Consider the following 56665-nt stretch of genomic DNA (forward strand, 5'->3'; position numbering starts at 1 on the left):
GAAAGATGGATGCTCGGCGCTGCGCAACCACTCAAACAGCACCATTTCAGTTGTCGTCAGCTCGCAGCCTGCGCCCGCGAGTCGGTCAAACGCAGCGTCCCGGTTGCGCTCGGTACGTGACCCGCAAGCATCGGTGACCACCCAGACGTCGATTTCCTGTTCCACCAATTCGAGCGCTGTCTGCAAGAGGCACACATGCGCCTCGCAACCGGCCAGCACCACGGTGTTGCGCTCGGCAACCGGTGCGGCAGGCTTTTGCAGATGGCGCGGCAAGCTTCGGGCATTGCCCCCGGCTTGTTGACGGGCTGGCGGCCTCAGCCACTCCACGAGGCCATCACTGGCCGCGCTGAAGCTCATCTTGGTCAGGGTGCGCTGGCACAACTCGCGCAAGGCCGGATCGTTGGCGCCCAGCTTCTCGGGGTTTTGCTCGGTGCCGAAGGCCGGCACGCCCAGCAGGCGGGCCGCGCGCGCCAAGCGCAGCGCGTTGGCCAGCACAAGTTCGCGCTCGGGCATGGCCGGCATCAGGCGCTCTTGGTAGTCCACAAGAACCAGTTGGGAATCGGTCAAGTCAAGCAGCATGGTCTGTGTCCTGTGGGGTGTCTTGCATCGCGCCAGTTGCGCGCGCTGCCGATTGTGACAAAACCAGATCGTCTGAAAGACACCGATGGCGAGTCAGGCGGTGAACAAGTCACCCTGCTCAGTGACTTCTGCACCCGACGCAATGCGCGCACCCGCGAGCGTCAAGTCCAACCAGCGTTGAATGCTCAGCATGAAACGCGCCTCCATCGCGGCCTGACTACCCGCTCTTTTCGGGCCCTGCAACACCAGCAACCCCAGGCCGTAGGCCAACACTTCGCCATGCAACTGCAGGGCAGTTTCGGGCGACAGGCCTGTGGCCTGCAAAGCTTCCAGGCACGGTTGCAATGCATCGGCCAGCTGCGCAAGCAGCACAGAAGCCGGGCGCTCATTTGGGGGCACTTCGGGCAGGTTGCCATGACCACCGTGTAGAACCAGTTGCAAACGCTGGGTGTCACCAGCAAGGCTGCCCCACCATGCCAGCGACCGGTCGATGAACAACTGGCGGGCAACCAGCTCATGGCCTGGAACAGGCGTCCCGTCCGCTCTGGCGCGCGCGCCCCGCTCGGCGCGGGGGGCCTTCTGCGCCTTGACCTGCTCCCCCAGTTCGTGGATCACGCGCAGCTGCAATGCGGACAGGATGGCATCTCGCCCCGGAAAGTACGCGTACAGCGCGCCTGCGGTGTAGCCCGCGCGCTGAGCCAGCTGGCGCATGTTGAACCCTTGAGAACCCGTCTCTCGCCAGAGATTCCACGCCACATCCAGCAGTTGAACCCGCCGTTCATCACCAAAACGCTGTTGCCGCAGTTGCCGATCCAGGACCCGCTGCTGCATGTGCTGCACCTGCTCAGGTGTCAGCACGGGGGTGATCACATCAAATTTAACGGTCATGGGCATCGGTGACATGCTGCAAATAACTTTAAATGTTCAATTATATGAACGTTGTTCAAAATAATAAACCCAAAACAAGCAATTCAAGAATGTTTGATAGCTTTGATCCCGATCAATGAAACCCACGCCACTGGTAGATGTTGACCCATGGACCACTTACCTCTTTTGTGTTCACAAGAGCTCCAAATCAGCGTTTGGGAGAAATTCTCAACAGAATCAATATGCTGCAGCTCATACCTCGCTTGACTTGCTACCTTTCAGGCGATAAGCTGCGTCGATGCGTCGTGTGATCCCTATGCTCCTGCTGATAACTTGTGCCTTGGCACAGGCCGCACCAACAGAAGGAGAAGGCAGCTTCGACGACATGAATCAGTTGCTTGAGGAACGGGGCGTGATCTCGCGCCTTGGATCGCAGCTGAAGCTGGCCCGGAACAATGTGGGTGAAAGGGCCTCGGACCTGGTCATGAGTGCCATGGGGTTCTTGGGTGTGCCTTACCGGTATGGTGGAAACAGCGCAGACACGGGCTTTGATTGCAGCGGCCTGGTGCGGGCCGTGTTCGAGCAATCCGTCGGCAAAATCCTCCCCCGGCGTGCCGACGAACAGGCCGCAGCCACTCAAACCATCGATAGAAGCGAGCTCAAACCGGGCGATCTCGTGTTTTTCAACACCATGCGGCGAGCATTCAGCCACGTGGGGATCTACGTTGGCGATGGCAAGTTCATCCATGCACCCCGGACGGGCGCATCAGTCCGGGTGGAAGACATGCGCATGTCTTATTGGCAAACGCGTTTCAACGGAGCGCGTCGTGTGACCTTGCAGGGCGGTGCTGACACCGCCTCTTCGCGTTGATCTGATCTGGAGGCTGGTGGGCGAGCGACCACAGCCGTGCAGCGCCCCCTATTACCCTATTAAGAACACGGCAGGACCTCAACGAGATGCCCTGTCGGCACCTCGTCAGCCATCAACCCCGCTTCTGGATGGACTTGCTGAAAAACCGTTCACGCACGCGGCGCACGGTGCGCCAGATCACTGGTGGGGCGAAGTCCTGACCCATGCGCCACATCACACCCTTGAAACTCTCGTCAGGCCGGGCCTTGAAGATGGTGGTGTGAATGCCATCGTCCTCGCCTTTCGGACGGCCGTTGGTGTAGTAATACAGCGCGAGCGACTTGCGGGTCATGTCTTCCGGACAATTGAGCGGGTCCGGATGACCATGGAAAGAGTCGCTGGTGGTCGTGAAAATGGCCAGCCGGTTGAACACAGGAAGAATCTTGTCGCCGCAGAACTTGGTGTCCTTGTCCCACAGCTCCAAGTAACCACCGTACTCTTCTTTCCAGTCTTTGTTGAGGTACAGCAGGATGTTGATCCGGCGGTCGAGAAACAGGCTGTCGTGCTTGTTGAAGTCGGCGTGCAGTTTCAACAGTCCGCCACGACGGATCTGGTGCAAACCACCACCGCGCAACAGTGGATCGGGGATCAGGTTGGGAATCCCTGTGACTTTTTCCAAGAACCGCAGGAAAGGGATCGAATGAAACTGGTAGAACAGGTTGCGCGTGACGGGGCCGAACTTCGTTTCATCCGCGCACACCAGCTTGATCTCGGTCTGGCGGTTGTAGTTGTGCCAATCAATGTCGGCCGGCTTCGGAAACTCGGCCAGCACCGCCTCGGCCACGTCCTGCGGCAGAAAGTTGTCGAAGTGGATGTGAGGAAATGGGGATCCCGCTGCGTACTTCTGCGCGCTCTGCTCGGCCAGCAGGTCGAACCTGGGGTCATCAAACACAAAACGCTCACTCAAATCCACTGTCGCCATGTCCATAGAGACCTCGGTAGTACGTCAGAAATTGCCTCGGGGCCGATGCATTGGTGTCGGCTGCTGCTGTGGCCAGGCTCAATGCTCAAAAAGGAGATGACCCGCACCAGTTGGTGCGATCACTCAAGGCATCACGCACAACTTTGGGATGCTAGTGCGCAAGACTTAAGGATTGTTTAAGCATCGAGCCGAACCGACCAACATGCCAAGGCGCAGAGGCATGTCGCATGGCCCCGAACACCAACGGGGGCGACGCAGTCGACACAGGCCAAGATGGTCATTGAGGCCATCTCGGTCGCTGGCGTTGCCACAAGACAAAAGGCCAGGAACCGTTACCCCGCCGCTGGTTCAGGCCCCCCTTTTCAGGAGCGCATGGTTGTGGATGTCAATATTTCAGATCTTTGGCGCTGACCTTCAGGCCCGCCAACTCACAGGTCAAAAATTCCAGCCCATTGACCCGCGTGAAATAGCCTCTGGACAACCCCCGGTAAGCGTTTAGTTTGTCTTGCGAAACCGAGGACAGCATCAGGGCGTTCTTCTCTTCTGGCGTGATTTTCTTGGCCAGCAACCGGGTCGCTCGGCTGTCGAAGCAGGCCTCTGCGCTCAGGTGTTTGTAGGCCATGTCTTCCTGGTAGCGTCGCTCCGACAGACTGCGTTCGATGGTCTGCCGGTACAAGGCCACGTAGGCGCTGGCGGCCTCGTTGATCTCTGAGTGGTCGTATTGGGTGACCGCCGCCACAAACTTTTCAGGCACCGGTGGTATCGACTGCGATGTGGAGCATCCCGCAAGCGCCACCACCACCCAGACAGACACGGGGAGTTGAACGTGTTTCATATTGTTGTTCCCTTTTAAGCATTGAAGATTCGAGACTCAAGCACCCGGCAGAAGCCACCGTTCCAGGAAACTCATCGGCAAAGGCCATGCGTCATTGAGCCGATATACATCTTTTTACAAACGCTCAGGGCTCGTGCAGCACTCGACCCTGCGGCCCGTGATGTCGCGCGCGATGCCGAAGGTGCAGAACGTCTTGCTTTGTGCGTCGCGCAGCGGACCCTTGGTGACGAGAATGGCCTCGCTGGCACTCTTGGCAATGGCGGCGAGGAGCTGCATGGCCCGCTGGCTGACCTCATCATTCCAAGCCACCCTGCGCCACAATCACCCATGACATCCCCTACCGCATCCTTCGAACCAGCACCCGCCGCCGCACTCCCCTGCGCCCAGTGCCACTTGCGGTCACTGCATCTGTTCCAGTCCCACGAACCTGCCGAACTTGAGCTCGTGCAGTCGCTCAAACGCCGTGACATGCGCCTGTTGGTGGGGCAAGCGCTGATCCACGAAGGTCAGGTCGACGCACCGCTCTACACACTGCAATCCGGCTGGGCGTTCCGCTTCAAGACGCTGAGCGACGGGCGCCGGCAGATTCTCAATTTCCTGCTCGCGGGCGACTTCATCGGCGTGCAGCAGAAGATGGGCGACGCCGCCGCCCACGGGGTCGAAACGCTGACCGATGCCGTGTTCTGCGTGTTCCAGCGCGACTCGCTGTGGGAGATTCACCGCCGCTCGCCCAGCATGGGCTTCAATGTGACCTGGCTCACTGCACACGAAGAGTCGCTGGTGGACGACACCTTGCTCTCGGTGGGCAGGCGCAACGCCGAAGAGCGCATCGCCACCTTGCTGATCCTGCTGTTCAAACGCGCCGCTGCGCTGCAGGTCGATGCCGGCGCGAACGGTGTACCGTTTCCCTTGACACAGCAACACGTGGCCGATGCGCTCGGGCTGTCGCTGGTGCACACCAACAAGACGCTGCGCAAGCTGGAGCGCCGTGGCCTGCACCACATCGGGGACGGTCGACTGTTCATGCGCGACGTGAAGGCGCTCGCTCGCCTGGCCGACCTCTACGGCGACGGGCGCCCACCCGTGCGCCCCCTGGTGTGACAACGGCCTACTGAGAACCGTCCACGCAAGCGGGGTCCGCTGACACCCCGTAACACCTTGCTCGGCACACATGTCTTTGTACACAGTGAAAAGCTGACCGGCCTCCTACATTGAGTTCAACCCTGCTTCCCGCCTTTCAGGCCCGCAGGGACATCGAAAGACCCCGTGGCTTTCAAAGCCTGGGTCGCCGATGGACGCAATGACCAAGGAGGCCGCATGACAGCCACCACTTCACGGTTCAACACGAACCAACTGCTCGCCACCCTCTCCAGCGCCGAGTGGCAGCACCTGGAGCCCGACCTGGAATGGGTCGACCTCTCGGCCGGAACCGAGCTGCATGCGAGCGGCAAGGCGCTGCGCCATGTGCACTTCCCGGTCACCGCGACGGTGTCGCTCGTGTCCTCGATGGCCGACGGCGCGTCAGCCGAGGTGGCCGTGGTGGGCAGCGAAGGCATGGTCGGCATCTGTGCCTTCATGGGCAGCGCCAACGCCTTGAGCGACGCGGTGGTGCAACGACCCGGCCACGCCTGGCGCATGAGCACAGCGGACGTGCTGCACCACACCCGCCGATCGCCCGACTTCATGCAAAAACTGCTCGGCTACACCCAGGCCTTGTTCACGCACATGGCGCAGTGCTCGGCCTGCAACCGCCACCACGCACTGGACCAGCAACTGTGCCGCTGGCTGCTGCAGCACCTGGACCGCCAGGAAGGATCCGACATGCAGATCACACAAGAGCGCATCGCCAGTCTGCTGGGTGTGCGGCGTGAGGGTGTCACTGGCGGTGCGCTCAAGCTGCAGAAGGCCGGACTGATCGAATACCACCGCGGCCACATCTCCATCATCGACCGCAGCGGACTGGAAACGCGCAGCTGCGAGTGCTACGGCGTGGTGCGGCAGGCCTATGACCGCCTGTCCTGTGCCCACGGCACAGCAACACCGCGCCGATCAGCCGGCATGGCTCACCTGGGTCTGGTCAGCGCGGTGGTGCGTCGCCAGTCCTTGCAAGCCGCCTGAGATTTGCGGGAACGCGCCCACGGTGCCGAAAGAGGCCCGAAGCGCGCATCCTGCATCCCACCTGCAGGCGGCGCACGTGCCCTCCAGCCACTGCCGCACGCAGACCCGCCATCCCTCCCCGACACCCCCTATTTCAGGAGCCCCCCATGAACTACGAAGAACGCGACAGCTTTGGCATCTACGCCGCCACCACCGTCCTGGACGACACCGTCCCCAACCGCAATCGCGGCCCGGGCCCCTACCTGATGGGTGCCGACACCTTGCTCGACAACGACGTGGTCAATACCAAGGACGAGGACCTGGGTGACATCAAGGAAATCATGCTCGACATGCGCACCGGCCAAGTGAGCTACGCGGTGCTGTCGTTCGGCGGCTTTCTGGGCCTGGGCGAGAAGCTGTTCGCCGTGCCATGGTCTGCGCTGAAGCTGGACACCGACAACAAACGCTTCGTGCTCGACGCGAGCAAGGACCGCCTGGAAAGCGCACCCGGCTTCGACAAGGACAACTGGCCCGACATGGCCGACGCGGCCTGGGAAAAGGGCGTGCACGACTTTTACGGCACCCAGCCATACGTCGACCCGCGCGGGACCTGAGCGCCGTCCGGCCGCTCCGAAGGCGCTCAGCCCCGCATTGCGCAGCACGGAGGGTAGTCCAGTGGGCACCGCCAATGCGCCGGCCGCGGGGCGGGCGCGTGTGAATCAACTTGAGGTCGCGCATCCTGTTGCGCGGTCTTTTTGCGGGCAGTCAGGGCACGCGGCCAAACACCTGTTCGAGGCTCAGGTGGTCCGGCAGCACATAGATGGCGGCGGCCTGGGCAGAGAAAACGGGCAGCAGGTGGGCGTCGAAGAAAGCGGCCGGCACGTTGATGCAGCCGTAGGAAATACGGTTGTCTTCAATGGTTTCAGAGGCCAGACGCTGTAAGCGCCTTTCAGCCGGTTGGTGCGCACGCACGCGGTGCATGGACACGGCCGCTTCGTAGTCGACCCACACCACGTCTTCGCCGGTGAGGTTGCTCCCCAGCTTGCCATTGAAGCGGCCTGCCGGCGTGGTGCGTTCTTCGGGCAGCACGTCGGCAATGGCCTTTTGGCCGATGCCGGGCACCGAGTGATCGCCCAAGGCCGAACCGATCAGCACGGCCGTGTGGGCCTGCAGGCGTGCCGCGCTGTCGAACACATAGAGGCGCGCCGCCTGCTTGTCGACCACGACAAACGGCATGGCAGCATGGTCTTGCGTGGTGGCGCTCCAGTCTGCGATCCGTTTCACCCGGTCTGAAACCGGTGTGCCACCCAGATCGGCAGGGCGTGATAAGGCGACCGTGAACAAGGATGCGCCGGTCGCGGACGGGATCGCGTTCGCCTGCGGCGGCGAGCCGCTCGGCACCATCAGCGCCAACAAACTCAGACCTGCGATGACGCCCATGCGCAATTCGCCGATCAGACGCGCAACACCCCATCCCGACACGGGAGGTGATGCAGCCATACCCACACAGCGAAGTGCTTTCGCGGGATAGGGGGCAAGTCGCATGTGAGTTCAGCGCAATCAAACGAGAAGGGAATCGGCCCAACGCCCTCCCTCACCGGTGCGAAGGGAGGATGTCAGGCCGTGTTCACGGGCGGATCAGTTGCGGTCAGCGCGCACCAGGGGTTGCTCCATGGTGGATGCATCCTGGTTCATGGCGGGTGTGTTCATGCTGCCGCTCACGGACGGTGTCACCGAAGGCTGTGCCTGAACCGTGGGTTCGGTTGATGGCGTGACCGTGCCTGAAGTGGATTGGGCATAGACGAAGCCGGCAGAGCCGACCACCGCGAGTGCCGTCAACGAAGCAGTGAGAAATTTGGACGTGAGCATGGAAGTTTCCTTTCGGCTGCAAGCAGCACAGTTCGAGTTCAGCCGGAGATTGCCGACCGACTTTCAGCATGGGCGGGAGCCGGTACAGGGTCTGTACGCCTGCGAACCAATGGCCTGCTTGCAGATGTAAGACTTTGAGTCGGGCGTGGCCGCTTGTGTGCGCTGCCGAACCGACGAACCAACGTGTCTGCGCCAAGCTACCTCGTCACAAAGAAGGAACAGTAATGGCTCAAATCGCGCACATTGTTGGCAAGGTCGAGTACCGCGGTGGCGATGGTCCAGCCGTGGAGATACGTGAAGGTCCGGTGGAGGTTTCGGTGTCCATCAACGATGCCACCTTGAGCTGGGTCGAAGAGGAAGTCCACGGCTCAGCTGCCATGCCCATCGCCGACTTCCGTCGCTATGTGAAGGAAGGGAAGATCAAGCTCGACGGACCGTTGCAGGTCGAGGCCTGAAGCTGAAGCGCCCGCCTCCCCACCATGCCACCGCCCCTGGGTGACGTGATCTGCATGGCGCCGGATTCAGCGGATGGGCTGCAGCAACAACAGCCAGTCGCTTTCACCGGCGGCGTTCGTGCGATCAGGTTGAACGTGCATCTGGCGACCGCGAACCTCGAACTGAACGGCGTGTTCATCGAAATTGGTGGGATCGATCCAGATCGCTTTCACCGGCTTTTTGAACGGGGCCAGATCGATGCTGAACGACTGGTCTGACACCGTGTAGGCGATGGCCATCGATTGTTCCCTGGCGATGCCCATGGCCACGGGGGCTTGACGCGACTGAAGCCACCCCAGTTTGTGCACGACGCGCCTCAGACGCGGTCGATGCTGCAACCAGCCTTCCAATCGGCCGATCTGAACCGGTTGCGGCTCGACCTCATGCCAAGGGAGCGCCTCCAGGAATTGTTTGGCCAGGCCCATTTGTCTGGCGCCGGGAAGGTGCATCGCCTGAACCCAGGGCATGTTGCCCCAGCAGGATCCTGACGGAGAAGGTCCGAACGGCTGCTCAACCGCATTGACCTGCCAGATGCCATTGGCGCCGTAGGTGTGCCCGGCCAGACCGCTGTTGAGCGCATGCGCCCAGAAGGCTTCGCGTGCGTTCCGCGCCGTCACGGTGGGGCCGATCTCCAGACCCTCGTAGCGGGCCTCCGCGCTGATCACCGGCATGGCCGGCTGCGCGCACCACCCTTGCCACGCGCGCAGGGCGTGGTGTGGCGTGGGCGACCCGTGACCTGTCTGCTGCATCTCAAAGTCGAGCAACGTGATGTCCGTGACCGAATCACGCGCGCTCGTGACGGGATGGGTGGTGATCAGGCGGCCAAAACCGTTGATGCTGCGCATGTGCGCCATCACCTGACTCCAGTCCGATGCCAGCTGGATCCGTGAAGCCGCCTTCTGGGCATGGTTCTCGAGGTACCACGGCATGGTCTGCTCACCGGCTGCGGCCCAGACCACGGGCAGCGCACCCCAGCGCGCGATCAGGTAGCGCCAGTGGCGTTGCATATTGTCCAGACCGATCATGGGCAGGTAATAACCCCATGCCCCCAGGATGCAAGGCACCAACCCTTGCTCGACCAGATGGAAGATCCGCTGATCGGCTTCATCAAAAAAGCGGGGATTGATCCGGCTCAGGTCCTCTTCCCAGCAGAAGCCACTGGAACTCAAGCCTCTTTCGTCAAACAGCGGCATGTCGGGATACAGACCCGCGACCAGCTGGATTACGTTGAAGCCGGTCTCCTTCCTGTTTCGCGCCAGCGCCTTGAAGTCCTCTGGCCAGGACAGGCGCCCGCACAGCCCCATCCACCAGGTGTCGCCCAGCCAGAAGAACGGCGTTCCGTCCGCGTGACAGAAATGGCGCCGATCCGCCGATACCTGTATGCCACCGTGTTTGTAGAGCGGGTTGTCGCCGCGATACGGTTCGATGTGCACTTCACCGACCTGACCATGCAAGGAGGGGTTGCCTTCGTCGCTGCACAAGGTTCGAAATGCATGAGCGCCTGTTTCAGACGAGGCATACCGGACACACCAGGTGGCTTCACCGGCCCAGAAGGCAGGAACCACCACGGTTGTCCCACCGGGTGCCGTGAAGGCCACGTCCAGCACGACGTCTTTGAAGGGCTCCGCATAGGCGGTCGTCGACTGCAAGCGGATCTCAGTCACCTGGTGCTGGTGTGCCTTGAAAGGGGTTGTTTTCAAATCAGGCGGCTCTCGGGTTGAAGGGTGAACAGTCACACGACTCTACCGGGGCGCCGAGGGGCAAGCTTGGGTTCAGGGGTTCGAGCCGGCGCCGGTGACGCGCCAGATCACGTCGCCCACGTCGTCGGCCACCAGCAATGAATGCGCATCCAGCCCGATCACCACACCCACCGGTCGACCGTACGACACCGATTCGTCGGGCGCCAGGAAGCCCCAGAGGATGTCGCGCACAGGGCCTGCGGGTCGGCCGTCGGCGAACGGGACGAACACCACCCGGTAGCCGCTGAGCGTGCTGCGGTTCCACGAGCCATGCTGCCCGATGACCATGCCGTCGACGTCGAAACCCGGCAGCGTGCCGGCCGGCATCCAGCACAGGCCCAGCGATGCGGTGTGCCCGCCCAGCGCGTAGTCGGGGGTCAGTGCGGTCGCCACTTTCGCCGCGTCCTGCGGCACACGGTCGTCGACCGTCTGGCCCCAGTAGCAGAAAGGCCAGCCATAGAAGCCGCCCTCGGTGACCGCCGTCAGGTAATCGGGTGGTGTCTCGTCTCCCAGGCCGTCGCGCTCATTGACCACCGTCCACAGGCGCCGGGTGACCGGCTCCCAGGCCATGCCCACGGGGTTGCGCAGGCCGCTGGCAAAGACGCGGCAATGGTTCGTCTCCAAGTCCAATTCATAGATGCAGGCCCTGCCCTCCTCGACCTCCAGACCGCCTTCGGCGATGTTGGTGAGCGAACCGACACCGACATAGAGCCGCCGGCCGTCCGGGCTGGGCAGCAGGCTGCGCGTCCAGTGGCCGTCAGGTTTGAAAGTGGTCAGGCGCCGCGCCGGCGCGCTGATCGAGGTGTCGCCCTCGGCATAGGCAAAGGCCATGACACCGTCGGTGTTGCCCACATAAAAGGTGTCGCCCAGCAGCGCCATGCCAAAGGGTTGACGCTGGTTCTCCAGCAAAACATGCCGCTCTTCGGCCACGCCGTCCCGGTCGGCGTCGCGCAGCAGCGTGATCCGGTTGGGGCTCTCGCCAAAGGCCGCCGCACGGCGCATGGTGGCGACCATCGCATGGTCGAACAAGGTCTGGGGTTTTCCGCCAGACTGCAACGCCTCGGCAACCGTGACGTCGCCGTTGGGCAGCACCAGCATCCAGCGCGGATGCTTCAACCCGGACGCAAAGGCGTTGACCTTCAGACCGGGGGCCGCCGTCGGCAACTGGCCTGGCGCCCAGCCGCGCGCGGTGGGCATCTTCAAGGTCGGAATGCGCCCCTGCGGGCGGCCCGCCGGGATCTGCGGAGCGTCCCCCACCGCCGGGCTTTGCGCACCGCCTTGAAGACTGCGCCACTTCACGGCACCGGCCCCCACCAGGGCCACCACACGCGCCAACACATCGTAGAAACCCATGGCATCGTTCCTCGTCTGGACTTGAAGGGCTGGGCAAAGGCGTCCACCCCGGTCGTTGCCATTGTCGGGCTCCAGACAGCCCAGCGGCGCCACCTCACCGATCATGTCTCCGGCATGTGGCCCACCATCGCGATCATTGAGTTCAGGATGACGGCAGATCGACACCCGTGTCGGCCAGGAAGTCCAGCGCGATCCTGCTGAAATCCGCCGGCCGCTCCACCATGGGCGCATGCCCGCAGGGCGCCAGCACCACCGGCTTAGCGTGAGGCACCAGCCGCATCACCGTGTCGAGGTGGCTCACGGGCAGAAACCGGTCCTGCCGGCCCCAGACCACGCAGGTGGGCGCCTGAATGCGCCGTGCCTTGGCGTGCGAGTCGTCGATGACCGATGGGCGAAAGCCGCCCAGGTGGATCAGGCCTCGCAGGGTTTTCAGGAACGCCGCCTGTGCGCCGGGTTGCCGGGCCAGCGCGACTTTCTCCCGCACCATCTCTGGCGTGATGCACGCCGGATCGGCCACCGCCGTTCGCCACAGCCGGGCGGTGCCAAACGCGGTGGGCCTGGTGAGCAGCTCGCCCAGCACCGGCAGCGAGGCCAGCCTGAAATCGAACAGGGTCGGGTTGGCCAAGGCCGCCGGTGCCGAGAGCACCAGCGAGCGCACCCGAGCGGGCGCGACCGCAGCGCACTCCATGGCCACCCGCGCGCCCAGCGAGTTGCCCACCAGCGACGCCCGATCCAGCCCCATGGCGTCCATGAACCCCAGCGTGAACAGGGCCAAAGCCGCCACGTCGTAGCTCGCATCGGCGGGCTTGGCCGTGAGCCCACACCCCAGCAGGTCCAGCGCATACACCCGGTGCCGGGTGGCCAGGGCGTGGATGCTGTGTTCCCACTCCAGCACCGAGCAGCCGATGCCGTGGATGCACAACAGCGCGGGCCCTTCCCGGCCCACCTGCCAGTACCGGACTGTGTGGCCCTCAACGGTGGTGAACTGGTCACCGGGTCGGTTCATGCCCTTGCCTTGATCATCTGCTCGCACACGTAGTGCGCCAACGCGTACACCGTCTCCGACGGGTTGTAGCCGATAGAGGTGGGCAGCAGGCTGGCGTCGACCACGTAGAGGTTTTTCACGTCGTGCGTCTCGCCGTGGGGGTTGACCACCGTCTTCTTCGGGTCGCGCCCCATGCGGCAGGTGCCCTGTGGGTGGAACGAGGTGTACTTGTAGCGGGCGGGTTCGTTCTTCAGCCCGCCAATCACCTTGTCCACGTCTTCCACGCGGTCGATGCTGGAGATGTGGGTGGTGGGCAGGAGCAGCCGCTGAGCGCCCGAGGCGAACAGGATCTTGGCCGTGGCGATCAGCCCCTTTTTCATGGATTCGAAGTCCTGGTCGTCCACGAAGTAGCTGATGTCTTTCTTGCCATCCTTCCAGCTCACCTGGCCCACGTTCTGGTCGTGAATGAGGCTGATCAACCGGATGGTGTTCTTGTAGCCCGACATGTAGGCCACATACGGCTTGCCCGTGCCTGGCTCGGCCTGGAAGCTGGCTTCCACCGGTTCCTGGATGGCGTTGAGCAGGATGTAGCCGCCTTTGTCGGGCAGGGTGTTCTGGTCCATGTACAGCGAGTGGGTGGCGCCGTGGAAGTCGCGCACCTCGTGCGGAAACTCGGCGGTGACCGACATGGACGGGTGGCAGGCGAAGTTCTTGCCCACCTGCCCGCTGCTGTTGGCCAGCCCGCTTTTGAGCAGCAGCAAGGGTGTCTGGATGGGGCCGGCAGCCATCACCACCAAGGGCGCATCCACCTGGATGTCTGCTTTCTTCAGGCCCGTGGCCGGGTCGATGATCTCGCCCTTGACACCCACCGCTTTGCCATCTTTCGACAGCACTTCGGTGACGCGGGTGTCCGAGTGGATGACGGCGCCGTGCGCCACCGCCCACGGCAGGTAGGTCACCAGCATGGACTGCTTGCGGTCGGTGGTGCAGCCGCTGAAGCAAAAGCCCGTCATGGCGCAGTCTTTGATGTTGCGCCGGGCCTTGCCCTGGGTGTAGCCCAGCTTGTCCATGCCCTGGCCGATCAGCAGCGCGCCTGGGCTGGTTTCCTGCGGCCCCACGGTCTTGATGTGCAGGTTGCGCTCCACCTTTTCAAAGATGGGCTTCATCACTGCCGGGGTGAGGTTGGTCAGGCCGAATTCCTTGGCCCACAACTTCAGGTAGTAGTCGGGCGTGCGAAAGCACAGCGCGGCGTTGACCACCGTGGAGCCGCCCACGCAGGCCCCCTGCAGCACCGAGATGTCGCCCGCCGAATTGGTCTGCCCGCCATGGTCCTGGTAGAGCGTGCCCATGGCCACGGCCAACATTTCGGGGAACTTGTCGGAGGTGATGTACGGGCCCGCCTCCAGCACCACCACCTTCTTGCCCGCCTTGGCCAGCTCGTAAGCGGCAATGGCGCCGCCCGCCCCCGAGCCCACCACCACGGCGTCGGCCTTCAGGTGGATCTGACTGTCTTTGATATCGGCGGCCTGGGTGACCTTGAGGCCTTGCTTTTCAACTTTGATCGCGTGATTTTTCATGTTGTCTCCGATGTGGGGGGCTCAGCGCGTGGGCAGCGGGGCGTTGCCGAGGGACTTCAGACCGTTGCGCTTCGATATCGGGCCGTCGTATTCCAGCGGCGCCCAGGACGCGGGGTTGGCCCAGTACGACAGCTGCACCAGCTTTTTCAGGCCCGAGGCCAGCGCGCGGTGCGGCACTTCTTTGGCGTTGCCCCAGGCGTCCAGAAAGGCGGTGGCCGTGGCGTCGTCCAGCGCCGTGAAGCGCTTGCCGTGCTGCGCCACCGGGCCTTCGTTGAAGTACTGCAGCCCGCCCTTGAGGCCCGCCAGCACATGGGGCGGCATGGTGCCCAGCAGGGCCGCCTCCAGCGTGCCCAGCAGCACCTCGGGTGTCCAGGGCGCGAGCGGGCTGCCGCCCACGGGCAGCACCACCTCGGCCACGCGGCGGAAGATGGCGGCCTCGGCGGCGTTGATGCTCTTGAGCGCCGGGGCCTGGGCCTGCGCCACCGACGCGGCGCCACCGGCGGCCACGCTCACGGCGGCGCCGGCAAAGGCCATGAAGTCGCGGCGCGACAGGCGCCCGACGATCTGCAGGGCCTGGTTCAAAGGGGATGGGGTGTCCAGATGCATGGTGTGTGTCCTCTTGGCGTGCGTGGGGTCAGAAGGGGTAGACGATGGGTTGCTCCATCACGCTGACCCACTGGGTCTGGGTGAACTCGTCCAGGTTGGCCGGGCCGCCAAAGCGCCCACCGTTGCCCGAGGCGCCCATGCCACCAAAGGGCACGTGGAACTCGTTGTTCACGGTCTGGTCGTTGACGTGGATCATTCCGGTGTGCAGCCGGTTGGCCACGGCCATGGCGCGCGACACGTTGGCGCTGTGCACGGCGGCCGCCAGCCCGTAGGGCGAGGCATTGACCAGTTCGACGGCCTCGTCTTCGGTGTCGAACACCGTGATGGGGGCCACGGGGCCAAAGATCTCGTCGGCGAACGCCGGCATGTCGGCGGTCACGCCCGACAGCACCGTGGGCTGGAAGAACAGGCCTTCGTGCGTGCCGCCGGTCAGCAGCCGGGCGCCCTGGGCCACGCTGCGGTCCACGATGTCCTGCACGCGGTTGCACTGTTTGGCGTTGATGATCGGGCCCAGGTGCGCGGGGCCGGCGTGCGGGTCGCCCACGTAGAGCGCCTTCGCCCGGTGGACCAACTTGTCTGCGTAGGCTTCGGCCACCTTGCGCTGCACCAGGTGCCGCCCGGCCTGCATGCAGATCTGCCCCTGGTGCAGAAAGGCACCCCAGGCGCCGTTGGAAGCGGCGGCGTCCAGGTTGGCGTCGTCCAGCACGATGAGGGCGTTGTTGCCGCCCAGCTCCAGCGCCACCTTTTTCAGCAGCCCGCCACAGGTGGCGCCGATGCTCTTGCCCACCGCCGTCGAGCCGGTGAAAGAAATCATGGTCACGTCCGGGTGGCGCACCACCGCGTCCCCCGTTTCGGGGCCGCCCGGCAACACGTGCAGCACGCCGTCGGGCAGGCCCGCGTCGGCAAACACCTGGGCAATCAGGTGGCCGCCGGTCACCGCCGTCTGGGCGTCGGGCTTGAGCAGCACGGCATTGCCCAGTGCCAGCGCCGGTGCCACCGAGCGCATGGCCAGCAGCAGCGGGAAATTCCACGGCGCGATCACCCCCACCGTGCCCATGGGCACACGGCGCCAGAGGTTGGTGCGCCCCGGCATGGACGATGGGAACAGCTGCCCGTTGGCCTGCATGGGCAGCGCGGCGGCCATCAGCATCTGCTCGTAGGTGGCGTGCAGTTCCCATTCGGCCTTGGGGCCGATGGAGCCGCATTCGCGGATGTTCCAGATGTTGATATCAGCGGCGCGCTCTTTCAGCAAACGCGCGGCCTCGCGCATCACCGCGGCGCGCTGGTCAAAGGGCGTGGCGGCCCAGGCGGCGCGGGCGGCCTTGGCACTGGCGGCGGCGCGGCTCACGTCGGCCGGATTGGCGATGCCGGTGCGTTCCAGGGACTGGCCGGTGGCGGGTTCCCGCACGTCCTGCACACCGCCAGCGGCGTCTGTCCATCCGTTGCTGAAAATCTTGCCTGACCAAACGGCAGGGCTGCTTGCACTCATGGGTTGTCTCCGTCTATGTGTTTGTGGTGGGGCACCAGCGCTGTTTCTGCAAGCGCTGTGCCAAAACGGCAATCCAGTGCATGCGCGCCCTCTTTCTGCGGGTTTGTCCGGGGTTTTGTGCCCCTCGGTAGCCGTCCACCGGGCCCATTCCCACGCAGCCCCGGCGGAGGCGTCTCACGGAGACGCCCATTTCGTCTCAACCCGGGACGATCCGTCTCAACGCCGGGAAAACCCGCATAAGTCGCCCCTCAACATGCACTAAAGTGCATCATCCCCCATCCGGTGCCGCCCATGAACCACCCAGCCCCCACACTGCCGAGTCCACGCATCGACTACCGGCCCGAGCGCATCTGGGAAGCCCGCCAGCACTATTTCAACGAGGGCATGCTGCCCGACGGGCTGCTGGAGCAACCCTTGCTGCGGTCGTGGGAGCGTTGCCGGCAGTCGGGCCGCGCGCCCCAGGAACATGTGGTGTTCGACCCGGTGGAGCGCAGCCACCTCAGCGCCCTGCTGGAGCGCGAACACCGCTTGCTGCAGGCCGCCCGCCCCGAACTCGATGTGCTGGCCGGGCGCGTGTCTGAGGTGGGTTACGCCGTGTTGCTGACTGACACCGTGGGCCAGGTGCTGGCGGTGGCCGGCGCGCTGGACCGCCACTGCCAGCCCATGCGCCAGGCCTTTCGCCCCGGAGTGGACGTGTCGGAAGCCGCCATCGGCACCAGCGCCATGGCCGTGGCGCTGGCCGAGCAGCGCACGGTGCGCGTGCTGGGCCCCGAGCACTACTTCGCCAACAACCAGATCTTTCATTGCTGCGCCGCGCCGGTGTTCGACCCGCGCGGGCGCCTGCTGGGCACGGTGGACGTGACCCGCGACGCGCCGCAGTTGGCAACCGGCGTGATGGGACTCACCCACCAGTGCGCCCAGCAGATCGAACACCGGCTGTTCGACGCCCTGCCCGTCTTTCTGAGGATCGAGCTGGCCGACACCCAGGGCGCCGCCCTCGCCTTCGACCGCGACGGCGTGCTGCTCGCCGCCAACGGCGCCGCCCGCCACCTGTTCGACATGCCGGTGGTCCGCGAGGGCCGCAGCTTTGAAGACCTGTTCGAAGGGCGCTTTGACACCTGGGCCTCCCGGGCCAGCCGCCAGCCCGCCGGCCGGCTCCCCCTGCAACTGCATGGCGGGGTGCGGCTGCAAGGCGTCGCCCTGCCCCTGGCCCAGCGCGCGATGGCCCGTGCAGTGGCCAGCCCGGTGGCCCCCGTCGTCAGCGCGCACCGCACCGCCAACCCCACCGAGGCCACCACCCCGCTGCCGCCCGAGCACCCCGTGGCGCTGCGCGCGCTCGAAGCGGGCCTGCCCGTGCTGGTGACCGGCGAAACCGGCGCCGGCAAAGAGGTGGCCGCGCGCGCCCTGCACCAGGCCAGCCAGCGCGCACAGGCGCCATTCCTGGCCATCAACTGCGGCGCGCTCACCCCCGAGCTGATCGCGTCGGAACTGTTCGGCCATGTGGAAGGCGCCTTCACCGGGGCCGTGCGCGGCGGCAGCATCGGCAAGTTCGAAGCGGCGCGGGGCGGCACGGTGTTCCTGGACGAAATCGGCGACATGCCCTTGCCACTGCAGGTGGCCCTGCTGCGCGTGCTGGACCGGGGCGAGGTGCTTCCCGTGGGCGCCACGCAACCCCGCGCGGTGGACGTGCGGGTGCTCTGCGCCACGCACCGCAACCTGCAGGCGCTGGTGGCCGAAGGGCGCTTTCGCGAAGACCTGTACTACCGCATCAGCGGCTTCGTGCTGGCGGTGCCCCCGCTGCGCGAACGCGACGATTTCGACGCCATCGTGGACAGCCTGTGCCACCGCATCGGCGCCGACGCGTCCCGCCTGGGCGGCCCATTGCGGGCCCAGCTGCGCCAGCGCCCCTGGCCCGGCAACGTGCGCCAGTTGCAGCACGCGCTGACGCTGGCTTTTGCGGTGGCCGAACCCCTGCGCCCCCTGGCGCTGGACGACTTTGCTCAGGCGCCGTCAGCGGCTGCAGCAACCCCGGTATCACCCTGGCCCTCGCAGCCAATCGACTCGAAGGCCGGCCTGTCGTTCCACGACGCCCAACGCAAGGCCATAGCGACCGCCTTGCAACAGACGCGGGGCAACGTCACCGCGGCGGCGGCCTTGCTGGGCATGGGGCGCGCCACGCTGTACCGCCGGCTCAAGTCGGACCCGGAGCTGGCCGCCAGCGGCGATCCGCGCGGGTAGTGCAGCTGCGGGGGTGGTTGCTGAGTGGAGGGTCGTGCCGACGTCTACCGCGCCGACGCCACCTCGTCAGCAAAAAAACTTACCCCACCCCACTGTGGGCTTCTGTGTGGATAAGTCTGTTCACAAGCCTCAAGCCCGGCGCCGGGCTTGGGTTTGCCTGGAGCGCCCGTTTTTTAAGCAGTGCTCAACTTCTCGCCGAAAGCCAGCGCCGGCTGTGTTAAGGGCTGAGGTAGCCCACCCGCCTTGTCACACAGGGCCATGCCCACATCCCGTCGCGGTTCGCCACCGCGCCTGGAAATCCTTGGAAACCCCGGCATGCGCACTCACCGGTACAGGGCCATATGAGCCAGCTCGTTCAAGGCATGGCATTCAGCACGCTTCCTGGCGTGCGCCACTCGGGCGTGTGCGCAGACTTTGGCCCGCGGGACCGCGGGTCAAAGCACGGCGCCACTCAGCAGGCCGCGCTGGGTCAGGTTGCTGATGAAGGCGCGCAAACCAAAGCGCCAAGGCGCGGCGGTTTCGCTGTGTGTCACGCGGTTGTGCAGGCCGCCCAGCCAGGCGCTCTGGATGGTGACGATGTCACCCAGCTTGTGGGTGAAGCCACTGCCAGGCTGATCACGGTCTTCGATGGGCGCGAACAAGGTGCCCAGAAACAGCATGAACCCATCGGGGTACTGGTGCGCCGCCAGCGTCTGCGCCACCAGGTCGGTCGGGTCGCGGCTGATGCTGGCCATGGTGTTGATGCCGCGCAGCTCATAGCCGTCCACCCCCGCCACCCGCAGGTGCACGGTTTCGCTGCGCACCTGGTCCATGCCAAAACCCGCATCGAACAGGCGGATGAAGGGGCCCAGGGCGCACGATGCGTTGTTGTCTTTGGCCTTGCCCAACAGCAACGCGCTGCGGCCTTCGATGTCGCGCAGGTTCACGTCGTTGCCCAGCGTGGCGCCCACGATGTCGCCCCGGCTGTTCACCGCCAGCACCACCTCGGGCTCAGGGTTGTTCCAGGCCGAATCGGCGCGGATGCCGATGTCCTCACCGCAGCCGACCGAAGCGAGCACGGGCGCCTTGGTGAACACCTCGGCGTCGGGGCCAATGCCCACCTCCAGGTACTGGGACCACAGGCCTTTCTCTTGCAGCAGCGCCTTCAGGGCCATGGCTTCTGGCGACCCGGGCCGGATGTCTGCCAGGTTCTTGCCGATCAGCCCGATCACCTGGCTGCGCAGCGCCTGCGCTCGGCTGGCATCGCCCCGTGCCTGCTCTTCGATCACGCGCTCGATCAGGCTGGCCGCAAAGGTGACGCCTGCGGCCTTCACCACCTGCAGGTCGCACGGGGCCAGCAGCCAAGGGGCTTCGGCTTTTCGCTGGCCTGGCAAGCTGTTCTGGACCAGCTCATCCACACTGCACAGGCGCTGCCCAGGGGTGCGATGCACAGCATGGGCGGGCTGGGCCGTGTCGAGCAGCGTGCTCATGGTCGGGTAGCTGGCGCTCAGATCGAACACCCCCTCGGGCCGCAGCGCCACCACGGCCGGGCCGGGAATGGCGCCGTGCGCCCACACACGGCCCACCAGAGTGCCCTGCAATCCGTCGGCAGGCAAGACCCGGGCAAGCGCTTGGGCGTGGTCGTCCGCACCGGTCACCGAGGCCGCTGTCATGTTGTTCATACGAGTCCTTCAAAGGTTCAAGTCGCCACCCCCGCGCAACGGTGTGCGGTGGGGTTCAGTGGTTGTGGCGTGGGGTTTTTTCAGAGATGCGCCGGTACGCCAGGGCAAAGTCCAGCGTCGCGCCGTCGGCCAATTGCCCCGTCTTTTCCCGGTACAGGGCTTCCCAGGGGGAGTGGCTTGGGGGAATGGGCGGCGCTGGCAGCTCGCGTCGGCGTCGCTCGATGTCTTCGGGCGCCACCAGCGCATCGCAGCGGCCGGTGTTCAGGTCGATGCGGATCGTGTCGCCGTTCATCAGCCAGCTCAGTCCCCCGCCCACCGCACTCTCCGGCGACGCGTTGAGGATGGAGGGGCTGTCTGCCGTGCCCGACTGGCGCCCGTCGCCCAAGGTGGGCAGGGTGTTGATGCCGCGGCGGATCAGCGCGTCGGGCGGTTGCATGTTGACCACTTCGGCAGAGCCGGGCCAGCCAATGGGTCCGGCGCCGCGCATCACCAGAAGACAGCCTTCGTCGATGTTCAGCGCCGGGTCGTTGATGCGCGCGTGGTAGTCGTCGGCCCCTTCAAACACCACGGCGCGGGCTTCGAAAACGCCCTCTTGCCCTGGGTGGCTCAGGTAGCGTGCGCGAAACGCTTCGGAGATCACCGAGGTCTTCATGATGCCGAAGTCGAACAGGTTGCCGCTGAGCACCAGAAAACCTGCCTTCTCCATCAGCGGATGGCTGAACGGGCGGATCACTTCGCGGTCGCGTGTTTCGCGGCCTTGCAAGTTGTCGCCGATGGTCTTTCCGGTCACGCTGGCACAGTCGTTGTGCAAGCGGCCCGCCTGCTGCAGCTCCCACATCAGCGCGGGCACGCCACCGGCGCGAAAGAACCGCTCTCCGAGGAATTTGCCCGCGGGCTGCATGTTCAGCAGCAACGGCAGGTCGTAGGCATGTTCGGTCCAGTCTTTGGCCTCCAGCACCACATCCGCATGGCGTGCCATGGCCATGATGTGCACCTGCGCGTTGCTGGATCCGCCGGCCACGCTGACCACCGACAGCGCGTTCAGAAAGCTCTCGCGCGTGAGGATACGTGAGGGGCGCAGGTCTTCGTAGGCCATCTCGACGATGCGGCGCCCGGTCTCGTAGGCCATCTGGCCGCGCTCGCGGTAGGGCGCGGGAATGGCGGCGCAGCCCGGCAGCGACAGGCCCAGCGCCTCGGCCACGGCGTTCATGGTGGAGGCCGTGCCCATGGTGTTGCAGTGGCCCGCCGATGGGGCGCTGCTGCAGGCGCGCTGCAAGAATTCTTCTTCGTCGATCTCGCCCGCGGCGAGCTGGCGGCGGCTGCGCCAGATCACCGTGCCGGAACCCACCAGTTCGCCGTCGTGCCAGCCGTCGAGCATGGGCCCGCCCGACAGCACGATGGCCGGTATGTCCACCGTGGATGCGGCCATGATGCCGGCGGGCGTGGTCTTGTCGCAGCCCGTGGTCAGCACCACGGCATCGATGGGGTAGCCGTACAGGATCTCGACCAGGCCCAGGTAGGCCAGGTTGCGGTCCAGCGCCGCCGTGGGGCGGCGGCAGTTTTCAAAAATGGGATGGACCGGGAATTCCATCGGGATGCCCCCCGCGTCGCGGATGCCATCGCGCACACGGCGCGCCAGGTCCAGGTGGATGCGGTTGCAGGGCGACAGGTCGCTGCCCGTTTGCGCAATGCCGATGATGGGCCGGCCCGAGCGCAGTTCTTCGGGCGTGAGCCCGTAGTTCATGAAGCGCTCCAGGTACAGCGCGGTCATGTCCGAGCGCGCGGGGTCGGCAAACCAGTCGCGTGAACGAAAAGGGCGACGGGGTGTCTTTTGCATGGGGCTATCAGCAGCGCAAAAAGGGACGACGGGAGCTGCCTGCGCGCGGCATCGGGCCGCCGCGCGTGGCAGGGAGCGAAGGCAGTCTACTTGGCGGGGGTGCCGCGCGCCTTGGCCAGTTCGCCCATCAGCTCGCTGGTGGTGTCTTCGCCAAACTCGCGTCCGTACTTGGCCAACACCGGTTGCAGCTTGGCGCGCAGCTTGACCTGCTCGGCAGCCGGCAACTCGGTGATCTGCATGCCAGCCTTCTTCAACTCGCCCAGGGCGGTTTCGCTGAAGGCGCGGATGGTCTTGCGCTCAAACAGCGTGGCTTCCCGCGCCGCTTCCTGCACGATCTTCTGCTCCTGGGGCGACATGCCGTCCCAGGCCTTCTTGGACATCAGCAACACCCAGGCGCTGTACATGTGGCGTGACAGCACCAGGTGCTTCTGCACCTCAAAGAACTTGCTGGCCAAGATGGTCGCCGGGGGGTTCTCCTGCCCGTCCACGGCGCCCTGCTCCATGGCCGTGTACAGCTCGGTGAAGGGCATGGGCGTGGCGTTGGCGCCCAGGGCGCTGAAGGTGTCCAGGAACAAAGGGCTCTGGATCACGCGCAGCTTGAGCCCCGCCAGGTCGTCGGCCTTGTTGATGGGACGGCGCGAATTGGTCACATGGCGAAAGCCGTTTTCCCAGAAGCCCAGCCCGACGAGGCCCTTGTCCGGCAGCATGGCCAGCAGCTTCTGGCCAAAAGGGCCGTCCAGCACGGCGTCGGCTTCCGGCTCGTTGTTGAAGGTGAGCGGCAGGTTGATCGCACCAAACGGTTTGATCAGCGACATCAGCGTGGAAGAGTCTGGAACGGTCATCTCCAGCGTCCCGCCGCGCAGGGCCGAGGTCATGCTCACGTCGTTGCCCAGCGTGCCGTTGGCAAACAGCTTGGCGGTCATCTTGCCGCCGCTCTTGGCGGCCAGCTTTTCGGCAAAGTGCCGCACGGCCTGCGCTTGCGGGTGGTCGTCACTCAGGCCGATGCCGACCTTGAACGTGTGTTCCTTGATTTGTGCAGACACCGGCGCGGCCAGGGCGGCCAGCACGGTGGCGACCACGGCGAGGGTTTTGAATTTCATGATCTTTGTCTCCGTTGGAATGGCTGTTTCGCGACGGGCGTACCCCGCCGTCGGCGCCCTTGCGATCCCTTGGGTGGAAGCGTCTTGACGCAGGGCGAAGATTAGGGACGGCACCGGTGCGGGTCCACTGAATCTTTTGCTACGATCCATTCCAAACGCTTATGAGTCCAGACGAATTTCCGGGTAAACCCTTGTCACTGGCACAAGCCTGTGCCCGGCTGCGGTTCCGGCATCTGCAGTTTCTGGACATCCTGGGGCGCACCCGCAACCTGCGGCTGACGGCCGAGCAGATGCACGTGACGCAGCCAGCGGCCACCAAGATCCTGATGGACATCGAAGCGATCCTGGAGGCGCGCCTGTTCGACCGCCTGCCGCGCGGCATGCGGCCCAACGAACTGGGGCTGTTCAGTTTGCGTTACGCCAGCGCCGCGCTCGACGGTCAGCGCAGGTTTGTTGATGAATTCAACGCCCTCAAGCAAGGCGGCCACGGCCACCTGACCATTGGCGCCATCACCGGCTCGGCAGCGCATCTGCTGCTGGCCTCCGTGGTGGAGATCCAGCGCCTGCGACCGCTGCTGGTGCTCAAAATACTGGAGCAGAGCAGCGACCAGCTCATCTTGTGGCTGGCCGAGCGCAAGATCGACCTGATGATCGGGCGCTTCACCGACGAGGAGCAGCGCAGCCAGTTTCACTACGAGCGCCTGTCTGCCGAGCCCATGTGTGTGGTGGGCGGCCTGCGCCACCCTCTGCGCGGCGCAACGGACCTGGCGCTCACCGAACTGGCCCACTGGCCCTGGATTCTGTACCCGCCCTCCACCGCCGTGCGCAAAGTGTCGGACGACCTGTTTGGCGGTGCGGGACTGGCGCTCACCGCAGGGGTGGTGGAAACGCCCTCCTTCCTGTTTGCGCTGGAGCTCATGAACGCCACCCACATGATGTCGCTGCAGCCCGCCGCCCTGGTCGAAAAGTACGTGAACAGGGGCCTGCTGGCACGCATCCCGGTGAACTGGCCCAACCGCATGCCCGACTACGGCCTGATCTCGCGGCTGGGAGAACCGCTCACGCCATCCGCACAGGCGTTCATTTCAGTGCTGCGCGAGACGGCAAGCCTTGCACCTGACGTGGTGTGACGAGAACTCCAACCGACTGACTGGTGCCTCAGGGGCTGTTGGCGTGGCCCACCCGCACCAGCCGGTCCATGCCACCCCATTGCAGAAACTGGTAAGGCCAGTACAGTAGAGCAGAAATTGGCCTGACCATATTGACCACCAATCCCGGGTTTGGCCTTGGCGTCACATAAACTGCAGCCCACGCGGAGAACCCATGCTGGACCAACTCAAACAAGTGGACAACCGTCGGCTGTATCAACAAATTGCCGACCAGATACGCGCCTACATTGACAAGGGCAACTACACCGCCGGCATGCGCCTGCCGCCCGAGCGGGATTTGGCCCAGCAACTGGGTGTGTCGCGCCCCTCGGTGCGCGAAGCGCTGATTGCGCTGGAGATCGAAGGCAGCGTGGAAGTGCGCATGGGCGCTGGCGTGTATGCGTGCAACCTGGCCCAGCGCAAACCCCAGGCTCTGGCCACCATGGGCGAAAGCCCCATCGAACTGATGCAAGCCCGCGCCGCCATCGAAGGCACGGTGGTGATGATGGCCTGCGGCAAGACCACGCCGGAAGCCCTGCAGGCGCTGCGCCAGATTCTGGACAACATGCTGGCCGCCATCGCGCAAAACCGGTCACCACTGCCGTTTGACCGCCAGTTCCACCAGACCCTGGCCGCGATGACCGGCAACGCCGTGCTGGAGCGGCTGGTGGGCGAGTTGTTTGACGAGCGCCACAGCCCGATTGCCGAACGCCTCAGCGCCCATTCCGAATCGGGTCAGACCTGGGCAGCGGCGCTGCACGAGCACGAAGCCATTCTGCGTGCCCTGGAAAACCGCGACGTGCTGGCCGCGCAAACCGCGCTGCGCATGCACCTGCAGGCATCGGAACAGCGCTGGGTCGAAAACAACCGCCGCGAATGGTCTTGACCCCATAAACGCCAACCAGCTCACCACGGATCGCGTGGTCAGGCCTGTGCATCTGCACGGGCCTTTTTTGCGTCACTTCTACCTGCATCCCACCAAGATGCCGGGTAAATACCGATACATCCGACTGTATTGGTAAGGCCAAATTAACCCAGTTGCGTCAGGTAGCCTTACCAATTGGCCATGACGCAACCTCCGTCGTTTCGGTGTCTTTGCCTGCCCTACAGGAGTTTGCATTGCTGTCATCTGTGTCCGATCCCGTCCATGCCGAGGCGCCCCGCCCTGCAGCCACCGCTGCCGTGCTGTTGCGGCTGGAGGGCATCACCAAGCGCTTCCCCGGGGTGCTGGCGCTCGATGGCGTCCACCTGGAGGTGCGTCGCGGCGAAGTGCATGCGGTGTGCGGCGAGAACGGGGCCGGCAAGTCCACGCTGATGAAGGTCATCAGCGGCCAGTACCCGCCCGACGCGGGCACCCTGCACTACCGGGGCGAGGTCTGTCAGTTCCGCACCACCGCCGATTCCGAGGCGGTGGGCATTGCCATCATCCACCAGGAGCTGAACCTGGTGCCCCACCTTTCGGTGGCCGAAAACATCTTTCTGGCGCGTGAGCCACGCAAGGGCTGGCTGATCGACCGCGCTGCGCTGCGGCGCAACGCCCAGCAGTGCCTGGACCGGCTGGGCCTGGACATCTCGCCGGATGTGCTGGTCAAAACCCTGTCGGTAGCGCAGCAGCAGATGGTGGAGATTGCCAAGGCGCTGTCGCTCAACGCCCAGGTGCTGATCATGGACGAGCCGACCTCGTCGCTGACCGAGTCGGAAACGGAAAAACTGTTTGCCATCATCCACGAGCTCAAGCGCGCGGGCGTGGGCGTTGTCTACATCTCGCACCGGCTCGACGAGTTGGCGCAGATCGTGGACCGTGTGACCGTGCTGCGCGACGGCCGCTACGTGAGCACCGACCGCTTTGCCGACACCAACGTGGAACAGATCGTGGCCAAGATGGTGGGGCGCTCGCTGGACGACGTGTTCCCCAGACGCACTTCGGTGCCCACGCCCGAGGTGCTGCTGCGTGTGCAGGGACTGACGCGCCAGGGCGTGTTCCACGACGTGAACTTCGAACTGCGGCGCGGCGAGATTCTGGGTTTCGCCGGCCTCATGGGCGCGGGGCGCACCGAGGTGGCGCGTGCGATCTTCGGGGCCGACCCGATCGACGCGGGCCAGGTGTTCCTGGGCGAACAACGCCTCGCCATCCACTCCCCGCGCGACGCGGTGCGCCACGGCCTGGCCTACCTGTCGGAAGACCGCAAGCACGATGGCCTGGCGCTGAAGATGACGGTGGCGCAAAACATCACACTGGCCAACATGGAGGCGGTATCCAACCGCGTCGGCATGATCCGCTTCGACAAAGAGCAGGTCGCCGCGGCGCACTACATCAAAGCCCTCGACATCCGCACCCCCAGCAGCAGCCAGATCGTGCGCCTGCTCTCGGGCGGCAACCAGCAGAAGCTGGTGATCAGCAAATGGCTGTTCCGCGAATCGCGCGTGCTGTTCTTCGACGAACCCACGCGCGGCATTGACGTGGGCGCCAAGTACGCCATTTACCAGCTGCTGGACGAGCTCGCCAGCCAGGGCATCGGCGTGGTGATGATCAGTTCGGAGCTGCCCGAAATCATGGGCATGACCGACCGCGTGGCGGTGTTCCACGAGGGGCGGCTGGTCTCTGTGCTGAACACCCGCGAAACCAGCCAGGAAGAGGTCATGCACCACGCCTCGGGCCGCAGCATCCCCGCCCCCGTCTGAAACGCTACCGGACCACCCCATGACCGAACGACAGAAAGACCTGCTCCAGAAATTTGCCGCGCTGGCCAGCCTGCTGGGCCTGATCGTGATTTTTTCCTTCACGAGCAGCGCCTTCTTCACGGTGGGCAACGGCATGACCGTGGCCCTGCAGGTGACCTCCATCGCTTTCCTGGGCATTGGTGCCACCTGCGTGATCATCACCGGCGGCATCGACCTTTCGGTGGGCGCCATCCTGGCGCTGGCGGGGGTGGTGGCGGCCCTGGCCGTCAAGGCCGGTGTGCCCGTGCCGCTGGCCATGCTGGCCGGGCTGCTGGTGGGTGCCTTGTGCGGCCTGATCAACGGACTGTGCGTGACCGTGCTCAAGCTGCCGCCCTTCATTGCCACCCTGGGCATGATGCTGGTCGCGCGGGGTGTGGCCCTGCAGATCACCGACGCCAAGGCCATTGGCGGCCTGGGTGACAGCTTTGCCGAACTGGGCAACGGCTCGCTGTGGCGCGTGGTGAACATTGGCGCCGACGGCTTTCCCGATGTGGTGTTCGTCGGCATTCCCTACCCGGTGCTGCTGATGGTGGTGCTGGCGGTGGCCGTGTCCATTTTGCTCAACCGCGCCACGCTGGGCCGGCACCTGTATGCCGTGGGCTCCAACATGGAAGCCGCCCGCCTCTCGGGCGTGAACGTGCAACGCGTGACGCTGTTTGCCTATGTGTTTTCCGGCCTGCTGGCCGGCCTGACCGGCTGCGTGCTGATGTCGCGCCTAGTCACCGCCCAGCCCAGCGAGGGGCTGATGTACGAACTCGACGCGATTGCGGCCGCGGTGATTGGTGGCACCTCGCTCACCGGGGGCGTGGGCACGATCTCCGGCACCGTGATCGGCGCCTTTGTGATCGGCATCCTGCGCAACGGTTTGAACATGGCCGGTGTCTCGGCCTTCACGCAACAGATTCTGATTGGTCTGGTCATCCTGCTCACGGTGTGGATCGACCAGATGCGCCACCGCAAGTGATCCCTACCGGCAGGGTCTACCGGGACATTCGCACCACCCCACCCACAAAGAGGAATGACATGAAACAACTGCTGAGCACCCTGATTGCGGCCACGCTGGTGGCCGCGTCGTCCCTGGCCATGGCGGCCGACAAGGAAATCGCCGTGATCGTGAAGACGACCAACTCCGACTTCTGGCAAAACGTGAAGAAGGGCTCGAACGATGCCGCGAGCAAAGCAAAGGGCTACACCGCTACCTTCCAGGGCGCGGCTTCCGACACCGACCTGGCCGGCCAGGTGGCGCTGGTGGAAAACGCCGTGAACCGCAAGGTGGCCGGCATCGTGCTGGCGCCGTCCGACCCGGATGCGCTGATCCCCGCCATGAAAAAAGCCTGGGAAGCCAAGATCCCCGTGGTGTTGATCGACTCTGCGGCTTCCGACGCCGGCAAGGCCTACTACCAGTCCTTCCTCGCCACGGACAACAAGACCGCTGGCGAAATGTCGGCCAAGACCCTGATCGACAAGATCGGCACCACCGGCAAGATCGCCGTGATGTCCTACACCGCCGGTTCGGGTTCGGAAATCGGCCGCGTGGGCGGCTTCACCGACTACATCAAGAAGCACTCCAAGCTGCAGATCGTTGGACCGTTCTATTCCAACTCGCAGATGGGCACGGCGCTGAACCAGACGACCGACGTGCTGGCCGCCAACCCCGACCTGAAGGGCATCTTCGGCGCCAACGAACCCACCGCCATCGGCATGGGCCGCGCGCTGACCCAGGCGGGGAAGTCAGGCAAGGTGGTGGCCATCGGCTTTGATGGCAACGCCGACCTGCAGGGCTTCGTGAAGGACGGCACCATCGAGGCCATTGCGGTGCAAAGCGCGTATGAGATGGGCAACCTGGGCGTGAAGACCGTGGTGGAATTGGTGGAAGGCAAGAAGGTCCCCCCCTTCCGCGACACCGGTGTGCTGATGGTGAACAAGAAAAACATCGACAGCCCCGCCGCCAAGAACGTTCTCTACTGAGCCTCCCGCTCTTCTCCTGAAGCACACCTCCGGCGTCACACGCCGGAGGATGGCGTTCCCTGGCCCGATCAATTCGAACCCAAAGGACACGTATGCTGACCGTGATCTGCGAAACCCCCGGCGTGCTGCGGGCCCAGGAGCAGCCCCGCCCCACCCGCCAGGCCGACGAGGTGCTGCTGCGCGTGCGGCGTGTGGGCGTGTGCGGCACGGACCTGCACATCTTCACCGGCAACCAGCCCTACCTGGCCTACCCGCGCGTCATGGGCCACGAAATCTCGGGCACCGTGGAAGAGGCGCCCGAGGGCAGCGGCCTGGGCACGGGCGACGAGGTGTTTGTCATGCCCTACCTCTCGTGCGGCGACTGCATCGCTTGCCGCCAAGGCAAGACCAATTGCTGCGTCAACATCCAGGTGCTGGGCGTGCACCGCGACGGCGCCTTCACCGAGTACCTCAACGTGCCCGCCCCGTTCGTGCGCAAGGCCGAGGGCGTCTCGCTGGACCAGGCGGCGATGGTGGAATTTCTGGCCATTGGCGCCCACGCCGTGCGCCGCGCCGATGTGTTGCCCGGCCAGCGCGTGTTGGTGGTGGGCACCGGGCCGATTGGCATGGCGGTGCTGCTGTTTGCCGGCCTGCGCGGCGGCCAGGTGACGGCGCTGGACACCCGGCCCGAGCGGGTGGTGTTTTGCCAGCAGCACCTGGGCGCCCACGCCGGCGTGCTGATTGGGCCGAACGACGTGGAGGAACTGCGCGCGCTGACGGACGGCGACTTCTACCATGTGGTGTTTGACGCCACCGGCAATCCGCGCGCCATGGAGCGGGGCTTCCAGTTCATCGCGCACGGTGGCAAGTACGTGTTGGTGTCGGTGGTGCGGGACAACATCACATTCTCCGACCCCGAGTTCCACAAACGCGAGGCCACGCTGCTGGGCAGCCGCAACGCCACCATGGAAGATTTTGAAACCGTGTTGAACGCCATGCGCGCCGGCCAGGTACCCACCGCGGCCCTCAACACCCACCGCATGCCGCTGGCCGACGTACCCACGGCGTTTGCCACGCTGATGGACCCGGCACAGGGGGTGGTCAAGGCGCTGATCGAATGCTGACCTGGGCAGGGAAAGGCGTCTCTAGGCAAAGCGGCGCACGGCGGTGGCCAGTTGCTTCACCAGCCCCGGCATCTGTTCCACCGGCACCTGCGCATAACCCAGCAAGAAACCACGCCAGGGTTGCACGCGCTGGCCGATGGCCTGCTCGCTGAGCGCCGGGGCCACGATACCCTGGGCCTGCAGCGTGCGGCTCATGGCGGCATCATCCGCACGCGGGTTGCGCAGGCGCAGCGCCAGGTGCATGCCGGCGGAGCCGCCGTACACATCGGCCACGTCGCCCAGCTGCTGCTCCAGTGCGGCCACCAAGGCATCGCGGCGCTGGCGGTAGAGGCGGCGCATGCGCCGCAGGTGCAGGCTGAACTGCCCACTGCGCATGAACTCGGCCAGCGCCAGTTGGTCGGCTGCGCGCCCACGCGGATGGGTGCGTGCCAGCATGGCGCTGAGCGGCGCCACCAGCGCTGCGGGCACCACCATGAAGCCGATGCGCAGTGCGGGAAACATGGTCTTGCTGAAGGTACCCAGGTAGAGCACGGGCGCATCGGCTGCCAGGCCCTGCATGCAGGACAGCGGCGGCCCGTCGTGGCGGAATTCGCTGTCGTAGTCGTCTTCAACGATGAGCGCCGCCGCGCTGCGCGCCTGCGCAATGAGGGCCATGCGCCGCTCCAGGCTCAACACGCTGCCCGTGGGGTACTGGTGGGAGGGCGTGACGTAGATGAGCTTGGGCGGGTGGCGCTGCCAGTCGGCTGCGGTGGGGGCCATGCCCTCGCTGTCGACCACCACGCCCATGGGTTTGAGCTGCGCGGCCTTGAAGGCGGCCAGCGCGCCCTGGTAGCCAGGGCTCTCGATCCACACCTTGTCGCCCGCATCGGCAAAGGCGCGGGCGCACAGGTCCAGGCTGCTTTGCGTGCCGTCGGTGATGACGACCTGGCTGGCGTCCAGCAGCGCGCCGCGCGCCACCCTCAGGTGGCTGGCAATCGCCTCGCGCAGCGCGTGTTCGCCCGTGGGCTCGGCGTAGTTGAGCTGCGCGGTGCTCAGGCCACGCCAGGCGCGGTCCAGCAGGCGGCGCCACAGCGTGACCGGAAACTCTTTGAGCGCGGGCACACCGGGGGCAAAGGCGGCCGGGGTCTCGGGTGCGTCGCGGGTGGGCACGGCCAGTGCGCGCCTGGACAGGCCCACGCGCAGCGGCGCGGTGGTGTGCGCCAGGGGCACGGCGGCCAGCGTGGCGGCCTGTGCCACCACGGTGCCGCGCCGGTCTGGCAGCACAAAGCCTTCGGTCGCAAGCTGGTCGTAGGCGTAGAGCACGGTGTTGCGCGACACGCCCAGCTCTTGCGCCAGCGTGCGCGTGGCGGGCAGGCGCACACCACTGCCCAGCGTGCCCGCGCGGATGGCGCTGCGCAGGCATTCGTGCAGCTGGCGCTGGCGCGACCAGCGCGTGTGGGCTGACGTGGCGGTGTAGCGGGAAAACAGCAGTTGATAGTCCACAGCGGGCTTTGGTTAGTGGCACCAAAAAACAGTGCAAGTCTGGATCTTAATTTGGAACCACAAGCACTCTACATTGCAGCCCTTCATTCACTCGCACTGCCATGACCGACACCACCAAGCCCACGCCCCCCAGCGACCGCACCCGCGTGCGCCGCATTGCCGAAAACGCCCATTACGACGCCCCCACGCTGCACGCCATCTTGGACGCGGCGTATGTGTGCCACGTGGCCTTTGCCGACGAGAAAGGCACGCACTGCATTCCCACCGCCTGCTGGCGCGAGGACGACCACCTCTACATCCACGGCTCCAACGGTGGGCGCCTGATCAAGCTGCTGGCCCAGGGCACGCAGGCCTGCGTGACGGTGACCCACATCGACGGCCTGGTGCTGGCGCGCTCGGCGTTCAACCATTCGATGAACTACCGCTCGGCCATGGTCTATGGCTCGTTTGAAAAGGTGGACGACAAGCGCGCCGCGCTCGACGCCTTCATGCGCCACCTGGCCCCGGGCCGCGAGCACGAAGCCCGCCGCGGCAACGATAAGGAGTTTGCCGCCACCACGGTGATGCGCATCAGCCTGGCCGAGGCCGCTTGCAAGGTCCGCACCGGTGGCCCCAACGACGATGCCGAAGACATGGGCGTGGCTGCCTGGGCCGGTGTGTTGCCGCTGACACAGCAGCGAGGGGCACCCGTGGCCGACCCGTTGTGCACGGTGCCCGCACCGGCATATGTGCAGGGCTGGGGCGGGTGAGCGGCGGCACCCGCATGCCTTGGTATAAGAATGCCTTTCGATCACGTCAGGGTGAACAACACCCGGAATCTGGCAGACCGTATCGGATCAAAAATCACGGCCGTTGAAGGGGAACACAGTGAACACCACCGCAAGCAGCAGCAAGCACATCCGCATCGGCATCGGCGGCTGGACCTTTGAGCCGTGGCGCGACAACTTCTACCCCTCTGGCCTCGCGCACAGCAAGGAATTGCACCACGCCAGCCGTCGGCTCAACGCCATTGAGGTCAACGGCACCTACTACAGCAGCTTCAAACCGCCCACCTTCGCCAAGTGGCACAGCGAGACGCCCGACGGCTTCATGTTTTCGCTCAAAGCCAACCGCTTTGCCACAAACCGCCGGGTGCTGGCGGATGCGGGCGATTCGATCGCCCGCTTTGTGGAGAGCGGCATTTCTGAGCTCAAGGACAAGCTCGGCCCCATCGTGTGGCAGTTCATGCCGAGCAAGCCGTTCGAACCGGGGGACTTCGAGGCCTTCCTCGCGCTGCTGCCAAAGGCGGTGGACGGCCGCCAACTGCGCCACGCCCTGGACGTGAGGCACGAGAGCTTTGCCACGCCTGCCTTCCTTGCGCTGACGCGCCGTTATGGCTGTGTGCCCGTGCACACCGATTCGCCGAAATTCCCCGCCATTGCCGATGCAGAAGCCGACTTTGCCTACCTGCGCCTGATGCGCAGCGAGGCTGATGTGCCCACCGGCTACACGCCCGAGGCCATCGCCCAGTGGGCCCATGGCGTGCGCACCTGGACCAGCGGCGAGCGTCCGCGCGACGTGTTCGTGTATTTCATCAACGGCGCCAAGGAGCGGGCACCTGCAGGCGCGGTGGCTTTGATGGCGCAGCTCGGCCTGCAGGTTTAATCGCGAGGGTTTGGTACATCAGACATTGGGGAATGGGTCACCTGCAGGGCTACCGGGTTTTTCCCTCTTGATCGCCAGCGCGATCACCACTGAATTCACACACCTGCTCAAGCTGACCCGCGCAGCAAAAAGCCCGAGCCGTTGTCGGCCCGGGCTTTTCTTTTGAGCAGCACCGAAGCTGCTTACTTCTTGCTAGGCGGCAAATCGGTACAAGACCCATGCGCCACTTCCGCTGCCATGCCGATGCTCTCGCCCAGCGTGGGGTGCGGGTGGATGGTCTTGCCGATGTCCACCGCGTCGGCGCCCATCTCGATGGCCAGCGCCACTTCACCGATCATGTCGCCCGCATGCGTGCCGACCATGCCGCCGCCCAGGATCTTGCCGTGACCATGGGCCTCGGGTGAATCGTCGAATAACAACTTGGTCACGCCTTCATCGCGGCCGTTCGCAATCGCGCGGCCTGAAGCCGTCCAGGGAAACAGGCCCTTCTTGACCTTGATGCCCTGGGCCTTGGCCTGGTCTTCGGTGAGGCCCACCCAAGCCACCTCGGGGTCGGTGTAGGCCACGCTGGGGATCACGCGGGCGTTGAAGGCGGCCGCGGCCAGCTCTTTGTTGCCCTGCAGTTCACCGGCAATCACCTCTGCCGCCACATGCGCCTCGTGCACCGCCTTGTGCGCCAGCATGGGCTGGCCCACGATGTCGCCGATGGCGAAGATGTGCGGCACGTTGGTGCGCATCTGAATGTCGACGTTGATGAAGCCGCGGTCGGTCACGGCCACGCCGGCCTTGTCGGCCGCGATCTTCTTGCCGTTGGGCGTGCGGCCCACGGCCTGCAGCACCAGGTCGTAGACCTGCGGCGCGGGGGCGGTGCCGCCCTCATCCGCTGCGGCGAACGTCACCTCGATGCCTTCGGGCGTGGCCTTGGCCCCCACCGTCTTGGTCTTGAGCATGATGTTGTCAAAACGCTTGGCGTTCATCTTCTGCCAGATCTTCACCAGGTCGCGGTCGGCGCCCTGCATCAGGCCGTCGAGCATTTCCACCACGTCCAGGCGCGCGCCCAGAGTGCTGTAGACGGTGCCCATTTCCAGGCCGATGATGCCGCCGCCCAGGATCAGCATGCGCTTGGGGACTTCCTTCAAGGCCAGCGCGCCGGTGCTGTCCACCACGCGCGGATCGTCGGGCATGAAGGGCAGGCGCACCGCCTGCGAGCCGGCGGCGATGATGCACTTCTTGAACGCGATCACCTTCTTGCTGCCGGTCTTCTCCTGGCCCGTGCCGGTGGTCTCTTCCACTTCGACGTGGTTGGGTCCGACAAAAGCACCATAGCCGCGCACGGTGGTGACCTTGCGCATCTTGGCCATCGCCGCCAGGCCACCGGTCAACTTGCCGATGACCTTTTCCTTGTGGCCACGCAGCTTGTCCACATTGACCGAGGGCGCGCCAAAGTCCACGCCCAGATCGGCCATGTGGCTGACCTCATCCATGACCGCCGCCACGTGCAGCAGCGCCTTGGACGGGATGCAACCCACGTTCAGGCACACACCGCCCAGCTGGGCGTAGCGCTCGACGAGCACGACCTTGAGGCCAAGGTCGGCCGCGCGGAAGGCGGCCGAGTAACCGCCGGGACCGGCGCCGAGTACGAGCACATCGCACTCGATGTCGGCGCTGCCGCCGAAGCTGGCGGCGGTGGGGGCCACCACCGGCGCGGCAGCAGGAGCCGCAGCGGGTGCGGTCGCAGCAGCGGGTACTGCAGCTGGCGCGGCAGGAGCACTGGCAGCACCCTCACCGTCCAGCACCAACACCACCGAGCCTTGCTTGACCTTGTCGCCCAGCGCAACCTTGAGCTCTTTCACCACGCCGGCGTGCGACGAAGGAATCTCCATCGAGGCCTTGTCGGACTCCACGGTGATCAGGCTTTGTTCAGCCTTAACGGTGTCGCCAGGTTTGACCAGCAGCTCGATCACGGCCACTTCGTCGAAGTCGCCAATGTCGGGAACTTGAATATCGATCAGTGCCATCGCGATTCCTTAAAGAAGAACGCGACGGAAGTCGCCGAGGATCTGGCCGAGGTAGGCGTTGAAGCGCGCCGCCGCGGCGCCGTCGATCACGCGGTGGTCCCAGGTCAGCGACAGCGGCAGCATCAGGCGCGGCTGGAAGGCCTTGCCGTCCCACACCGGTTCCATGTTGCTCTTGCAGACGCCGAGGATGGCGACTTCAGGTGCGTTGATGATGGGCGTGAAGTAACGGCCGCCGATGCCACCGAGGCTGGAGATGGTGAAGCAGGCACCGCTCATGTCGGCCGGGCCCAACTTGCCGTCGCGCGCCTTCTTGGCGAGTTCGCCCATTTCCTGGCTGATCTGCAGCACGCCCTTCTTGTCGGCGTCCTTGATGACGGGAACGACCAGGCCGTTGGGTGTGTCGGCCGCGAAGCCGATGTGAAAGTACTGCTTGTAGATCAGCGCATCACCGTCCAGCGAGCTGTTGAACTCGGGGAACTTCTTGAGCGCGGCCACGCAGGCCTTGATCAGGAACGCGAGCATGGTCACCTTCACGCCGCTCTTCTCGTTTTCCTTGTTGGTGGAAACGCGGAAGGCTTCGAGGTCGGTGATGTCGGCGTCGTCGTGGTTGGTGACGGCCGGAATCATGATGGCGTTGCGCAACAGGTTGGCGCCGCTGATCTTCTTGATGCGGCCCATCTCCTTGCGTTCGATGGGGCCGAACTTGGCGAAGTCCACCTTGGGCCAGGGAATCAGGCCCAACTCGGAGCCGCCACCACCGGTGGAAGCCGGGGCCTTGGCCTTTTGCGCTGCCGTCTGCACCGCGCCGGCCATGACGGACTTGGTGAAGCCCTGCACGTCGTCCAGCGTGATGCGGCCCTTGGGGCCCTTGCCCTGCACTTCGGCCAGCGGCACGCCGAGTTCACGGGCGAATTTACGCACCGAGGGCGAGGCGTGGGGCAGGCCCAGCGCGGACGTGCCGGTGGGGTTGTGGGCGGGCGCGGCTTCTACCGATGCAGTGGCAGCCGCGGGAGCGGCCACGGCAGCAGCGGCGGGCGCAGCCGCCTGAGCGGGTGCAGCGGCAACGGGTGTCGGCGCCGCAGCACCTGCGGCGCCCTCCAGGATCGCCAGCAAGTCACCAATGTTGACCGTGTCGCCGACCTTGACTTTGAGTTCCTTCAGCACACCAGCGTGCGACGAAGGGATCTCCATCGAAGCCTTGTCGGACTCGACCGTGATCAGGCTCTGCTCGACCTTGATGGCGTCGCCGGGCTTGACGAGGACCTCAATGACGGCGACGTCCTTGAAGTCGCCGATGTCGGGCACGAAGACCTGCACCGGGCCGGCAGCAGCGGGCGCGGCCGCAGGCGCAGTTGCAACAGCCGGCGCTGCGGCGGGCGAAGCCACCGGTGCGGAGGCTGCAGCTGCCGCGGCCGCGGCCGCCGGCGCCGGAGCAGCGGCGTCGCCAGCGGCTTCCACCACCAGCACCACCGAGCCCTCTTTCACCTTGTCGCCCAGCGCCACGCGCAGTTCTTTCACCACGCCAGCGGTACTGGACGGGATTTCCATCGAGGCCTTGTCGGACTCGACCGTGATCAGCGACTGTTCGGCCTTGACCGTGTCGCCCACCTTGACCAGCAGTTCAATGACCGCCACTTCGTCGAAGTCGCCGATGTCCGGGACCTTCACTTCTACCAATGCCATGTCTGTCTCCAATCAGATGTTCAATGTGCCGCTTGCGATGCCTTCTACCGGGGAAACCGCCGGGCTGGCTTTGCCAGACGGCTGGTTTCGCCCCCTTGAGGGGGTAGCGCCGCAGGCGCTGCAGGGGTGGGTCAGCCTCATGCGTACAAGGGATTGATCTTGTCGACCTTGATGCCGTACTTCTTGATCGCCTCGGCCACCTTGGCCATCGGCAGCTTGCCCTCATCGGCCAGCGAGCGCAGGGCGGCGATCACGATGTAATGGCGGTTGATCTCGAAGTGCTCGCGCAGCTTGCTGCGGAAGTCGCTGCGGCCAAAGCCGTCGGTGCCCAGCACCTTGTACGAACGGCCCTTGGGGATGAACGGACGGATCTGCTCGGCGTAGTTCTTCATGTAGTCGGTGGAGGCAACCACCGGGCCGGCGTGTTTCTCCAGCTGTTGCGTCACGAAAGGCACACGCTGCTTGTCGGACGGGTGCAGCATGTTGAAGCGCTCGGCGTCCTGGCCGTCGCGGGTCAGCTCGTTGAAGCTCGGGCAGCTCCACACATCAGCCTGCACGCCCCAGTCGGTGGCCAGCAGCTCTTGGGCAGCGATGCTCTCGCGCAGGATGGTGCCGGAGCCCAGCAGTTGCACGCGCTGATCGCCCTTGGCGCCCGGCTTGCACAGGTACATGCCCTTGATGATCTGCTCTTCGGTGCCGGCGGTCAGGCCCGGCATGGCGTAATTTTCGTTCAGCAGGGTCAGGTAGAAATACACGTTGTCCTGTTTCTCCACCATGCGCTTCAAGCCATGGTGCAGGATCACGCCGACTTCGTGCGCGAAGGTCGGGTCGTAGCTGATGCAGTTCGGGATCGTGCCGGCCAGGATGTGGCTGTGGCCGTCTTCGTGCTGCAGGCCTTCACCGTTGAGCGTGGTGCGGCCCGACGTGCCGCCGAGCAGGAAGCCACGCGCCTGCATGTCGCCTGCCGCCCAGGCCAGATCGCCGATGCGCTGGAAGCCGAACATCGAGTAGTACACGTAGAACGGCACCATGATGCGGTTGCTGGTGCTGTAGCTCGTGGCCGCAGCGATCCAGCTGCTCATGCCGCCGGCTTCGTTGATGCCCTCTTGCAGGATCTGGCCGGCCTTGTCTTCCTTGTAGTACATGACCTGGTCTTTATCGACCGGGGTGTACTGCTGGCCTGCGGGGTTGTAGATGCCGATCTGGCGGAACAGGCCTTCCATGCCGAAGGTGCGGGCCTCGTCCACCAGGATGGGCACCACGCGCGGGCCCAGGGCCTGGTCGCGCAGCAACTGCGTCAGGAAGCGCACATAGGCTTGGGTCGTGGAGATTTCACGGCCTTCGGCGGTGGGCTCCATCACGCTCTTGAAGGTGTCGATCGAGGGCACGGTGAAGCTCTCGTCGGCCTTGGTGCGGCGGTGCGGCAGGTAGCCACCCAAGGCCTTGCGGCGGGCATGCAGGTACTGCATTTCCGGCGTGTCGTCGGCGGGCTTGTAGAACGGCAGCTTGGGCAGTTCGCTGTCGGGGATCGGCAGATTGAAGCGGTCGCGGAAGATCTTGATGTCCTCGTCGGTCAGCTTCTTGGTCTGGTGCACGTTGTTCTTGCCCTCGCCCGACTTGCCCATGCCAAAACCCTTGACGGTCTTGATCAGCAGCACGGTGGGCTGGCCCTTGTGGTTCACCGCCTTGTGGTACGCGGCATAGACCTTTTGTGGGTCGTGGCCACCGCGGCGCAGGTTCCAGATGTCGTCGTCGCTCAGGTGCGCCACCATCTCCAGCGCCTTGGGGTCGCGGCCGAAGAAATGCTTGCGCACGTAGGCGCCGTCGTTGGCCTTGAACGCCTGGTAGTCGCCGTCCAGCGTGTCCATCATGATCTTGCGCAGGGCGCCGTCTTTGTCGCGCGCCAGCAGCGGGTCCCAGTTGGAGCCCCAGAGCAGCTTGATCACGTTCCAGCCGGAGCCGCGGAACTCCCCTTCAAGCTCCTGGATGATCTTGCCGTTGCCGCGCACCGGGCCGTCCAGGCGTTGCAGGTTGCAGTTCACCACGAAGATCAGGTTGTCGAGGTTCTCGCGAGCGGCCAGGCTGATGGCGCCCAGCGACTCGACCTCGTCCATTTCGCCGTCGCCGCAAAACACCCAGACCTTGCGGTTTTCGGTGTTGGCGATGCCGCGGGCGTGCAGGTACTTCAGGAAGCGTGCCTGGTAGATGGCCATCAGCGGGCCCAGGCCCATGGACACCGTGGGGAACTGCCAGAACTCGGGCATCAGCTTGGGGTGCGGGTAGCTGGAGAGGCCCTTGCCGTCCACTTCCTGGCGGAAGTTCAGCAGTTGCTCTTCGGTCAGGCGGCCTTCCAGATAGGCGCGGGCGTACACGCCGGGCGACACATGGCCCTGGATGTAGAGGCAGTCGCCACCGTGGTTTTCACTCTCGGCGTGCCAGAAGTGGTTGAAGCCGGCGCCGAACATATGGGCCAGCGAAGCAAAAGAACCGATGTGGCCACCGAGATCGCCACCGTCTTCTGGGTTGTGCCGGTTGGCCTTGACGACCATCGCCATGGCGTTCCAGCGCATGTAGGCGCGCAAGCGCTCTTCGATCTCGATGTTGCCCGGGCAACGGGCTTCTTCGTTGATCTCGATGCTGTTGACGTAGCCGGTGTTGGCCGAGAACGGCATGTCGATGCTGTTCTGGCGGGCCTCTTCGAGCAACTGCTCCAGCAGGAAGTGCGCGCGCTCCGGCCCCTCCCGCTCAATCACGGCGGCCAGCGCCTCCATCCATTCGCGGGTTTCCTGGGAATCGGCATCCCCTGTACCACGGCCATTGAGAGCGTCGGACGCTGACATGTTTGTCTCCTGTTGGTTTGAAATAAAGCTTACGGCTGCGATCCTGCAGTGTCACGGATTTTTCCACAGAATTCGTTCAATTTCAATATGTGCTTTCACTTTTTATAATATGAAATTATAAGATATCAAATTTGTAGCACTCCCTGAGGCATTTCGACACATGCTGGAAAGGGCCCGCACGTAAACTCGACACATGAAATCTGCCCCCGACAAACAGGTCCTCCAAGCGGGTGATCACACCCCGCTGGAATGGTGGAACCGCTGGTGGCGCAAGCTGCCGCCCTCGCGCCAAGACCGTTTTGCGACGCTGGCACCCCTGCTCTCAGTGCTGCTCTTTCTCTCGGCCATTGCCGTGGCGATCACCTACCTGCGTTATGAAGAACTGGAGCGCGAACAAGAAGCGGTCACCCGCGACGTCGAATACGCGCAACAGCGCCTGCGGTTGCGCCTGCTGGAACGCCAGGAACAGCTGATGCGACTCGCCCGCGAGGTGGACAACAAGGAAATCAGCGCCGAGGAGTTCGAGTTCCAGGCCGAAACGCTGATCAGCCAGTTCCCCGAACTGCAGGCAATCAGCTGGGTGGACGCCCGCCGCACTGTCGCGGCCAGCTACACATCCCCCAGTGCCCCGGTGAACCTCACGCGCCTGAAGGGCGTCACCATGAGCGCGGCTGAAACAGACGGATCGTTCGAGCTGGCTCGTGATCTGCGCCAACCGATCTACTCTCGCCCGCTGGGCAGTGACGCTCGCCAGTCCTCCCTGATGTTGCAGGTGCCGCTGACTGAACAAGGTCGCTTTGCCGGTACCGTGATGGGTGAGTACTCGATTGATGGCCTCATGCGCTTTGGCATGCCACCCGAAATCATGGCCCGTTACGCCGTCGCGCTGATGGACGACAGAGGGCAGGTGCTGGCAGGCAGCCTGCAATCGCCGAGCGCCGTGCTGCGCCTTCTGCCCTGGTCGCCCCAGCCGCTGGAACACGAGGTACCGGTCTCGCCGGTGGGCAACGGTTTGCTGCTGAAAGCGCAGGGCTACCGCACCTCGCAGGACATCGTGGGCAGCGGTTTTTTCTGGGTCATCGGTGCACTCTCCGCGCTCACGGTCTGGATGCTGCTCGGCACCTGGCGTCACACCCGCCGCCGGGTCCAGGCGCAGCAAGCCTTGGTGTCTGAAACCAACTTCCGCCGTGCCATGGAGAACTCCATGCTCACGGGCATGCGCGCGCTGGACATGCAGGGCCGCATCACCTACGTGAACCCGGCCTTCTGCTCCATGACCGGCTGGACCGAGGCCGAGCTGATGGGCCGCACGGCGCCCTTCCCCTACTGGCCGGAAGACGACCATGACCAGTTGGCTGCGAGACTGGAAGACGAGCTCAGCGGCCGCTCCACACCCGGCGGTTTCGAGGTGCGCGTTCAGCGGCGCGACGGCAGCATCTTCGACGCCCGCATGTACGTCTCGCCACTGATCGACCCCAAGGGCCATCAGACCGGCTGGATGACCTCGATGACCGACATCACCGAGCCCAAGCGCATCCGCGAGGAGCTGTCCGCGTCCTACGAGCGCTTCACCACCGTGCTGGAATCGCTGGACTCGGCGGTCTCGGTCGCACCCCTGGGCAGCGACGAGATGCTGTTTGCCAACAAGATGTACCGACTGTGGTTCGGTACCCGTGGGCTCGGCCACCGCCATCTGGTTGATCTCGCTGGCAACCAGCCCACACCCAGTCCCGACAACGGCGACGCAGTGGACGCCTTCGCCGGCATGCCCACCGACACGCTGACCGACGCGGGCTCGGAAAACGCTGAGGTCTTTGTCGAGGAACTCGACCGCTGGCTGGAGGTGCGCACCCGCTACCTGACCTGGGTCGACGGGCGTCTTGCACAGATGGCCATCGCCAGCGACATCACGCCCCGGCGTAACGCCGAAGTCCAGGCAGCTCTGCAGAACGAACGGGCCCAGACCGCCAGCCGGCTGATCACCATGGGCGAGATGGCGTCGAGCGTGGCGCACGAACTCAACCAGCCGCTCACCGCCATCAGCAACTACTGCAACGGCATGATCTCGCGCCTGAAGGAACAGCGCATCAGCAACGAAGACTTGCTCGGCGCGCTCGACAAGACCGCCCGGCAGGCCCAGCGCGCGGGCCAGATCATCCAGCGCATCAAGGCCTTCGTGAAGCGCAGCGAGCCCAACCCCATGCCGTCGGACGTGTCCACCATGGTGAGCAACGCGATCGAGCTGGCCGACATCGAGCTGCGGCGCCAGCAGGTGCGTTTGTCGCCCTATGTCGCTGCGCGAATGCCCAGCCTGATGGTCGACCCGATCCTGATCGAGCAGGTGCTGATCAACCTGCTGAAGAATGCGGGCGAAGCCATCGCGCAGGCTGGACGGCCACCGGGCGAGCGCTACATCGAGTTGCGTGTCGGGCCACGCCGCATTGACGATCAGGAAGTGGTCGAGTTCTCGGTGCGCGACTCGGGCAACGGCGTGCCTGACGAAATGATCGAGCGCATCTACGAAGCCTTCTACAGCACCAAGAGCGAAGGCATGGGCATCGGCCTCAAGCTGTGCCGCAGCATCGTGGAGTCTCACCACGGCAGGATGCAGGTGCAGAACATCTACAATGGCGACGAGGTGGTGGGTTGCTGCTTCAGTTTCTGGATACCGGTGCAGTCCTGACTGACACCCTCCCTGGAAACCACCGAACCCGCCACAGCGTCGTTGCCTGACACAGAAAGAGCGAGATGAGTTTGATCCCCAAAAAAGGCACCGTCTATGTCGTCGACGACGACGAGGCCGTTCGAGACTCCCTGCAGTGGCTGCTCGAAGGCAAAGACTACCGGGTCCGGTGCTTCGAATCCGCAGAGGCCTTTCTCAGCCGCTACGACGCCCGTGAAGTGGCCTGCCTGATCGCCGACATCCGCATGGGTGGCATGACCGGCATGGAACTGCAGGAAAAACTGATCGAACGCCAATCGCCGCTGCCCATCGTCTTCATCACCGGCCACGGCGATGTGCCGATGGCGGTGGAGTCCATGAAAAAGGGGGCGCTGGACTTCATCCAGAAGCCGTTCAAGGAAGACCAGCTCGTGGTGCTCGTCGAGCGCATGCTGGAAACCGCCAAGGAAGCCTTCGCCACCCACCAGCAGGCCGCCAGCCGCGACGCCCTGCTGTCCAAACTGACCGGCCGTGAAGCCCAGGTGCTGGAGCGCATCGTCGCAGGCCGCCTGAACAAGCAGATTGCCGACGACCTCGGCATCAGCATCAAGACGGTGGAGGCGCACCGCGCCAACATCATGGAAAAACTGGGCGCCAACACCGTGGCCGACCTGCTCAAGATCGCCCTCGGCCAGACGCCCGCCAAAGCCTGACACTGCCCCACCCCATGCCACAACGCCCGCCCTCACCGGCGGGCGTTTCCATTTCAACCACTGCACAGACACTCACCATGACCGCCCAACTGATCGACGGCAATGCCCTCTCCCGTCAACTGCGCGCCGACGTCGGCGCGCGCGTGACCGCGCTCAAGGCCAAAGGCATCACGCCAGGCCTGGCGGTGGTTCTGGTGGGCGACAACCAGGCATCGCAGGTCTATGTGCGCAACAAGGTCAAGGCCTGCGAAGACACCGGCATGCACTCGGTGCTGGAGACCTGGCCAGCCACCATGAGCGAGGCCGAGTTGCTGGCACGGGTGGACGCGTTGAACCACGACACCAGCATCCACGGCATCTTGGTGCAGCTGCCCCTGCCGGCGCACATCGATGCGCAAAAAGTGATCGAGGCGATCTCACCGGCCAAGGATGTCGACGGCTTTCACATCGCCAGCGCTGGCGCACTCATGACCGGCCTGCCCGGCTTCTGGCCCTGCACACCCTATGGCTGCATGAAGATGCTGGAGAGCATCGGCTACGAGCTCAAAGGCAAACACGCGGTGGTGATCGGTCGCAGCAACATCGTGGGCAAACCCATGGCGCTGATGCTGCTGCAGCAGAACGCCACCGTGACCATCTGCCACAGCGGGACCAAGGACCTGAAAGCCATGACGCTGCAGGCCGACGTGATCGTCGCCGCCGTGGGCAAGCGCAACGTGCTCACGGCCGACATGGTCAAGCCCGGCGCGGTGGTGCTCGACGTGGGCATGAACCGCAATGAGGAAGGCAAGCTCTGCGGCGACGTGGACTTTGCCGGCGTGAAAGAGGTGGCGAGTTACATCACGCCGGTACCCGGCGGCGTCGGCCCCATGACCATCACCATGCTGATGGTGAACACGCTGGAATCGGCCGAGCGTCTGGTCGGCTGACACGACAGCCCGGAGCACCTGCGTACAGGCTCCCGCGTCAGAGCCCTTTGAGCCGCTCGCAGGGTTGGGGATAGAAACCGAGCAGCGGCGCCGGGCTGGCCGAGGCAGACATCGGCCCCAGCCCCCACTTTTCCATGAAGTCCCAGTGCTTTTGCTGTCCCATCCAGCCCGCCTGGTAGGCGCGCGCGGGGTCCAACCGCAGGAGTTGCGCATCGGCCAGTGGCACGTTATGACCATTGGCAAGGTACTGCTCCAGCCAGCACAGCTTGACCGAAGCAAAGTAGCGCCCATGCTGATACGCCCGACGCGTTTCTGGCACGGCGCGGACCACGAAAATCAGCAACAACACCAGCATCAGCGGCGCGGCACGCTCCCGGTGACGGAACAGCAGCAGGTGGAGCGCGGCCACGGCCGGAAGCACCAACGCGGTGTACCGGGACGCCGTCGCCGCTTCCACACCCAGCTGCACCCGCCCGTAGGCGGTGAGCAGCGCAAACACCAGGCTGCATCCCAGCAGGATCACGCACACCTGCCAGAGGCGCTCCGAAGCCTCATGCCCTGACGGTCCGGACCGAGCGGACAGTGGCCTCAAACCGACCACAAACGCTCCCAGCATCGCCAACAGAAACACCGCGCCCACCGGGTAAATAAACCAACCCGAAGCGCGCTGGACCATCAGCACAAAGTAGCTCAACATGGCCGCCATGAACGGCAGGTAGTCCAGCGGGTTGGGACGCATGGACTGGAAGCCCTCGGCGGACACCACGAACCGGTAGTCCACCAAAAAGGCCGCCACCGTGAGAAAGCAGGTGGCCAAGAGCACCAGCGCGTGCCGTCGCCGCGCAGCAGCTCCGCGCCAGGCCTCCAACAGCAACACCAGCGCCAGCGCCGGCAGCGCCGTCAGACCGAAACCCGTGAAGCCCAGCGCGACCACAAGCGCGGCCACCACCGCCGTGCGGGCCCATCCCGGCGTCCAAAGCCAGACGTTGACCAGCAGCATCAGCAGGCACAGCGGAAAGATGCTGTGCGAGGCGTTGGGTGCCACCCACAGGGTCTCAAAACCGCTGACGCCCCAAAACGCCAACAGCAACAGCGCATCCCAAATCGACCACGAACCTGGCAGCAGTTGCCGGCGCAGACGCAAGGCCAACGCACCCGACGCCAGCTGCACGCAAGCGATCCAGAAGCTGTCCAGGCGCACGTTCCAGTCGCTGAGGTGGTAGGCCGGCAAAACCATCGCAAAACTCAGTCCCTGACGGTGCGGTCCGTGCTGCCAGACAAACGCCACCGGCACATCACTCCACTGGAAGCCGTTGTACAAGCGTGTGAGCAACGCCCATTGGTCGGAGAACGGCACATTGACAGAGAGCAGCCAGGTCATGCCCAGGAGGCGCGCGGCGAGCAACACGCCGAGCATCACCAATACCGACGTGATCGCGCGGGGTGGCAACCCATCCACCCACGCAGACAGTCGCCGAGGCAGGCTCACGGGGCACCTTTGTCCAGCGGGCGGGCCGGCGAGCTCATGGCCTTGTCGGCACCCTCACCCGACCGGCGAACCGCCACAACACGGCCCCGGTGCACAGCCATTGGCCCAGCACCATGACGGACCCTAGGCTGTGCCAGAGCCGCAGATTCCCCCCTGTGGCTCTGGCACTCACGATTTTCGGTGCCACGCCGAGCTCCTGAATCAGGGCCAGCAACATGGCCACGAGCACCAGCCCCAGAGTGATCAACACCGCTTTCAGAGCCGCCAGCGAATCAGGCGACGCCTGCACGCTCAAGACCGCCCGCTGCCGGCGCAGGATCAGCATCAGCACCACCCCAAGAAACAGGCCCGCCCAGCACTGCAGGGAAAACAGCTTGGCGGCCACCGGCCCGGCCACCGCAGGGTTGCCCAGGCTCACGAACAGCGTGGGCACAGCCAGAAAACTCAATGCGCTGATGCCACCCCACCACAGGGCGGCCACCGTCACCGCCAGGCGCTGCAGGGGCATGGGTTTCAGACGTAGCGGACCGCGACGATTTCGAAGCGGCGCGTGCCACCGGGCGTTTGCACCACGGCCACGTCGCCCTCTTCCTTGCTGATCAGCGCCCGCGCGATGGGGCTGCTGATGTTCACCAAGCCGAGCTTCAGATCGGCCTCGTCTTCACCGACGATCTGGTAAGTCACCTGGGTACCCGTGTCTTCATCGGCCAGTTCCACCGTCGCTCCAAACACCACCCGGCCAGCGGCGTCGAGGGTCGAGGGGTCGATGATCTGAGCCATCGACATCTTGCTATCAATTTCGGCAATGCGGCCTTCGATGAAACCCTGCCGTTCTTTGGCGGCATCGTAGTCGGCGTTTTCGCTCAAGTCACCCTGTGCACGGGCTTCGGCAATCGCCTGGATCACAGCCGGTCGCTCCACGGTCTTGAGCTTGTGCAACTCGGCCTTGAGCAGTTCGGCTCCGCGTTTGGTGATGGGAAAGGTGGACATCGGGATCTCCAGATCAGGGACGGGCCCTGGATCCGGACCCGTTGGGCAGCGCTGGCCACCCGGAAAAAGGCAAACCGCCGAACGTTTCCGGTCGGCGGCCTCAATGACCGAAATTATGCCCTGAATCACCCGTCCGGATTCAAGCACCGAACCTCCGCGCGCTCAATCGACCGCGCGTGGAGGCCCCCGGTCAATCCCGCCCGGCTCGCTCGATGGCGTCGGCCAACCGGGCCGGATCGGTGAAACACAGCTCGTGGCTGCCCTGACACTCCACCAGTCGGAACAGGCCCAGCCGCTCCGACAGGCGCGGGTGCCAAGGCAGGCTGTGCGGCAAGGCCGTGTCCTGCTGGCAATTGATGTAACTCTTGCCCATCGGCAGGGCCGCCAGCGGCGTCGTCAGCCGCGCCTTGTCGGTGAAGGTCTTGTTCGGGTGCGGGTTGAGCAGGCCAAACGCCCGCTCGGCCAGTGCGGCATCGGCGTCGTTGATGAAGGCCTCGCGCCAGATCGGATACGGCAGCATCACGGCGCCTTTGTTCGCAGCGGCAATGCCGTCGAACAGTTGCACATAGTGCGGCGGCACCAGGTCGTTGAGGCTCTCCCCGTCCAGCGGCACGAAAGCGTTCCAGTACACCAGGCGGCGGATGCGGTGACCGACCTGGTCGGCCGCGTGGCTGATCACCATGCCGCCGTAGCTGTGGCCCATGAGGCGCACCTCCTTGAGGTCGTGCTCGTTGAGGAAGTCGATCAACGATTGCGCCGCCTCGGCCAGTCCGGTGGTGGCGCGGTCATCGCCCGGGCGGTTACCAACCAGTGTCGGGCAATGCACGACGTGACCCCTCGCACGCAGGTGCTGCGCGACAGGCTCCATGAGTTCGCCCGTGTGCCAGGCGCCGTGAACAAGAACATAGGTATCGGACATGCGTGTCTCCAGAAAGTGGGCGTTGTGCAGGGGTTTCCCTGCTGAGCGCCAATCTACCGATCTGGGAAGCGCCCCAATGGCCGGATTGCGCCAGCCGTCTGGCCGCCATGCGCCAGGGGACTCAGCCGCCCGGGTGCTGCTGGCGCCACCGCAGCGGCGTCACGCCTGCATCGCGCTGGAAGTCGCGTCCGAAATGGGACGCGTCGGTGTAACCACAGCGGCGGCCCACCTCCGCCACGGACAAACCGGCGAGTCGACGCTGTGACAGCAACAGCCGGGCATGGCCCAGCCGCAGCTGGCGCCAGCGCCCCGCCACGGTGTCACCCACCCGGGCAAACGCGCGGTGCAGGCTGCGCGGCGACACCCCCAGGTGCTGCGCCAGATCGGCCGCCCGCCACCCGGACTGATCCAGCCGTTCACGCATCCAGGCCACCGCGCGGGCATGCAGGTCGTGTATGGTGGTGGCGCAGGTCGGCCCGGGCGGCGGCTCCAGCGCTGCAGCCAGCAAGGCGCCGAACTGGTCTTCCACCCAGGTCGGCGCCATGTGTGCGGCCAGCGCGGGATCGCGTCCGAGCTGCAGACACAGCGCCGACAGCACCGCTCCCCAGCCCTGTTCGCGGTGGATGGCGCGCGCGGTCGGCACCTCCACCGCCGTCAGCCACTCGCCGACCCAGGCACGCGGCATCTGCACCGACAGGCAGCCCACCGAATGCGGAAAATGAAGTTCGTAAGGCTGTGAAGCATCCACCAGCACCGCGTCGCCGGGCCGAAGGTTCAGGAAATGTCCGCCCTGTTTCACATGCCAGGGGTGGTCCAGCTGGGCGATCAGGTAGAAGGGAAACGCTTGGCTGCGCGCGATGCTGGTCGGCGTGCGGTACACGTCCTGCGTCGATGCCTGCACCCGGTTGACCGCCAGCCGGTCGAGCGGCAGGTGCGTCAGGCGGCCATCGAAGCAATCGGCCGCGCGCGAGCTGCAATCCATCTCCAGAAAGGCTTCGCAGATCGCGCCCACCCAATAGTCCAGGCGCTCGATGGGACGCGCCTGCGCGGTGGTCCATTCGCGCAGGCCATGGGCGGCGGCTGGGGCAGAAAGCACAACGGGCATGGCCGCAATCTAGCGTCCATGCCCGTCGGGTTCAAGAGGGAAAGCCCCGGTCAACACCGGTCAGCCCCGATCCGGCGCCGGGTCGCCCCGAGCCGGATCAGCCTCTCGAATGATCAGAGTTGCGCGTGCATCTCCTGCACCGAAATCACGCCCAGGCTGTCCATGTACTTCATGCCTTCCACGGCCGCTTCGGCGCCGAAGATGGTGGTGAAGGTGGTCACACGCGCCAGCAGCGACGAGGTGCGGATCGCGCGCGAATCGGCGATCGCGTTGCGGCGCTCTTCCACGGTGTTGATCACGAGGCTGATGTCGCCGTTCTTGATCATGTCCACGATGTGCGGACGGCCTTCGGTCACCTTGTTGACCGTGACCACCGGCACACCGGCCGCCGAGATGGCCGCAGCGGTGCCGCGCGTGGCGACCAGCTCGAAGCCCATTGCCACCAGCGCGCGCGCAATCTCGACCGCACGCGGCTTGTCTCCGTTCTTCACGGTCAGGAAGACCTTGCCCGACGGGCTGCCGTCGGCCTTGAGCGGACGCGGCAGCTTGGTCCCAGCACCCAGTTGGCTCTTCACGAAAGCCTCGCCGAAGGTCTTGCCCACACCCATCACCTCGCCGGTCGACTTCATCTCGGGGCCGAGAATCGTGTCCACGCCAGGGAACTTCACGAACGGGAACACCGCTTCCTTGACGCTGAAATAAGGCGGTGTCACTTCAGCGCCGATGCCCTGATCGTCAAGCGACTGGCCGGCCATGCAACGCGCCGCCACCTTGGCCAACTGGATGCCCGTGGCCTTGGACACGAAGGGCACCGTGCGCGAGGCGCGTGGGTTCACTTCCAGCACAAAGATCACGTCCTTCTTGACGCCGTCTTCTTCCTTTTCCTGGATGGCAAACTGCACGTTCATGAGCCCGATCACGTTCAGGCCTTGTGCCATGGCGGCGGTCTGGCGCTTGAGCTCGTCGATCGTGGCCTTGCTCAGGTAATACGGTGGCAGCGAACAGGCCGAGTCACCGCTGTGCACGCCGGCCTGCTCGATGTGTTCCATGACGCCGCCGATGAAGACACGGCCGGTGTGGTCGCGGATCGCGTCGACATCGCACTCGATGGCGTCATTCAGGAAGCGGTCCAGCAGCACGGGCGAATCGTGGCTCACCTTCACCGCTTCGCGCATGTAGCGCTCTAGGTCGCGCTGCTCGTGCACGATTTCCATGGCGCGGCCGCCGAGCACGTAGCTCGGGCGCACCACCAGCGGGTAGCCGAGGGAAGAGGCTTTCTCCAGCGCCTCAGGTTCGGTGCGTGCGGTTGCGTTGGGCGGCTGTTTGAGGTTCAGTTCATGCAGCAAGGCCGAGAAACGCTCGCGGTCTTCGGCCGCGTCGATCATGTCGGGGCTGGTACCGATGATGGGCACGCCCGCGGCTTCGAGGCCGAGCGCGAGCTTCAACGGCGTCTGGCCGCCGTACTGCACGATCACGCCCAGCGGTTTTTCCTTGTCCACGATTTCCAACACGTCTTCCAGCGTCAGTGGCTCGAAGTACAGGCGGTCGCTGGTGTCGTAGTCGGTGGACACGGTTTCCGGGTTGCAGTTGACCATGATGGTCTCGTACCCGTCTTCGCGCATGGCCAGCGCCGCGTGCACGCAGCAGTAGTCGAACTCGATGCCCTGGCCGATGCGGTTGGGTCCGCCACCGAGCACCATGATCTTCTTATTGTTGGTCGGCTCGGCTTCGCACTCGCCGTCGCCGTGACCTTCGTAGGTGGAGTACAGGTAGGCGGTGTCGGTCGAGAACTCTGCCGCGCAGGTATCCACGCGCTTGTAGACCGGGCGGATGTTCTGCGCAATGCGGCGCTCGCGCACAGCGGCGTCGGTGGTCTTGAGCAGCTTGGCCAGGCGGCGGTCCGAAAAACCCTTCTTCTTCAGGCCACGCAGCGTGTCGGCGTCCAGCGCCTCCAGGCTGGTTTGCTCCAGTTGCAGCTCGATCTTCACGATCTCTTCGATCTGCACCAGGAACCAGGGGTCGATCTTGGTGAATTGGTGCACCTCGGCCAGCGTCCAGCCGGCGGCGAAGGCATCGCCCACGTACCAGATGCGCTCAGGGCCGGGTTCACCCAGTTCACGTTCCAGGATCTCGCGGTCCTGGGTCTTTTCGTTCATGCCGTCCACGCCAACTTCCAGGCCGCGCAGGGCCTTCTGGAAGCTCTCCTGGAAGGTGCGGCCCATGGCCATGACCTCACCGACCGACTTCATCTGCGTGGTCAGGCGGCTGTCGGCGGTGGGGAATTTCTCGAAGGCGAAACGCGGAATCTTGGTGACCACGTAGTCGATGCTCGGCTCGAACGAGGCTGGCGTGGCGCCACCCGTGATCTCATTGCGCAGCTCGTCCAGCGTGTAGCCCACGGCCAGTTTGGCCGCGACCTTGGCGATCGGGAAGCCGGTCGCCTTGGAAGCCAGGGCCGACGAACGCGACACGCGCGGGTTCATCTCGATCACCACCATGCGACCGTCGGCCGGGTTGATGGAGAACTGCACGTTGGAGCCGCCGGTGTCCACACCGATCTCGCGCAGCACGGCCAGCGAGGCGTTGCGCAGGATCTGGTATTCCTTGTCGGTCAGCGTCTGGGCGGGCGCCACGGTGATGGAGTCGCCGGTGTGCACGCCCATCGGGTCCAGGTTCTCGATCGAGCAGATGATGATGCAATTGTCCGCCTTGTCGCGCACCACTTCCATCTCGTACTCTTTCCAGCCGAGCAGCGACTCTTCGATCAGCAGCTCGTTGGTGGGCGATGCTTCCAGGCCGCGCTTGCAGATGGTCTCGAACTCCTCCGGGTTGTAGGCAATGCCACCGCCGGTGCCGCCGAGCGTGAAGCTCGGGCGGATCACCACCGGGAAACCGACCGTCTTCTGCACGCCCCAGGCCTCTTCCAGGGTGTGGGCGATGCCCGAGCGCGCCGAACCCAGACCGATCTTGGTCATGGCGTCCTTGAACTTCAGCCGGTCTTCGGCCTTGTCGATGGCCTCGGGCGTGGCGCCGATCAGCTCCACGTCGTACTTCTCCAGCACGCCGTTGTGCCAGAGGTCCAGCGCGCAGTTGAGCGCGGTCTGGCCGCCCATGGTGGGCAGGATCGCGAAGCCACCGGCCGTGAGCGGGCGCTCCTTGGCGATGATCTTCTCCACCGTCTGCCAGGTGATGGGCTCGATGTAGGTGACGTCGGCCGTGGCCGGGTCGGTCATGATCGTGGCGGGATTGCTGTTGATCAGGACGACCTTGTAGCCCTCTTCGCGCAGCGCCTTGCAGGCCTGCACGCCGGAGTAGTCGAACTCACAGGCCTGGCCGATGATGATCGGGCCTGCGCCAATGATGAGCACGGTCTGGATGTCTGTTCTTTTGGGCATGGTTCGCTTGTATGTCTTGTAGCGCAGGCCGCTCAGGCTTGGCGCTGGGTGTCCAGTTTGTTCAGCAGCGCCTGGATGCGCTCGGCGGGCACGTTTTTCTGCATCAGTTGCAGCAGGCCGTCGCCCTCGATGATGGGACGCAGCACCTCGACCTCGGCCGGGTAAAACAGCGCATCCCAGGCGGCCAACTCGGTGTTGAAGGTCTCGTCGTCCCAGGTCTTGCCTTTGGCCAGCAGGGTCACGAGCGGCGAGGCCTTGTTTTCGACGAAGGCCTTTCGGTAGGGCTTTTGTGCCCAGCGCTGGGCAAACCACTCCTTGTGCGGCGAGGCCAGACCCAGCATGCGCTTGGCGATGGCTTTTTCGATCGCGAAAACCGGGAAACTGAAGAGCTTCATGGATGGTCCTTGGGGCGCGGGGTCAGGCCTTCGCCTGCATCAGACCGATGAACCGGTCAAACAGATAACCGATGTCGTGCGGGCCGGGCGAGGCTTCCGGGTGTCCCTGGAAGCAGAACGCTGGCTTGTCGGTGCGGGCCAGACCCTGCAGCGTGCCGTCGAACAGGCTCACATGCGTGGCCCGCAGGTTGTCCGGCAGGTGCTTCTCGTCCACCGCAAAACCGTGGTTCTGGCTGGTGATGCTCACGCGGCCGTTGTCGAGGTCTTTCACCGGGTGGTTGGCGCCGTGGTGGCCAAACTTCATCTTGAAGGTCTTGGCGCCACTGGCCAGCGCCATGATCTGATGGCCCAGGCAGATGCCGAAGGTGGGCACGCCGCTGTCGATGATCTCGCGTGCGGCGGCGATGGCGTAGTCGCAAGGCTCCGGGTCGCCAGGGCCGTTGGACAGGAACACGCCGCTGGGCTTGAGCTTGAACACGTCAGCCGCGGGCGTCTGGGCCGGAACGACCGTGATCTTGCAGCCGCGCTGAGCCAGCATGCGCAGGATGTTCTTCTTGACGCCGAAGTCGTAGGCCACGACATGAAACTTCGGTGCGATCTGCTCGCCGTAGCCGAAGCCAAGTTGCCACTCGGTCTGGCTCCAGTCGTAAGGCGAATCGGCCGACACGACCTTGGCCAGATCCTGCCCCGCCATGTTGGGCGCGGCCTTCGCTGCGGCGATGGCCTGCGCGCGGTGCGCGTCAGTGAGTGCTTCGCCTGCTGGCAGCGCAACAATGCAACCGTTCTGGGCACCGTGGGTGCGCAGGCGGCGCGTCAGGGCGCGCGTGTCCAGGTCGGCGATGGCCACCGTGCCCTCGGATTGCAGGTAGTCGGTAAGCGTCTTTTCGCTGCGGAAGTTGGACGCGAGCAAGGGCAGGTCTTTGATGATCAGGCCGGCTGCATGGATGCGGTTGGCCTCCACGTCTTCACCATTCACACCGGTGTTGCCGATGTGCGGGTAGGTGAGCGTGACGATTTGCTGGCAGTAGCTCGGATCGGTGAGGATTTCCTGGTAACCGGTCATGGCGGTGTTGAACACCACTTCACCGGTCGTCTGACCGGTGGCACCGATGGAAATCCCTGTAAAGACCGTGCCGTCGGCGAGCGCGAGAAGGGCTTTCGGATGGACGGGAAGCACGGTTTTCTCCAGAGAGTTTTCGAAACGCACCCGCCTGTCGCCACGAGGTGCCGCCGAGGCCGTTTCGCGCCCGCACCCAAAGCGTCGCAAGGGATCGCGACGGGGGTTGTATGCGGGGAATCTGGGCTGGCAGCCGGGGCTGACGCAGAGCTTGCGTCGGATGCGGGTAAACCTTGAGATTATAGCCGCTGGACGTTTGCGCCTCGGCCACCACGCCCCAGAAGCGCACCTGTTCGGGGCGCCCCAACAGGCGGAAACTCGGGTTCAGCGCGATGCCGCGCTGGTGTGCAGACAGATCGCGGCGGCCGCTGCGACGTTCAGCGACTCCTCGCCTCCAGGCTGGATGATGCGCACCGATTGGGTCGCAAGGGCTTCGATCGCCGGGCTCACGCCCTGCCCTTCGTGGCCCAGAACCCAGGCGCAGGGCCAGGGCAACCGGGCCTGATGCAGCAGATCACCTTGATGAGAACTGGTCACCAGCAGCGGCATGGCTAGGTCACCCAGATCGTCAGCCGCGATACCCTCCACCAAGTGAAGCGCAAAGTGCGCCCCCATGCCCGCGCGCAACACCTTGGGCGACCACAGCGCTGCCGTGCCCTTGAGCGCCAGCACCTGTGCAAAACCCATGGCGGCGGCGCTGCGCAGGATGGAGCCAACGTTGCCCGCGTCTTGCAGGCGGTCGAGCACCACTGCCGCGCAGCCCGCCTGAAGGCCTGTCGCCTCAGGCAGGTCACAGACAAAGCCGACACCCGCGGGGGATTCGAGGCCGCTGATCCCTGCCATCAGCGCGTCTGGCACGGTAACGATGTGATCGGCCGCGTCGCGCAGGTCGTGGGGCGCCTGGGGCCAGAAGCTCTCAGTGAAAACCGCCGTCGCAGGCCGCCGTCCGCGTGCGAGCAAGGCCCGGCAGAGGTGATCGCCCTCCAGCCACACCTGCCCCTGTTTGCGGTAGGCGGTGCTGTCCTGCGCGAGCAGGCGCAAGCGTTTGAGCAAAGGGTTGTCGCGCGAGGTGATGACAATGGGTGAATTCATGGAGGTGCTTTGTCCGAAGCGACGGCGAGCACCCGCGCCACGGGCGCGAAGCTGCGGCGGTGCTCGGCGATCGCTCCGTGCGCTTGCAGCGCCTGCAGGTGCGCGGCCGTGCCATAACCTTTGTGGCGGTCAAATCCGTACACGGGGTGCAACTGGTGTAACTCGTCCAGCAGGCGGTCCCTCGTGACCTTGGCGAGGATGGACGCCGCCGAGATGGCGGGCACCAGCGAATCGCCCGAGACGATGGCCTCGGCCAGCACGTCCAGCGTCGGCAGGCGGTTGCCATCGACCAGCACTTTGGCCGGCCTCAGGCGCAAGCCATTCACAGCGCGCTGCATGGCCAGCATCGTGGCCTGCAATATGTTGAGCTGATCGATCTCTTCCACCGAGGCCAGGGCCACGCTGCAGCACAGCGCCTTGGCACGGATTTCGTCGTACAGCTGCTCACGCCGCCGGGCGGTCAACTGCTTGGAGTCGGCCAGCCCTTTGATCGGTGCCTTGTCATTGAGGATCACGGCCGCAGCGACCACCGGACCGGCCAGCGGACCGCGCCCAGCCTCGTCCACACCCGCGACCAAACCCGGCACGTCCCAGATCAGGGACGCCTGCTCAGCCTTGAAGAACTTTTTCAATCGCATCGGCGGCCAATTGTGCGGTGTCGCGGCGCAAGCTCTGGTGCAGTTCGGTGAAGCGCGCTTGCAATGCAGCGGTTTTGGCTGGCGCGTCCAGCCATTCGAGTGTGGCCTGGGCCAGGGCCGGAGGCATGGCGGCATCTTGCAACAGCTCGGGCACCACAAAGTCGCGGCACAGGATGTTGGGCAGGCCCACCCAGGGCTGCAGCTGCTTGCGCCGCATGATGCGCCAGGACAACCCGTTCATGTTGTACGCGATCACCATCGGACGTTTGAACAGTGCCGCCTCCAGCGTGGCCGTCCCGCTCGCGATCAGCGTCACGTCGCAGGCCGCCAGCGCGTCGTGCGATCGACCGTCCAGCACCATCACGTCGTCCAGACCGCTGGCCGCTGCGATGGCCACGATGCTGTCTTTGAGCGCGGGCACGGCAGGCACCACGAATTTCAAGCCTGACCTTTGACGCCGCATCAGCACCGCTGCATCAAAGAAGCGCCCAGCGTTGTACTGCACTTCCGAACGGCGACTGCCGGGCAGGATCGCCACGACGGTCTCGTCATCACGCAACCCCAGCCGTCGCCGTGCCGCCGACCGGTCCGGCTCCAGAGGAATCACATTGGCCAGCGGGTGCCCCACATAGGTGGCGGCGATGCCATGCCGGGCAAGCAACTCAGGCTCGAACGGAAAGAGGCACAACACGTGGTCGGCACTGTTGCGCAGCTTCAAAACCTTCTTGGGCCGCCATGCCCAGAACGACGGACAGACAAAGTGAACGGTCCGAATGCCGTCGGCCTTCAACGCGGCCTCCAGGTCGAAATTGAAATCGGGCGCATCGACACCGATGAAGATGTCGGGCCGATCGGTCGTCAGGAGACGCTGCCTGAGTTGGTTGCGAATGCCGAGGATTTCCAGAAACTTCGGCAACACCTCGATGTACCCACGCACGGCCAGTTTGTCACTGGGCCACCAGGCATCGAAGCCTTGATGGGTCATGCTGGCGCCACCTATGCCCATGGCGGTGAGGCCGGGCCAACGCTCACGCAGGCCCTGGAGCAACAGCCCCGCGAGCAAGTCACCAGAAGCCTCACCGGCCACCATCGCAAAGCGGCGTTGCGCTTCCATGAATCGAACGGCGGAGCCGTTAACGGGCGATGCCGCGGGTCGCGGACGCGAGGAAGCGGTTCATCATCTCGACATCAGCGGAGGCTTCGGGGGTGTCCTGGGCCAGGGCTTCAATGCCGCTGCGCGCCTGCACCAAAGTGAGCCCCTGGCGGTACAGCAGCTTGTGCATCTGCTTCACCGCCGCCACACGCTCCGGCGTGAAGCCGCGACGCCGCAAACCCACCACATTGAAGCCGCGCACGGCCAAGGGATTGCCATCCACCAGCATGAAGGGCGGCACGTCTTGCGACACCGCGCTGGCAAAACCGACCATCGCGTGCGCACCGACCGACACGAACTGA

Annotated in this window: 49 protein-coding genes (2 of these 49 only partly in view); 17 read left to right on the forward strand and 32 right to left on the reverse strand. The window is 64.9% G+C overall.

The window, feature by feature from the left end:
• On the reverse strand, positions 1-579 hold the 5' portion of the coding sequence (locus tag B0E41_RS08130) for an isochorismatase family protein (protein WP_077330577.1). It extends 27 nt beyond the left edge of the window; 579 of the gene's 606 nt are visible here — the first part of the coding sequence; the start codon lies at positions 577-579; its stop codon lies off the left edge, out of view.
• A gap of 93 nt (positions 580-672) precedes the next feature.
• The gene (locus B0E41_RS08135; protein WP_171984705.1) at positions 673-1473 is read right to left on the reverse strand and encodes a TetR/AcrR family transcriptional regulator; all 801 of its coding nucleotides are present in this window, start codon (positions 1471-1473) and stop codon (positions 673-675) included.
• A 271-nt stretch (positions 1474-1744) separates the two neighbouring features.
• Here B0E41_RS08135 and B0E41_RS08140 point away from each other — a divergent pair, with 271 nt between their 5' ends.
• The gene (locus B0E41_RS08140; RefSeq protein WP_077330579.1) at positions 1745-2317 is read left to right on the forward strand and encodes a C40 family peptidase; all 573 of its coding nucleotides are present in this window, start codon (positions 1745-1747) and stop codon (positions 2315-2317) included.
• A 112-nt stretch (positions 2318-2429) separates the two neighbouring features.
• Here the strand turns inward: B0E41_RS08140 and B0E41_RS08145 are convergent, their stop codons facing one another.
• From B0E41_RS08145 to B0E41_RS27095, 3 genes are all read right to left on the reverse strand, one after another.
• Complete coding sequence (locus B0E41_RS08145; protein WP_216350744.1) at positions 2430-3284, reverse strand: 2OG-Fe(II) oxygenase; 855 nt, start codon at positions 3282-3284, stop codon at positions 2430-2432.
• Between the two features lie 379 nt (positions 3285-3663).
• Positions 3664-4113: a hypothetical protein gene (locus tag B0E41_RS08150; protein ID WP_077330580.1), complete on the reverse strand. Its 450-nt coding sequence runs from the start codon at positions 4111-4113 to the stop codon at positions 3664-3666.
• Between the two features lie 114 nt (positions 4114-4227).
• Entirely contained in the window at positions 4228-4389 is a 162-nt protein-coding gene (locus B0E41_RS27095) for a hypothetical protein (RefSeq protein WP_171984706.1), read from the reverse strand.
• Positions 4390-4440: 51 nt separating this feature from the next.
• Here B0E41_RS27095 and B0E41_RS08155 point away from each other — a divergent pair, with 51 nt between their 5' ends.
• The 3 genes from B0E41_RS08155 (at position 4441) to B0E41_RS08165 (ending at position 6824) form a co-directional block, all read left to right on the forward strand.
• Positions 4441-5214, forward strand: a complete 774-nt coding sequence (locus B0E41_RS08155) for a Crp/Fnr family transcriptional regulator (protein ID WP_077330581.1) — start codon at positions 4441-4443, stop codon at positions 5212-5214.
• Positions 5215-5430: 216 nt separating this feature from the next.
• A complete protein-coding gene (locus B0E41_RS08160; protein WP_077330582.1) occupies positions 5431-6231 on the forward strand; it encodes a Crp/Fnr family transcriptional regulator in 801 nt (266 codons plus the stop codon).
• A 146-nt stretch (positions 6232-6377) separates the two neighbouring features.
• Positions 6378-6824, forward strand: coding sequence for a PRC-barrel domain-containing protein (locus B0E41_RS08165; protein ID WP_077330583.1), 447 nt, complete (start codon positions 6378-6380; stop codon positions 6822-6824).
• A 151-nt stretch (positions 6825-6975) separates the two neighbouring features.
• On the opposite strand, the gene B0E41_RS08170 is transcribed toward B0E41_RS08165, so the two are convergent.
• Together B0E41_RS08170 and B0E41_RS08175 are read right to left on the reverse strand one after the other, a co-directional pair.
• Positions 6976-7650, reverse strand: a complete 675-nt coding sequence (locus tag B0E41_RS08170; RefSeq protein WP_253194694.1) for a hypothetical protein — start codon at positions 7648-7650, stop codon at positions 6976-6978.
• A gap of 198 nt (positions 7651-7848) precedes the next feature.
• Positions 7849-8079 (reverse strand): hypothetical protein, encoded by a 231-nt coding sequence (locus B0E41_RS08175; RefSeq protein WP_077330584.1) that lies wholly within the window; start codon positions 8077-8079, stop codon positions 7849-7851.
• Between the two features lie 224 nt (positions 8080-8303).
• Here B0E41_RS08175 and B0E41_RS08180 point away from each other — a divergent pair, with 224 nt between their 5' ends.
• A complete protein-coding gene (locus B0E41_RS08180) occupies positions 8304-8534 on the forward strand; it encodes a hypothetical protein (protein WP_077330585.1) in 231 nt (76 codons plus the stop codon).
• Positions 8535-8600: 66 nt separating this feature from the next.
• On the opposite strand, the gene B0E41_RS08185 is transcribed toward B0E41_RS08180, so the two are convergent.
• From B0E41_RS08185 to B0E41_RS08210, 6 genes are all read right to left on the reverse strand, one after another.
• Positions 8601-10310, reverse strand: coding sequence for a DUF4038 domain-containing protein (locus B0E41_RS08185; protein ID WP_077330586.1), 1710 nt, complete (start codon positions 10308-10310; stop codon positions 8601-8603).
• A gap of 36 nt (positions 10311-10346) precedes the next feature.
• Entirely contained in the window at positions 10347-11666 is a 1320-nt protein-coding gene (locus B0E41_RS08190) for a sorbosone dehydrogenase family protein (RefSeq protein ID WP_077330587.1), read from the reverse strand.
• A gap of 142 nt (positions 11667-11808) precedes the next feature.
• Positions 11809-12672, reverse strand: coding sequence for an alpha/beta fold hydrolase (locus tag B0E41_RS08195; RefSeq protein WP_077330588.1), 864 nt, complete (start codon positions 12670-12672; stop codon positions 11809-11811).
• Positions 12669-14228 (reverse strand): GMC family oxidoreductase, encoded by a 1560-nt coding sequence (locus B0E41_RS08200; RefSeq protein WP_077330589.1) that lies wholly within the window; start codon positions 14226-14228, stop codon positions 12669-12671. The genes B0E41_RS08195 and B0E41_RS08200 overlap by 4 nt, the downstream gene beginning before the upstream one ends.
• 21 nt (positions 14229-14249) lie before the next feature.
• A complete protein-coding gene (locus tag B0E41_RS08205) occupies positions 14250-14834 on the reverse strand; it encodes a twin-arginine translocation signal domain-containing protein (protein WP_077330590.1) in 585 nt (194 codons plus the stop codon).
• 28 nt (positions 14835-14862) lie between these two features.
• Entirely contained in the window at positions 14863-16323 is a 1461-nt protein-coding gene (locus B0E41_RS08210) for a benzaldehyde dehydrogenase (RefSeq protein WP_077330591.1), read from the reverse strand.
• A gap of 291 nt (positions 16324-16614) precedes the next feature.
• Between B0E41_RS08210 and B0E41_RS08215 the strand changes: the two genes are divergently transcribed.
• The gene (locus B0E41_RS08215) at positions 16615-18561 is read left to right on the forward strand and encodes a sigma-54-dependent Fis family transcriptional regulator (RefSeq protein WP_077330592.1); all 1947 of its coding nucleotides are present in this window, start codon (positions 16615-16617) and stop codon (positions 18559-18561) included.
• A 434-nt stretch (positions 18562-18995) separates the two neighbouring features.
• Here B0E41_RS08215 and B0E41_RS08220 read toward each other — a convergent pair whose 3' ends face one another.
• From B0E41_RS08220 to B0E41_RS08230, 3 genes are all read right to left on the reverse strand, one after another.
• Complete coding sequence (locus tag B0E41_RS08220; protein ID WP_171984708.1) at positions 18996-20222, reverse strand: fumarylacetoacetate hydrolase family protein; 1227 nt, start codon at positions 20220-20222, stop codon at positions 18996-18998.
• Between the two features lie 55 nt (positions 20223-20277).
• Positions 20278-22059: an IlvD/Edd family dehydratase gene (locus B0E41_RS08225; RefSeq protein ID WP_077330593.1), complete on the reverse strand. Its 1782-nt coding sequence runs from the start codon at positions 22057-22059 to the stop codon at positions 20278-20280.
• Positions 22060-22145: 86 nt separating this feature from the next.
• Positions 22146-23159 (reverse strand): TRAP transporter substrate-binding protein, encoded by a 1014-nt coding sequence (locus tag B0E41_RS08230; protein WP_077330594.1) that lies wholly within the window; start codon positions 23157-23159, stop codon positions 22146-22148.
• A gap of 161 nt (positions 23160-23320) precedes the next feature.
• Between B0E41_RS08230 and B0E41_RS08235 the strand changes: the two genes are divergently transcribed.
• The 6 genes from B0E41_RS08235 (at position 23321) to B0E41_RS08260 (ending at position 30099) form a co-directional block, all read left to right on the forward strand.
• A complete protein-coding gene (locus B0E41_RS08235; protein ID WP_077330595.1) occupies positions 23321-24289 on the forward strand; it encodes a LysR family transcriptional regulator in 969 nt (322 codons plus the stop codon).
• 193 nt (positions 24290-24482) lie between these two features.
• Positions 24483-25193, forward strand: coding sequence for a FadR/GntR family transcriptional regulator (locus B0E41_RS08240; RefSeq protein WP_077330596.1), 711 nt, complete (start codon positions 24483-24485; stop codon positions 25191-25193).
• A gap of 245 nt (positions 25194-25438) precedes the next feature.
• Positions 25439-26989, forward strand: a complete 1551-nt coding sequence (locus B0E41_RS08245) for a sugar ABC transporter ATP-binding protein (protein ID WP_253194701.1) — start codon at positions 25439-25441, stop codon at positions 26987-26989.
• Positions 26990-27008: 19 nt separating this feature from the next.
• Positions 27009-27992 carry an ABC transporter permease gene (locus B0E41_RS08250; protein ID WP_077330597.1) on the forward strand — a complete coding sequence of 328 codons (984 nt, stop codon included), beginning with the start codon at positions 27009-27011 and terminating at the stop codon, positions 27990-27992.
• Between the two features lie 59 nt (positions 27993-28051).
• Positions 28052-28996 carry an ABC transporter substrate-binding protein gene (locus B0E41_RS08255; protein WP_077330598.1) on the forward strand — a complete coding sequence of 315 codons (945 nt, stop codon included), beginning with the start codon at positions 28052-28054 and terminating at the stop codon, positions 28994-28996.
• A 92-nt stretch (positions 28997-29088) separates the two neighbouring features.
• Positions 29089-30099, forward strand: coding sequence for a zinc-binding alcohol dehydrogenase family protein (locus B0E41_RS08260; protein WP_077330599.1), 1011 nt, complete (start codon positions 29089-29091; stop codon positions 30097-30099).
• A 21-nt stretch (positions 30100-30120) separates the two neighbouring features.
• Here B0E41_RS08260 and B0E41_RS08265 read toward each other — a convergent pair whose 3' ends face one another.
• Positions 30121-31581: a PLP-dependent aminotransferase family protein gene (locus tag B0E41_RS08265; protein ID WP_077330600.1), complete on the reverse strand. Its 1461-nt coding sequence runs from the start codon at positions 31579-31581 to the stop codon at positions 30121-30123.
• Between the two features lie 101 nt (positions 31582-31682).
• Between B0E41_RS08265 and B0E41_RS08270 the strand changes: the two genes are divergently transcribed.
• A complete protein-coding gene (locus tag B0E41_RS08270) occupies positions 31683-32330 on the forward strand; it encodes a pyridoxamine 5'-phosphate oxidase family protein (protein ID WP_077330601.1) in 648 nt (215 codons plus the stop codon).
• A gap of 118 nt (positions 32331-32448) precedes the next feature.
• Positions 32449-33225 carry a DUF72 domain-containing protein gene (locus B0E41_RS08275; protein ID WP_077330602.1) on the forward strand — a complete coding sequence of 259 codons (777 nt, stop codon included), beginning with the start codon at positions 32449-32451 and terminating at the stop codon, positions 33223-33225.
• A gap of 182 nt (positions 33226-33407) precedes the next feature.
• On the opposite strand, the gene lpdA is transcribed toward B0E41_RS08275, so the two are convergent.
• The 3 genes from lpdA to aceE all read right to left on the reverse strand — a co-directional run bounded on the left by lpdA (position 33408) and on the right by aceE (position 39766).
• Complete coding sequence (lpdA, locus tag B0E41_RS08280) at positions 33408-35243, reverse strand: dihydrolipoyl dehydrogenase (RefSeq protein ID WP_077330603.1); 1836 nt, start codon at positions 35241-35243, stop codon at positions 33408-33410.
• A gap of 9 nt (positions 35244-35252) precedes the next feature.
• Positions 35253-36926, reverse strand: coding sequence for a dihydrolipoyllysine-residue acetyltransferase (gene aceF, locus B0E41_RS08285; protein ID WP_077330604.1), 1674 nt, complete (start codon positions 36924-36926; stop codon positions 35253-35255).
• Positions 36927-37063: 137 nt separating this feature from the next.
• Complete coding sequence (gene aceE, locus B0E41_RS08290) at positions 37064-39766, reverse strand: pyruvate dehydrogenase (acetyl-transferring), homodimeric type (RefSeq protein ID WP_077330605.1); 2703 nt, start codon at positions 39764-39766, stop codon at positions 37064-37066.
• Between the two features lie 193 nt (positions 39767-39959).
• Between aceE and B0E41_RS08295 the strand changes: the two genes are divergently transcribed.
• The 3 genes from B0E41_RS08295 to folD all read left to right on the forward strand — a co-directional run bounded on the left by B0E41_RS08295 (position 39960) and on the right by folD (position 44070).
• Positions 39960-42449, forward strand: coding sequence for a PAS domain S-box protein (locus B0E41_RS08295; protein ID WP_077330606.1), 2490 nt, complete (start codon positions 39960-39962; stop codon positions 42447-42449).
• Positions 42450-42514: 65 nt separating this feature from the next.
• Complete coding sequence (locus B0E41_RS08300) at positions 42515-43141, forward strand: response regulator transcription factor (RefSeq protein WP_077330607.1); 627 nt, start codon at positions 42515-42517, stop codon at positions 43139-43141.
• 77 nt (positions 43142-43218) lie between these two features.
• Positions 43219-44070 (forward strand): bifunctional methylenetetrahydrofolate dehydrogenase/methenyltetrahydrofolate cyclohydrolase FolD, encoded by an 852-nt coding sequence (gene folD, locus B0E41_RS08305; RefSeq protein WP_077330608.1) that lies wholly within the window; start codon positions 43219-43221, stop codon positions 44068-44070.
• Positions 44071-44107: 37 nt separating this feature from the next.
• Here the strand turns inward: folD and B0E41_RS08310 are convergent, their stop codons facing one another.
• The 12 genes from B0E41_RS08310 to lpxA form a co-directional block, all read right to left on the reverse strand.
• Positions 44108-45559, reverse strand: a complete 1452-nt coding sequence (locus B0E41_RS08310; protein ID WP_143433727.1) for a hypothetical protein — start codon at positions 45557-45559, stop codon at positions 44108-44110.
• A gap of 34 nt (positions 45560-45593) precedes the next feature.
• A complete protein-coding gene (locus B0E41_RS08315) occupies positions 45594-46067 on the reverse strand; it encodes a DUF4149 domain-containing protein (RefSeq protein WP_077330610.1) in 474 nt (157 codons plus the stop codon).
• Between the two features lie 5 nt (positions 46068-46072).
• Positions 46073-46549, reverse strand: coding sequence for a transcription elongation factor GreA (gene greA, locus B0E41_RS08320; RefSeq protein ID WP_077330611.1), 477 nt, complete (start codon positions 46547-46549; stop codon positions 46073-46075).
• A gap of 190 nt (positions 46550-46739) precedes the next feature.
• Positions 46740-47468, reverse strand: coding sequence for an alpha/beta hydrolase (locus B0E41_RS08325; RefSeq protein ID WP_077330612.1), 729 nt, complete (start codon positions 47466-47468; stop codon positions 46740-46742).
• Between the two features lie 121 nt (positions 47469-47589).
• Positions 47590-48573 (reverse strand): helix-turn-helix domain-containing protein, encoded by a 984-nt coding sequence (locus B0E41_RS08330; protein WP_077330613.1) that lies wholly within the window; start codon positions 48571-48573, stop codon positions 47590-47592.
• 113 nt (positions 48574-48686) lie between these two features.
• Entirely contained in the window at positions 48687-51968 is a 3282-nt protein-coding gene (gene carB, locus B0E41_RS08335) for a carbamoyl-phosphate synthase large subunit (RefSeq protein ID WP_077330614.1), read from the reverse strand.
• A 32-nt stretch (positions 51969-52000) separates the two neighbouring features.
• Positions 52001-52363 carry a hypothetical protein gene (locus tag B0E41_RS08340; protein ID WP_077330615.1) on the reverse strand — a complete coding sequence of 121 codons (363 nt, stop codon included), beginning with the start codon at positions 52361-52363 and terminating at the stop codon, positions 52001-52003.
• Between the two features lie 22 nt (positions 52364-52385).
• Positions 52386-53540: a glutamine-hydrolyzing carbamoyl-phosphate synthase small subunit gene (gene carA / locus B0E41_RS08345; RefSeq protein ID WP_077330656.1), complete on the reverse strand. Its 1155-nt coding sequence runs from the start codon at positions 53538-53540 to the stop codon at positions 52386-52388.
• Between the two features lie 264 nt (positions 53541-53804).
• Positions 53805-54572: an RNA methyltransferase gene (locus B0E41_RS08350; RefSeq protein ID WP_077330616.1), complete on the reverse strand. Its 768-nt coding sequence runs from the start codon at positions 54570-54572 to the stop codon at positions 53805-53807.
• Positions 54569-55210 (reverse strand): ribonuclease HII, encoded by a 642-nt coding sequence (gene rnhB, locus B0E41_RS08355; protein WP_077330617.1) that lies wholly within the window; start codon positions 55208-55210, stop codon positions 54569-54571. The genes B0E41_RS08350 and rnhB overlap by 4 nt, the downstream gene beginning before the upstream one ends.
• The gene (gene lpxB / locus B0E41_RS08360; protein WP_253194696.1) at positions 55182-56324 is read right to left on the reverse strand and encodes a lipid-A-disaccharide synthase; all 1143 of its coding nucleotides are present in this window, start codon (positions 56322-56324) and stop codon (positions 55182-55184) included. The genes rnhB and lpxB overlap by 29 nt, the downstream gene beginning before the upstream one ends.
• Before the next feature lie 19 nt (positions 56325-56343).
• On the reverse strand, positions 56344-56665 hold the final stretch of the coding sequence (gene lpxA / locus B0E41_RS08365) for an acyl-ACP--UDP-N-acetylglucosamine O-acyltransferase (RefSeq protein ID WP_077330618.1). 467 nt of this gene lie beyond the right edge of the window; the window shows 322 of its 789 coding nt (coding positions 468-789); its start codon lies beyond the right edge, outside the window; the stop codon is at positions 56344-56346.

This window comes from Hydrogenophaga sp. A37 (assembly GCF_002001205.1).
Classification (GTDB): domain Bacteria; phylum Pseudomonadota; class Gammaproteobacteria; order Burkholderiales; family Burkholderiaceae_C; genus Hydrogenophaga.

What these genes read in the sequence shown, in the direction of transcription:
- B0E41_RS08180 (WP_077330585.1), top strand. Translation starts at nt 8,304, where the DNA reads ATGGCTCAAATCGCGCACATTGTTGGCAAGGTCGAGTACCGCGGTGGC.
- B0E41_RS08135 (WP_171984705.1), bottom strand. Translation starts at nt 1,473, where the DNA reads ATGCCCATGACCGTTAAATTTGATGTGATCACCCCCGTGCTGACACCT.
- B0E41_RS08145 (WP_216350744.1), bottom strand. Translation starts at nt 3,284, where the DNA reads ATGGACATGGCGACAGTGGATTTGAGTGAGCGTTTTGTGTTTGATGAC.
- B0E41_RS08350 (WP_077330616.1), bottom strand. Translation starts at nt 54,572, where the DNA reads ATGAATTCACCCATTGTCATCACCTCGCGCGACAACCCTTTGCTCAAA.
- B0E41_RS08220 (WP_171984708.1), bottom strand. Translation starts at nt 20,222, where the DNA reads ATGAACAACATGACAGCGGCCTCGGTGACCGGTGCGGACGACCACGCC.
- B0E41_RS08190 (WP_077330587.1), bottom strand. Translation starts at nt 11,666, where the DNA reads ATGGGTTTCTACGATGTGTTGGCGCGTGTGGTGGCCCTGGTGGGGGCC.
- B0E41_RS08255 (WP_077330598.1), top strand. Translation starts at nt 28,052, where the DNA reads ATGAAACAACTGCTGAGCACCCTGATTGCGGCCACGCTGGTGGCCGCG.
- B0E41_RS08315 (WP_077330610.1), bottom strand. Translation starts at nt 46,067, where the DNA reads ATGCCCCTGCAGCGCCTGGCGGTGACGGTGGCCGCCCTGTGGTGGGGT.
- B0E41_RS08235 (WP_077330595.1), top strand. Translation starts at nt 23,321, where the DNA reads ATGAGTCCAGACGAATTTCCGGGTAAACCCTTGTCACTGGCACAAGCC.
- B0E41_RS08200 (WP_077330589.1), bottom strand. Translation starts at nt 14,228, where the DNA reads ATGAAAAATCACGCGATCAAAGTTGAAAAGCAAGGCCTCAAGGTCACC.
- lpxB (WP_253194696.1), bottom strand. Translation starts at nt 56,324, where the DNA reads ATGGAAGCGCAACGCCGCTTTGCGATGGTGGCCGGTGAGGCTTCTGGT.
- B0E41_RS08160 (WP_077330582.1), top strand. Translation starts at nt 5,431, where the DNA reads ATGACAGCCACCACTTCACGGTTCAACACGAACCAACTGCTCGCCACC.
- B0E41_RS08210 (WP_077330591.1), bottom strand. Translation starts at nt 16,323, where the DNA reads ATGAGTGCAAGCAGCCCTGCCGTTTGGTCAGGCAAGATTTTCAGCAAC.
- greA (WP_077330611.1), bottom strand. Translation starts at nt 46,549, where the DNA reads ATGTCCACCTTTCCCATCACCAAACGCGGAGCCGAACTGCTCAAGGCC.
- B0E41_RS08270 (WP_077330601.1), top strand. Translation starts at nt 31,683, where the DNA reads ATGACCGACACCACCAAGCCCACGCCCCCCAGCGACCGCACCCGCGTG.
- B0E41_RS08225 (WP_077330593.1), bottom strand. Translation starts at nt 22,059, where the DNA reads ATGCAAAAGACACCCCGTCGCCCTTTTCGTTCACGCGACTGGTTTGCC.
- rnhB (WP_077330617.1), bottom strand. Translation starts at nt 55,210, where the DNA reads ATGCGATTGAAAAAGTTCTTCAAGGCTGAGCAGGCGTCCCTGATCTGG.
- B0E41_RS08295 (WP_077330606.1), top strand. Translation starts at nt 39,960, where the DNA reads ATGAAATCTGCCCCCGACAAACAGGTCCTCCAAGCGGGTGATCACACC.
- B0E41_RS08170 (WP_253194694.1), bottom strand. Translation starts at nt 7,650, where the DNA reads ATGGGCGTCATCGCAGGTCTGAGTTTGTTGGCGCTGATGGTGCCGAGC.
- B0E41_RS08205 (WP_077330590.1), bottom strand. Translation starts at nt 14,834, where the DNA reads ATGCATCTGGACACCCCATCCCCTTTGAACCAGGCCCTGCAGATCGTC.
- B0E41_RS08215 (WP_077330592.1), top strand. Translation starts at nt 16,615, where the DNA reads ATGAACCACCCAGCCCCCACACTGCCGAGTCCACGCATCGACTACCGG.
- carB (WP_077330614.1), bottom strand. Translation starts at nt 51,968, where the DNA reads ATGCCCAAAAGAACAGACATCCAGACCGTGCTCATCATTGGCGCAGGC.
- B0E41_RS08140 (WP_077330579.1), top strand. Translation starts at nt 1,745, where the DNA reads ATGCGTCGTGTGATCCCTATGCTCCTGCTGATAACTTGTGCCTTGGCA.
- aceF (WP_077330604.1), bottom strand. Translation starts at nt 36,926, where the DNA reads ATGGCATTGGTAGAAGTGAAGGTCCCGGACATCGGCGACTTCGACGAA.
- B0E41_RS08165 (WP_077330583.1), top strand. Translation starts at nt 6,378, where the DNA reads ATGAACTACGAAGAACGCGACAGCTTTGGCATCTACGCCGCCACCACC.
- B0E41_RS08155 (WP_077330581.1), top strand. Translation starts at nt 4,441, where the DNA reads ATGACATCCCCTACCGCATCCTTCGAACCAGCACCCGCCGCCGCACTC.
- B0E41_RS08330 (WP_077330613.1), bottom strand. Translation starts at nt 48,573, where the DNA reads ATGCCCGTTGTGCTTTCTGCCCCAGCCGCCGCCCATGGCCTGCGCGAA.
- B0E41_RS08150 (WP_077330580.1), bottom strand. Translation starts at nt 4,113, where the DNA reads ATGAAACACGTTCAACTCCCCGTGTCTGTCTGGGTGGTGGTGGCGCTT.
- B0E41_RS27095 (WP_171984706.1), bottom strand. Translation starts at nt 4,389, where the DNA reads ATGCAGCTCCTCGCCGCCATTGCCAAGAGTGCCAGCGAGGCCATTCTC.
- B0E41_RS08195 (WP_077330588.1), bottom strand. Translation starts at nt 12,672, where the DNA reads ATGAACCGACCCGGTGACCAGTTCACCACCGTTGAGGGCCACACAGTC.
- folD (WP_077330608.1), top strand. Translation starts at nt 43,219, where the DNA reads ATGACCGCCCAACTGATCGACGGCAATGCCCTCTCCCGTCAACTGCGC.
- B0E41_RS08175 (WP_077330584.1), bottom strand. Translation starts at nt 8,079, where the DNA reads ATGCTCACGTCCAAATTTCTCACTGCTTCGTTGACGGCACTCGCGGTG.
- B0E41_RS08325 (WP_077330612.1), bottom strand. Translation starts at nt 47,468, where the DNA reads ATGTCCGATACCTATGTTCTTGTTCACGGCGCCTGGCACACGGGCGAA.
- B0E41_RS08250 (WP_077330597.1), top strand. Translation starts at nt 27,009, where the DNA reads ATGACCGAACGACAGAAAGACCTGCTCCAGAAATTTGCCGCGCTGGCC.
- lpdA (WP_077330603.1), bottom strand. Translation starts at nt 35,243, where the DNA reads ATGGCACTGATCGATATTCAAGTTCCCGACATTGGCGACTTCGACGAA.
- B0E41_RS08340 (WP_077330615.1), bottom strand. Translation starts at nt 52,363, where the DNA reads ATGAAGCTCTTCAGTTTCCCGGTTTTCGCGATCGAAAAAGCCATCGCC.
- B0E41_RS08260 (WP_077330599.1), top strand. Translation starts at nt 29,089, where the DNA reads ATGCTGACCGTGATCTGCGAAACCCCCGGCGTGCTGCGGGCCCAGGAG.
- B0E41_RS08230 (WP_077330594.1), bottom strand. Translation starts at nt 23,159, where the DNA reads ATGAAATTCAAAACCCTCGCCGTGGTCGCCACCGTGCTGGCCGCCCTG.
- B0E41_RS08300 (WP_077330607.1), top strand. Translation starts at nt 42,515, where the DNA reads ATGAGTTTGATCCCCAAAAAAGGCACCGTCTATGTCGTCGACGACGAC.
- aceE (WP_077330605.1), bottom strand. Translation starts at nt 39,766, where the DNA reads ATGTCAGCGTCCGACGCTCTCAATGGCCGTGGTACAGGGGATGCCGAT.
- B0E41_RS08240 (WP_077330596.1), top strand. Translation starts at nt 24,483, where the DNA reads ATGCTGGACCAACTCAAACAAGTGGACAACCGTCGGCTGTATCAACAA.